61 protein-coding genes and 1 pseudogene are annotated in these 56136 nt (G+C 67.5%); 4 read left to right on the plus strand and 58 right to left on the minus strand.

The genetic code is table 11. The features are described 5' to 3' along the window. The 40 genes and pseudogenes from WEB06_11415 to ffh form a co-directional block, all read right to left on the minus strand. On the minus strand, nucleotides 1-2146 hold a 2146-nt coding region (locus WEB06_11415), incomplete at its 3' end, for a polyribonucleotide nucleotidyltransferase (GenBank protein ID MEX2556229.1). A gap of 225 nt (nucleotides 2147-2371) precedes the next feature. Further along, nucleotides 2372-2641 carry a 30S ribosomal protein S15 gene (gene rpsO / locus WEB06_11420; GenBank protein MEX2556230.1) on the minus strand — a complete coding sequence of 90 codons (270 nt, stop codon included), beginning with the start codon at nucleotides 2639-2641 and terminating at the stop codon, nucleotides 2372-2374. Nucleotides 2642-2701: 60 nt separating this feature from the next. Beyond that, nucleotides 2702-3946 (minus strand): hypothetical protein, encoded by a 1245-nt coding sequence (locus WEB06_11425; protein MEX2556231.1) that lies wholly within the window; start codon nucleotides 3944-3946, stop codon nucleotides 2702-2704. A 53-nt stretch (nucleotides 3947-3999) separates the two neighbouring features. Next, nucleotides 4000-4941, minus strand: coding sequence for a bifunctional riboflavin kinase/FAD synthetase (locus WEB06_11430; GenBank protein ID MEX2556232.1), 942 nt, complete (start codon nucleotides 4939-4941; stop codon nucleotides 4000-4002). Beyond that, complete coding sequence (gene truB, locus WEB06_11435) at nucleotides 4938-5816, minus strand: tRNA pseudouridine(55) synthase TruB (GenBank protein MEX2556233.1); 879 nt, start codon at nucleotides 5814-5816, stop codon at nucleotides 4938-4940. Before truB ends, WEB06_11430 begins: the two co-directional genes overlap by 4 nt. Beyond that, nucleotides 5813-6805, minus strand: coding sequence for a bifunctional oligoribonuclease/PAP phosphatase NrnA (locus WEB06_11440; GenBank protein MEX2556234.1), 993 nt, complete (start codon nucleotides 6803-6805; stop codon nucleotides 5813-5815). The genes truB and WEB06_11440 overlap by 4 nt, the downstream gene beginning before the upstream one ends. After that, a complete protein-coding gene (rbfA, locus tag WEB06_11445; GenBank protein ID MEX2556235.1) occupies nucleotides 6802-7170 on the minus strand; it encodes a 30S ribosome-binding factor RbfA in 369 nt (122 codons plus the stop codon). The genes WEB06_11440 and rbfA overlap by 4 nt, the downstream gene beginning before the upstream one ends. Nucleotides 7171-7211: 41 nt before the next feature. Beyond that, the gene (locus WEB06_11450) at nucleotides 7212-8366 is read right to left on the minus strand and encodes a hypothetical protein (protein MEX2556236.1); all 1155 of its coding nucleotides are present in this window, start codon (nucleotides 8364-8366) and stop codon (nucleotides 7212-7214) included. 1 nt (nucleotide 8367) lies between these two features. After that, nucleotides 8368-8658, minus strand: coding sequence for a DUF503 domain-containing protein (locus WEB06_11455; GenBank protein ID MEX2556237.1), 291 nt, complete (start codon nucleotides 8656-8658; stop codon nucleotides 8368-8370). Between the two features lie 2 nt (nucleotides 8659-8660). Further along, entirely contained in the window at nucleotides 8661-10802 is a 2142-nt protein-coding gene (gene infB, locus WEB06_11460; GenBank protein ID MEX2556238.1) for a translation initiation factor IF-2, read from the minus strand. Beyond that, on the minus strand, nucleotides 10799-11104 hold the full coding sequence (locus tag WEB06_11465; GenBank protein ID MEX2556239.1) for a YlxR family protein: 306 nt from the start codon (nucleotides 11102-11104) through the stop codon (nucleotides 10799-10801). Before WEB06_11465 ends, infB begins: the two co-directional genes overlap by 4 nt. Beyond that, a complete protein-coding gene (nusA, locus tag WEB06_11470) occupies nucleotides 11101-12207 on the minus strand; it encodes a transcription termination factor NusA (GenBank protein ID MEX2556240.1) in 1107 nt (368 codons plus the stop codon). The genes WEB06_11465 and nusA overlap by 4 nt, the downstream gene beginning before the upstream one ends. A gap of 55 nt (nucleotides 12208-12262) precedes the next feature. Then, the gene (rimP, locus tag WEB06_11475; GenBank protein ID MEX2556241.1) at nucleotides 12263-12781 is read right to left on the minus strand and encodes a ribosome maturation factor RimP; all 519 of its coding nucleotides are present in this window, start codon (nucleotides 12779-12781) and stop codon (nucleotides 12263-12265) included. 177 nt (nucleotides 12782-12958) lie between these two features. After that, on the minus strand, nucleotides 12959-14383 hold the full coding sequence (gene proS, locus WEB06_11480; protein ID MEX2556242.1) for a proline--tRNA ligase: 1425 nt from the start codon (nucleotides 14381-14383) through the stop codon (nucleotides 12959-12961). 11 nt (nucleotides 14384-14394) lie between these two features. Next, nucleotides 14395-15543, minus strand: coding sequence for a flavodoxin-dependent (E)-4-hydroxy-3-methylbut-2-enyl-diphosphate synthase (ispG, locus tag WEB06_11485; GenBank protein MEX2556243.1), 1149 nt, complete (start codon nucleotides 15541-15543; stop codon nucleotides 14395-14397). Between the two features lie 10 nt (nucleotides 15544-15553). After that, nucleotides 15554-16681: a site-2 protease family protein gene (locus WEB06_11490; protein MEX2556244.1), complete on the minus strand. Its 1128-nt coding sequence runs from the start codon at nucleotides 16679-16681 to the stop codon at nucleotides 15554-15556. Continuing rightward, nucleotides 16678-17823: a 1-deoxy-D-xylulose-5-phosphate reductoisomerase gene (locus WEB06_11495; GenBank protein ID MEX2556245.1), complete on the minus strand. Its 1146-nt coding sequence runs from the start codon at nucleotides 17821-17823 to the stop codon at nucleotides 16678-16680. The genes WEB06_11490 and WEB06_11495 overlap by 4 nt, the downstream gene beginning before the upstream one ends. Before the next feature lie 33 nt (nucleotides 17824-17856). Beyond that, a complete protein-coding gene (locus WEB06_11500; GenBank protein MEX2556246.1) occupies nucleotides 17857-18708 on the minus strand; it encodes a phosphatidate cytidylyltransferase in 852 nt (283 codons plus the stop codon). A 17-nt stretch (nucleotides 18709-18725) separates the two neighbouring features. Beyond that, nucleotides 18726-19283 (minus strand): ribosome recycling factor, encoded by a 558-nt coding sequence (frr, locus tag WEB06_11505; GenBank protein MEX2556247.1) that lies wholly within the window; start codon nucleotides 19281-19283, stop codon nucleotides 18726-18728. Nucleotides 19284-19296: 13 nt separating this feature from the next. After that, nucleotides 19297-20016, minus strand: a complete 720-nt coding sequence (gene pyrH, locus WEB06_11510) for a UMP kinase (GenBank protein MEX2556248.1) — start codon at nucleotides 20014-20016, stop codon at nucleotides 19297-19299. Then, nucleotides 20017-20580 (minus strand): elongation factor Ts, encoded by a 564-nt coding sequence (gene tsf / locus WEB06_11515; GenBank protein ID MEX2556249.1) that lies wholly within the window; start codon nucleotides 20578-20580, stop codon nucleotides 20017-20019. It lies immediately after the preceding gene. 76 nt (nucleotides 20581-20656) lie between these two features. Beyond that, nucleotides 20657-21499: a 30S ribosomal protein S2 gene (rpsB, locus tag WEB06_11520; protein MEX2556250.1), complete on the minus strand. Its 843-nt coding sequence runs from the start codon at nucleotides 21497-21499 to the stop codon at nucleotides 20657-20659. 152 nt (nucleotides 21500-21651) lie between these two features. After that, on the minus strand, nucleotides 21652-22515 hold the full coding sequence (locus tag WEB06_11525) for a hypothetical protein (GenBank protein ID MEX2556251.1): 864 nt from the start codon (nucleotides 22513-22515) through the stop codon (nucleotides 21652-21654). A 38-nt stretch (nucleotides 22516-22553) separates the two neighbouring features. Further along, nucleotides 22554-23081, minus strand: coding sequence for a M23 family metallopeptidase (locus WEB06_11530; protein MEX2556252.1), 528 nt, complete (start codon nucleotides 23079-23081; stop codon nucleotides 22554-22556). Between the two features lie 58 nt (nucleotides 23082-23139). Beyond that, nucleotides 23140-24003 (minus strand): RNA polymerase sigma factor WhiG, encoded by an 864-nt coding sequence (gene whiG, locus WEB06_11535; protein ID MEX2556253.1) that lies wholly within the window; start codon nucleotides 24001-24003, stop codon nucleotides 23140-23142. Then, nucleotides 23978-24901, minus strand: a complete 924-nt coding sequence (locus tag WEB06_11540; GenBank protein MEX2556254.1) for a tyrosine recombinase — start codon at nucleotides 24899-24901, stop codon at nucleotides 23978-23980. Before WEB06_11540 ends, whiG begins: the two co-directional genes overlap by 26 nt. A gap of 46 nt (nucleotides 24902-24947) precedes the next feature. Continuing rightward, on the minus strand, nucleotides 24948-25859 hold the full coding sequence (gene dprA, locus WEB06_11545; protein MEX2556255.1) for a DNA-processing protein DprA: 912 nt from the start codon (nucleotides 25857-25859) through the stop codon (nucleotides 24948-24950). Continuing rightward, complete coding sequence (locus WEB06_11550) at nucleotides 25856-27385, minus strand: YifB family Mg chelatase-like AAA ATPase (protein MEX2556256.1); 1530 nt, start codon at nucleotides 27383-27385, stop codon at nucleotides 25856-25858. Before WEB06_11550 ends, dprA begins: the two co-directional genes overlap by 4 nt. 4 nt (nucleotides 27386-27389) lie before the next feature. After that, complete coding sequence (locus WEB06_11555; protein ID MEX2556257.1) at nucleotides 27390-27743, minus strand: YraN family protein; 354 nt, start codon at nucleotides 27741-27743, stop codon at nucleotides 27390-27392. Nucleotides 27744-28207: 464 nt separating this feature from the next. Then, a complete protein-coding gene (locus WEB06_11560; GenBank protein ID MEX2556258.1) occupies nucleotides 28208-28534 on the minus strand; it encodes a DUF2469 family protein in 327 nt (108 codons plus the stop codon). Further along, nucleotides 28531-29286 carry a signal peptidase I gene (gene lepB / locus WEB06_11565; protein MEX2556259.1) on the minus strand — a complete coding sequence of 252 codons (756 nt, stop codon included), beginning with the start codon at nucleotides 29284-29286 and terminating at the stop codon, nucleotides 28531-28533. Before lepB (WEB06_11565) ends, WEB06_11560 begins: the two co-directional genes overlap by 4 nt. After that, a complete protein-coding gene (locus WEB06_11570; protein MEX2556260.1) occupies nucleotides 29286-29972 on the minus strand; it encodes a ribonuclease HII in 687 nt (228 codons plus the stop codon). Before WEB06_11570 ends, lepB (WEB06_11565) begins: the two co-directional genes overlap by 1 nt. Nucleotides 29973-30045: 73 nt before the next feature. Continuing rightward, nucleotides 30046-30840: a signal peptidase I gene (lepB, locus tag WEB06_11575; GenBank protein MEX2556261.1), complete on the minus strand. Its 795-nt coding sequence runs from the start codon at nucleotides 30838-30840 to the stop codon at nucleotides 30046-30048. Between the two features lie 162 nt (nucleotides 30841-31002). Beyond that, nucleotides 31003-31341, minus strand: a pseudogene (gene rplS, locus WEB06_11580) (50S ribosomal protein L19). A gap of 90 nt (nucleotides 31342-31431) precedes the next feature. Next, nucleotides 31432-32127 carry a tRNA (guanosine(37)-N1)-methyltransferase TrmD gene (gene trmD, locus WEB06_11585; protein MEX2556262.1) on the minus strand — a complete coding sequence of 232 codons (696 nt, stop codon included), beginning with the start codon at nucleotides 32125-32127 and terminating at the stop codon, nucleotides 31432-31434. Then, nucleotides 32127-32528, minus strand: coding sequence for a PaaI family thioesterase (locus WEB06_11590; protein MEX2556263.1), 402 nt, complete (start codon nucleotides 32526-32528; stop codon nucleotides 32127-32129). The genes trmD and WEB06_11590 overlap by 1 nt, the downstream gene beginning before the upstream one ends. Then, on the minus strand, nucleotides 32525-33043 hold the full coding sequence (gene rimM / locus WEB06_11595) for a ribosome maturation factor RimM (GenBank protein MEX2556264.1): 519 nt from the start codon (nucleotides 33041-33043) through the stop codon (nucleotides 32525-32527). Before rimM ends, WEB06_11590 begins: the two co-directional genes overlap by 4 nt. Before the next feature lie 11 nt (nucleotides 33044-33054). Continuing rightward, nucleotides 33055-33330 (minus strand): KH domain-containing protein, encoded by a 276-nt coding sequence (locus WEB06_11600; protein ID MEX2556265.1) that lies wholly within the window; start codon nucleotides 33328-33330, stop codon nucleotides 33055-33057. Then, nucleotides 33285-33566 carry a 30S ribosomal protein S16 gene (gene rpsP / locus WEB06_11605; GenBank protein MEX2556266.1) on the minus strand — a complete coding sequence of 94 codons (282 nt, stop codon included), beginning with the start codon at nucleotides 33564-33566 and terminating at the stop codon, nucleotides 33285-33287. Before rpsP ends, WEB06_11600 begins: the two co-directional genes overlap by 46 nt. A 57-nt stretch (nucleotides 33567-33623) precedes the next feature. Continuing rightward, entirely contained in the window at nucleotides 33624-35039 is a 1416-nt protein-coding gene (ffh, locus tag WEB06_11610; GenBank protein MEX2556267.1) for a signal recognition particle protein, read from the minus strand. 143 nt (nucleotides 35040-35182) lie between these two features. On the opposite strand from ffh, the gene WEB06_11615 reads away from it, so the two are divergent. Further along, nucleotides 35183-37009: an ATP-binding protein gene (locus WEB06_11615; protein ID MEX2556268.1), complete on the plus strand. Its 1827-nt coding sequence runs from the start codon at nucleotides 35183-35185 to the stop codon at nucleotides 37007-37009. Between the two features lie 6 nt (nucleotides 37010-37015). Here the strand turns inward: WEB06_11615 and WEB06_11620 are convergent, their stop codons facing one another. The 7 genes from WEB06_11620 to WEB06_11650 form a co-directional block, all read right to left on the minus strand. Then, nucleotides 37016-37642, minus strand: coding sequence for an ANTAR domain-containing protein (locus tag WEB06_11620; protein MEX2556269.1), 627 nt, complete (start codon nucleotides 37640-37642; stop codon nucleotides 37016-37018). A 166-nt stretch (nucleotides 37643-37808) separates the two neighbouring features. Beyond that, nucleotides 37809-38954, minus strand: coding sequence for a signal recognition particle-docking protein FtsY (gene ftsY / locus WEB06_11625; protein ID MEX2556270.1), 1146 nt, complete (start codon nucleotides 38952-38954; stop codon nucleotides 37809-37811). Nucleotides 38955-39003: 49 nt separating this feature from the next. Continuing rightward, entirely contained in the window at nucleotides 39004-42429 is a 3426-nt protein-coding gene (gene smc, locus WEB06_11630; GenBank protein MEX2556271.1) for a chromosome segregation protein SMC, read from the minus strand. 110 nt (nucleotides 42430-42539) lie between these two features. Continuing rightward, nucleotides 42540-42719, minus strand: a complete 180-nt coding sequence (locus WEB06_11635; protein MEX2556272.1) for a hypothetical protein — start codon at nucleotides 42717-42719, stop codon at nucleotides 42540-42542. A 263-nt stretch (nucleotides 42720-42982) separates the two neighbouring features. Further along, a complete protein-coding gene (locus WEB06_11640; GenBank protein MEX2556273.1) occupies nucleotides 42983-43249 on the minus strand; it encodes an acylphosphatase in 267 nt (88 codons plus the stop codon). A 20-nt stretch (nucleotides 43250-43269) separates the two neighbouring features. Continuing rightward, the gene (gene moeB / locus WEB06_11645; GenBank protein ID MEX2556274.1) at nucleotides 43270-44439 is read right to left on the minus strand and encodes a molybdopterin-synthase adenylyltransferase MoeB; all 1170 of its coding nucleotides are present in this window, start codon (nucleotides 44437-44439) and stop codon (nucleotides 43270-43272) included. 390 nt (nucleotides 44440-44829) lie between these two features. Then, complete coding sequence (locus WEB06_11650) at nucleotides 44830-45066, minus strand: hypothetical protein (protein ID MEX2556275.1); 237 nt, start codon at nucleotides 45064-45066, stop codon at nucleotides 44830-44832. Between WEB06_11650 and WEB06_11655 the strand changes: the two genes are divergently transcribed. Next, complete coding sequence (locus WEB06_11655) at nucleotides 45044-45862, plus strand: caspase family protein (protein ID MEX2556276.1); 819 nt, start codon at nucleotides 45044-45046, stop codon at nucleotides 45860-45862. The two genes, WEB06_11650 and WEB06_11655, sit on opposite strands and share 23 nt — an antisense overlap. Nucleotides 45863-45884: 22 nt before the next feature. Here WEB06_11655 and mutM read toward each other — a convergent pair whose 3' ends face one another. The 9 genes from mutM to WEB06_11700 form a co-directional block, all read right to left on the minus strand. Continuing rightward, complete coding sequence (gene mutM / locus WEB06_11660) at nucleotides 45885-46718, minus strand: bifunctional DNA-formamidopyrimidine glycosylase/DNA-(apurinic or apyrimidinic site) lyase (GenBank protein ID MEX2556277.1); 834 nt, start codon at nucleotides 46716-46718, stop codon at nucleotides 45885-45887. Between the two features lies 1 nt (nucleotide 46719). Beyond that, the gene (gene rnc / locus WEB06_11665) at nucleotides 46720-47475 is read right to left on the minus strand and encodes a ribonuclease III (GenBank protein ID MEX2556278.1); all 756 of its coding nucleotides are present in this window, start codon (nucleotides 47473-47475) and stop codon (nucleotides 46720-46722) included. A gap of 3 nt (nucleotides 47476-47478) precedes the next feature. Further along, the gene (rpmF, locus tag WEB06_11670; protein ID MEX2556279.1) at nucleotides 47479-47661 is read right to left on the minus strand and encodes a 50S ribosomal protein L32; all 183 of its coding nucleotides are present in this window, start codon (nucleotides 47659-47661) and stop codon (nucleotides 47479-47481) included. 2 nt (nucleotides 47662-47663) lie between these two features. Next, nucleotides 47664-48206, minus strand: coding sequence for a DUF177 domain-containing protein (locus tag WEB06_11675; protein MEX2556280.1), 543 nt, complete (start codon nucleotides 48204-48206; stop codon nucleotides 47664-47666). Nucleotides 48207-48270: 64 nt separating this feature from the next. Continuing rightward, a complete protein-coding gene (locus WEB06_11680) occupies nucleotides 48271-48873 on the minus strand; it encodes a hypothetical protein (protein ID MEX2556281.1) in 603 nt (200 codons plus the stop codon). Beyond that, a complete protein-coding gene (coaD, locus tag WEB06_11685; GenBank protein MEX2556282.1) occupies nucleotides 48860-49345 on the minus strand; it encodes a pantetheine-phosphate adenylyltransferase in 486 nt (161 codons plus the stop codon). The genes WEB06_11680 and coaD overlap by 14 nt, the downstream gene beginning before the upstream one ends. After that, complete coding sequence (rsmD, locus tag WEB06_11690; protein MEX2556283.1) at nucleotides 49338-49889, minus strand: 16S rRNA (guanine(966)-N(2))-methyltransferase RsmD; 552 nt, start codon at nucleotides 49887-49889, stop codon at nucleotides 49338-49340. Before rsmD ends, coaD begins: the two co-directional genes overlap by 8 nt. After that, the gene (gene recG / locus WEB06_11695; GenBank protein ID MEX2556284.1) at nucleotides 49889-52078 is read right to left on the minus strand and encodes an ATP-dependent DNA helicase RecG; all 2190 of its coding nucleotides are present in this window, start codon (nucleotides 52076-52078) and stop codon (nucleotides 49889-49891) included. Before recG ends, rsmD begins: the two co-directional genes overlap by 1 nt. Continuing rightward, nucleotides 52075-53664 (minus strand): DAK2 domain-containing protein, encoded by a 1590-nt coding sequence (locus WEB06_11700; GenBank protein ID MEX2556285.1) that lies wholly within the window; start codon nucleotides 53662-53664, stop codon nucleotides 52075-52077. The genes recG and WEB06_11700 overlap by 4 nt, the downstream gene beginning before the upstream one ends. A gap of 58 nt (nucleotides 53665-53722) precedes the next feature. On the opposite strand from WEB06_11700, the gene rpmB reads away from it, so the two are divergent. Continuing rightward, nucleotides 53723-53914, plus strand: coding sequence for a 50S ribosomal protein L28 (gene rpmB / locus WEB06_11705; protein MEX2556286.1), 192 nt, complete (start codon nucleotides 53723-53725; stop codon nucleotides 53912-53914). On the opposite strand, the gene thiD is transcribed toward rpmB, so the two are convergent. Beyond that, nucleotides 53911-54714, minus strand: a complete 804-nt coding sequence (gene thiD / locus WEB06_11710; GenBank protein MEX2556287.1) for a bifunctional hydroxymethylpyrimidine kinase/phosphomethylpyrimidine kinase — start codon at nucleotides 54712-54714, stop codon at nucleotides 53911-53913. The genes rpmB and thiD overlap by 4 nt on opposite strands. Further along, entirely contained in the window at nucleotides 54711-55721 is a 1011-nt protein-coding gene (gene thiL, locus WEB06_11715; protein ID MEX2556288.1) for a thiamine-phosphate kinase, read from the minus strand. The genes thiD and thiL overlap by 4 nt, the downstream gene beginning before the upstream one ends. A 100-nt stretch (nucleotides 55722-55821) precedes the next feature. Between thiL and WEB06_11720 the strand changes: the two genes are divergently transcribed. Beyond that, nucleotides 55822-56031, plus strand: a complete 210-nt coding sequence (locus WEB06_11720; protein MEX2556289.1) for a dodecin domain-containing protein — start codon at nucleotides 55822-55824, stop codon at nucleotides 56029-56031. Nucleotides 56032-56136: the final 105 nt, after the last annotated feature.

Here is a 56136-nt window from a genome sequence, read left to right on the forward strand (position 1 = left end):
GGTCGATCGGGGCGAGCGAGATCTTCCCCGCGCGCTCGTCGATCCGCATGACCTGAACCTCGATCTCCTGGCCGGGCTCGAGCACCTCGGATGGGTGGCCGATCCGCTTCTTTCCGAACCCGAGCTTGGACACGTGAAGGAGCCCGTCCTTGCCGCCGGGGATCGACACGAACGCGCCGAAGTCCGTGATGCCGGCGACCTTGCCCTTGTAGCGCGTTCCTACCTCGGGCATCACCGGGTTGGCGATCTCGCTGATCCGCTCGCTCGCCCGCTCGGCGCCGTCCCCGCCCCTGGCGGCGATGAAGATCCGGCCGTCGTCCTGGATGTCGATCTCCGCGCCCGTCTCCTCCTGGATCTCCTTGATCTTCTTGCCCTTGGGGCCGATGACCTCGCCGATCTTGTCGACGGGGATCTGGATCGTGATGATGTGCGGCGCCAGTGGCGACAGCTCGGTGCGCGGCGCCGGAAGCGCCGTCTTGATCACGTCGAGCACCTGCATCCGAGCACGCTTCGCCTGCTCGAGCGCCTGCGCAAGAACCTCGGACGGGATGCCGGTGAGCTTCGTGTCGAGCTGCAGAGCCGTCACGAAGTCCTTCGTGCCGGCGACCTTGAAGTCCATGTCGCCGTAGGCGTCCTCGGCTCCGAGGATATCGGTGAGGGTGACGTAGTCACCGCCTTCGTGGATCAGCCCCATCGCGATGCCGGCGACGAGGTCGTAGATCGGCACTCCGGCGTCCATCAGCGACAGCGTCGAGCCACACACGCTCGCCATCGACGTCGATCCGTTCGACGACAGAACCTCCGACACGACGCGGAGCGCGTAGGGAAACTCGTCTTCCGGCGGGATCACCGGGAGGAGCGCCCGCTCGGCGAGCGCACCGTGGCCGATCTCGCGGCGCTTCGGCCCTCGCATGAAGCCGGTCTCCCCCGTCGAGAACGGCGGGAAGTTGTAGTGATGCATGTAGCGCTTGGATTCCTCGGGATCGATCGTGTCGATCATCTGCTCCATGCGCATCATGCCCAGCGTCGCGATCGACAAGACCTGCGTCTCGCCGCGCTGGAACAAGCCGGTGCCGTGCGCGCGAGGCAGCAGCGTGACCTCTGCCGACAACGGCCTGATCTCGTCGGCCTTGCGACCGTCGATGCGGAGCCCCTCGGAGATGATGCGCTGGCGGATCATCCGCTTGGTCAGCGAGCGGATCGCCGGCGAGAACTCCTTGTCGCGGAGCGCGAGCTCCTCGACCTCCGCGAGCGCCGTCTTCACTTCGTCCTTGATCGTGTCGAGCTGGAGTTCCCGCGCCGCCTTGTCCGCAACCTGCAGGGCTTCCGCCATCTGGGATTTGGCGAGCTCTTCGACGCGGCTCATCACGTCGTCCCCGTACTCCGGGAACGTCGGGAACTCGCGGACCGCCTTGGCGGCCAGCTTCGCGAACTCCTGCTGCATCTCGCAGAACTCACGGATCGGGCCCTTCGCGAACTCGAGCCCGTCGGCCACGACGTCCTCGGTCGGCGCCGGATGTCCGGCCTTGATCAGGTTCCACGATCCGGGGGTCGCTTCGGCCTCGACCATGATGATGTCGACATCGCCGGAGTCGTTCACGCCTCCGGCAACCACCATGTCGAACGTGCACTCATCGACCTCTTGGAACGTGGGGTTCGTGATCCACGAGCCGCCCTTGTAGCCGATGCGGACGCCGGCGAGCGGCCCCTCGAACGGCATCCCGCCGAGGATGACCGCCATCGACGCGCCGGTGATCGAGAGCACGTCGGGCTGGTCGATCTGATCGGCCGACAGGATCGTCGCGACGATGTGGATCTCGTTCCGGAAGCCCTTCGGGAACGACGGGCGCAGCGGCCGGTCGATCAAGCGGGCGGTGAGGATAGCGGTCTCGGACGGACGGCCTTCGCGACGGAAGAACGAGCCGGGGATCTTCCCGACCGCGTACATGCGCTCTTCGACGTCGACGGTCAGCGGGAAGAAGTCGAGATTCTCTTTCGGCTTCGACGACGCGACGGCCGTGACGAGGATCTGGGTGTCGTCGACACCGATAACGACCGCTCCGTCGGCGAGCTTCGCGAGCTTCCCCGCCTCGAGCGTGTAGGTCTTCCCCTCGATCTCTCTCTCGAGCTTGAAGGGTGCGGACATATGACAAACCTCCTAGGGCGCTTCGGCCCTCGTGACGGTCTGCCGGGGGCGGGTCCGCTTCGTGGTGCGGGGTCAGTTCTCAGTGGTGGACCGCCAGGTGGCGAGATGGCAGGTGTTGGACTGGCGGTTCGCGACCGAGGACTGATCCCGAAGCGACATAGCCTCCGGCTCTTCGGTTACTCCCTTACCTTTCCTCCCAGGAAGAAGGGGCGCAGCGCGCCCCCCTTACCGTCTGAGACCGAGCCGCTCGATGAGCTCTCGGTACTTGGCTACGTCTTGACGCTTGATGTACTCGAGCAGCCGGCGACGCTTGCCCACCATCATGAGCAAGCCGCGGCGCGAGTGGTGATCCTTCTTGAAGGACTTCAGGTGCTCGGTGAGGTCGTTGATGCGCCGGGTGAGCAACGCAACCTGAACCTCGGCGGAGCCCGTGTCCTTGTCGTGGATCCGGTACTCGGAGATGAGAGGTTGTTTCTGTTCCGTGGTGAGTCCCATGTGATCGCGGCGAATCGTACCAGAGGCCGAGGGGCGGGGCGAGGCAGACGATAAGCCTGGTCAGGGCGCTGCGTAGCCGCCGATCCGGGTCCGGAGCTGGAGCAGGAATCTCGGGGTCAGCCCGACGCCGCTGATCTCCTCGAGGCTCGGCAGCGGCGGGTCTTGGAGCATCGCGATGAGCTCGGTGAGGTCTCGGACGGGGTCCGGCGGCAGCTGGGCGCGGACGCCGTCCTTGTACTTGGTCTCCGTCCAGAGCAGCCGCTCCCCCGCCGGGTCCCAGACGAACTCGGGGATGATCCAGCCGTCGTCGCCGTCGTAGGTCAGGCGCCGGACCGCACCCGATGCGAGGTCGAGCTCGTAGAGATCGTTCGAGGCTTCCGCGATCGGCTGCAGGAAACCCAGCTCGAACAGCGGAAGGATCAAGAGGTAATCGAGGTCCGCCGGGGTACCCGCCGTCCAGAACGCGCTCGACCAGGTGTTCCAGGCGCTCGGGTGGTCGCGCGTCGACATGAAGATCACCTTCTTCATGTCGGGCGTGAAGATCGCCTGTTCGTCCCACGCGGGATGATCGGTGAGCCTGCGCAGGCGTGCCGGATCTCCTTCCGGCTTGCAGAGGTCGAGGTAGAACAGCTCTAAGTTCACCGTGGTGCCGATGCTTTCGGTGAACAGGAAGCCGCACCCGTCCGGCGACCAGTGCTGGGTTTCGAAGTAGTGGCCGGGCCCTTCGTGCACGACGGTGATGTTCTCGAGGTGCGGCGCAGGATCGGTGACGTAGTCGGCCACGCGGATGTCCCAGTAGCCGCGGCCGGTGTCGGTGACGAAGTTCCAATTGAGCCGGGTCCACACGATCCGGTTCCCGTCGGGCGAGAAGTACGCGTGGTAGTTGTCGTACCCGTCGTGGTCGCTCGTGAGCGCGATCGCGTCGCCGCCCGCGACCGGAACGACGTACAGATCCGAGCCGAGACCTCCGAAGCCAGGCGCGCCGAGCGTGATGTTGGTCCCCCGCCAGGAGTGGAACAGGATCACGTCGCCCTGCGGCCGCGAGTCGGGGACCATGTTCGGCCCCTCCTGTCCACAGGTGAGGCATCGCTCCTCCGCCCCGTCGAGCTCGGCGATGTAGATCTGGTTGGTGCCTGCTTCGTCGAACGCGTGATGGACCACGTGCTCGCCGTCGGGCATCCAGTCCGGCGCCTGGCCGAACTGGTAGGAGTTCGTGGTCACGACGAAGGCCGGGGCGTCGGCCCGGGCGCCGAACGGAACGGCAGCCCCTACGAGCGCAAGGGCGATCGCCAGCATTCGAGGCATGGGACAGTCTTAGTCGCGCGTGGATCGTTTTCCTGCTTGCCTCGCTGGAAGGTTCAGCTTCGCAAGCCGAGCAGCTCGCGGGCCTTGGCGATGTCGACGCGGATCTCTTTCATCATCGATCCCGCATCGGGGAACCTCAGCTCGTCTCGGAGCCGATGCGTGAACTCGACGCCGATGACCTTTCCGTACAGATCGCCGTCGAAGTCGAGCACGTGGACCTCGACGATCGGAGTCGATCGGTCCTCGAACGTGGGGTTGTAGCCGACGTTGATCACCGCGGGAAATCGCCTGCCTTCCTGATCCATCCAGCCGGCGTAGACGCCGACTTTCGGCAGGATCATCTTCGGCGGCAGTTCGAGGTTCGCGGTCGGGATGCCGAGTGCCCGGCCACGGCCCGCGCCCTTCACCACGTGCCCTTCGAGCCGGAACGGCCGGCCGAGCTCCTCGGCGACGCGCTCGACCTGGCCGTCGGCGATCTGCTGACGGATCAGCGACGAGGAGACGGCGTCGTCTCCCACCGAACCCTCGAGCAGCGTGAATACGTCGACGTCGAAGCCGTTCTCGGCGCCGAGCTGTGAGAGCATCTCTACCGTGCCGCTCCCGCCGTGACCGAAACGGAAGTTCGCGCCGACAACGAGGTGGACCGCTCCGAGGGCGGCCACGAGCACGCGGTGGATGAAATCCTCCGCCGGGAACTGCCGGAAGTTCTCGTCGAAGCGGAGCACGAGGAGCACGTCGATCCCGAGCTCTGAGAACACGGCCGCGCGCTGCCGGAGCGTCGTGATGAGCTGCGGAGCGATCTTCGGATTGAGGAGCTCGAGCGGATGCCGGTCGAACGTGACCACGACGGCTTTCGCACCGCGAGCCCGCGCTATCTCCACGACCCGGCGCAACAGCATCTGGTGGCCGACGTGGACGCCGTCGAACACGCCGACCGTGGCCACCGACGGCTTCACGTCGGCCGGCAGGCCGCTCAACCCTTGGGCGATGATCACGGGTCCGCCACCACGACGAGGGGGCGGGATACGTCGCCGCGGTCCTCGGCCATCGCTACCAGACCGGCGGGCCCGACCACCGTGTACTCCCCCTCCACGCCGAATGCGGGTAGTGATTTCCCTTGGGCGAGCGAGCGCGCCTGCTCCGCATCGACATCACACCTGGGATGGGCGGCGACCGCGTCGAGCATGGGCCGCACGGCGCCCGCCTCCACGGCGTCGAGCGCGATCGCATCGTCGACGGCGAACGTGCCGACCCGCGTCCTGCGCAACACCGAAACGTGTGCACCTACACCGAGCGATCGACCGAGGTCATGCGCCAAGGTCCGCACGTACGTCCCCGGCGAACAGCGAACGCGGAAACGAACCGTCGGACGCGGGCCGGGCTCGAAGCGCTCGATGCTCATCTCGTGAACCGTGACGCGCCGTGGCGGCCGGTCGACCTCCTCGCCCCGCCGTGCTTTCCGATACAGCCGCTCGCCCCCGACCTTCACCGCGCTCACCATCGGTGGGATCTGGTCGATCGCGCCGGTGAGCGCCGCGGCCGCGCGCTCGACGTCATCGCTCGACACGGCAGAAGCGTCGGACTCAGACAGGACGTCGCCGGATGCGTCCTGGCTGGACGTCTCCACGCCGAGTACCACGTCGGCTTCGTACTCCTTCTCCCCGCTCTCGATGAATCGCAGTAGTCGGGTCGCCCGGCCGACGCCGAGCACCAGCACGCCGGTGGCATCGGGATCGAGTGTGCCCGCGTGCCCGACGCGCTTCAGGCCGAGGCTGCGCCGCACGATAGCGACGACGTCGTGAGAGGTCATCCCTGCAGGCTTGTCGACGACGAGGATCCCGTCCACACCCGGCGCGTCCCCGCGGCTCAAGCCGTGCCCGCGGCCTCGAGCCGCTCGGCGATCGTCTGAGCGATGACGCGCGGATCCTTGCCCTCGGCGGTGAAACCGGCAGCGAGCGCGTGCCCTCCCCCGCCGAACGACTCGCACAAGGCGCCGACGTTGGCGGTCCCCTTCGCGCGCATCGAAACCTTGTAGTTGCCGTCGGGGAGCTCCTTGAGCACGCAGGCGACCTCGGCGACGTCCGCCGTGCGAACGACGTCGATGATCCCATCCGTGTCCTCGGGATCGATCCCGCTGTCCTCGAGATCGCGTCGCGTGACCCAGGTCCAGATCATGCTCGCGGCCGGGATGATCTCCGCCCGCTCCAGCGAAACCGCGAGGACCTTCAGGAACCCGACCGGATGCGTGTCGTAGACGATCCGCGCGATCTCGTCGTGTGCGATGCCGTAGGAGAGCAGGTCACCGGCGATCGCGTGGATCTCCGGGGTTGTGTTCCGGTACTTGAAGCAGCCGGTGTCGGTGAGGATCCCGGTGTACAGGCACGTGGCGATGTCGTGATCGAGCGGGATCGCGAGCTCGCGGATCAGGTAATAGGTCAGCGCCGCGCTCGCCGCGATGTGCGGGTCGATCAGGTTGATGGTGCCGAAGCTTTCATTGGAAACGTGATGGTCGACGCAGATGAGCTGCTTCGCCGCCTTCGCGTTCGGCTCCAACGTGCCCAGCCGCTCGACCGAACCGCAGTCGAACGTCACCATCAGCTCCGGATCGGACGGAACGTCCTCGGGCGGCGACAGTCCGTCCAGCCCGGGCAGGAACGTGTAGTGCTTCGGCACGACGAACGGGTCGCTCCCCCACGACGCGATCGCCTTGACGCCGCGCTCGCGCAACGCGAGCTGGAGCGCGAGCATCGAGCCGAGGGCGTCGCCGTCGGGCCCCTGATGACAGGCAAGCACGATCTCGCGGGCCCCCTCGATCGCCGTGCGCGCTGCGCGCCAATCGTCCTTGGTGATGCTGCTCATGCCTGCTCCTGCTCTTCGTCCTGATGGAGACCCGAGATGATGCTGTCGATGCGCTGGGTGCGCACGGGGACCGGATCCTCGACGAATTCTAGCGTCGGGGTGAACCGGAGACGGATCTGGCTCGCCACCCGGGCGCGGAGATGCTTCGTCGCCCGGCGCAGCCCGTCACGGGTAGCGGCGCGTTCCAGATCGCTGCCGTAGACGGTGTAGAAAGCCTTCGCGTTGCGGAGATCCCGGGAGATCGTGACTTCGGTGATCGTAACGAAGCCGACCCCGGGGTCCTTGAGACGCTCGACCTCGAAGGCAAGGACCTCCTTGATCGCTTCTCGGACGCGCTCCGCCCGGGGATAGCTCGCGTTCGCCATAGGTGCAGTCTAGCGGTGCCCTCGTGACACCCGGACCCCGTCTAGCGCAACCAGCCGAGGAAAACGGGCCCTTGTCCGGGCTCCGTGACCACGGTTACCCGGCCGTCGACGACGAGCTGAAGCGAACGGTCGTCGGTAGGGACGGTCGGGCCGGTCAGGATGACCAGGATCCGTCCGGGCATTAACGCGAGCGGGATCGCGTCGGCGGGGACGCCTCTGAGCGCGCGGGTCGGGTCCCCCGACTCGGGCTCGGCGAGCTCGTAGGACACTTCACGAGTCGACGGATCGGATCCCACGAGCATGAGCGCTCGCCCGTCGGAGGCCCAGACGACCCATGGGATCCGCTCGTCGTCGTCTCGCCGCAGTATCGTCGCGGACTGGCGTCCGGCCGCGAGCCGGCGCAGCGTATACGGCCGGTCCTCTATGTCGCTCCAGACCAGCTCCTGGCCGTCCGGGGAGATCGCGAACCGATCGAAGAAGTCCGACCCCGACGTCGCAGATAGCAGCGACGACCGCTGGGCTTCGAGGTCGTAGAGGTAGAGGCCGGGACTTCCGTCATCGCAATCGCAGACGGGCATCTGGTAGATCAGCGAACCTCCCAGGCTCCACCCAACCGGTACCAACGGTTCGTCGGGGTAGCGATTCCCGGAGCCGGACTCGCGTGGCTGCACGGAGCTTCGGCCGTTGCCGAGGTTGACCACGTAGAGCTCCGGATCGGTCCCGGTCCAGGCAACCGCGAACCGCCTGCCGTCGCGCGAGACCGTGCCGCCTTCGAGCTGCTGCCCGCTCGTCACCGGAAGGATCGCGACCCGCTGCAATCCCTCGCGATCGACCCGCCACACGGTGCCGGCATCGGTGGCGAACGCCACGATGTCTCCCGATCCCGGCTGGCGGAGATGCTGCGGGACCGGCGCGTCGTCGATCCGGCCCATGGTGATCCAATCCTTCGCACCGATGTCGTAGGCGAACACCTCGCCGGACTCGACCGCGTAAACGAGATAGGGCCCGGTGCCGGCGAGCGAGCCGGGGCCCGTCGGTGACGCCGTGGGACTCGGCGACGGCGACGACGTCGGAGCGCCTTCCGCTTGCGGGCGGTCGGATCGGGAAACGGCGACCACGGCGACCACGGCAGCCAGCCCCAGGGTCGCGATAAGCGCGACCACGTGCCAGATCGACTTCGGACGCTCGCCGTTCATGTCACTCCGGAGAGTAGAGGTCGATGCCGACGTCGATCGTATCGACGCGGGGGTACGTCTCCACGTGACGCTCCACTTCGTGCAAAACGCGCTGCACGTGGAACTTGGTGTCGGCGATCACCGACACACCGATTGTCGCGCGCTGATGCTGATCTTGATGATCGACCTCGGCCACGGCCGCGTTGAACCTCTGCTTGATGAGTCCGGTCAGGCCGCGCAACGCGGATCGCTTCTCCTTGAGGGACGTGCACCCCGGGAGCCGCAGCTCGAACCGGGCTACGCCGACGAACATGGTCAGGCCCGGGGGATCTCCCGGATCTCGTACGCTTCCATGACATCGCCGTCCTTGATGTCTTGGAAGTTGTCGATCCCGATACCGCACTCGAAGCCCTGCTGCACCTCGCGCGCGTCGTCCTTGAAGCGCTTGAGCGAGGAGATCACGGAATCGGCCAGCACCACGCCCTCACGCAGCAGCCGGACCTTCACGCCGCGCGTGATCGTGCCGTCCTCGACGTACGAGCCGGCGATCAAACCGATCTTGGGAACCTTGAACGTCTGCCGCACGACCGCGCGACCGAGCACACGCTCTTCGTATTCGGGCTTGAGCATGCCCTTGAGCGCCGCCTCTACGTCCTCCACAAGCTTGTAGATGATCTGGTAGGTGCGGATGTCGACGCTTTCCTTCTCGGCGAGTTCTCGTGCGGCAGGTGAAGGACGGACGTTGAAACCGATCACGACGGCCCCCGACGCCTGCGCCAGCGTGATGTCGTTCTCGGTGATCTGCCCCGCAGCCTTGTGCAGGATCCGAACGTGCACATCCCCCACCTTGATCTTGTTCAGGGCGTCCTCGATGGCCTCGAGGGAGCCCTGAACGTCCGCCTTGAGGATCACGTTCAGCTCGGAGATCTCACCTTCGCCGATCTGCGCGAAGAGCTCGTCGAGCGTGACTCGCTTCTGCGAGACCATCTCGGCCGCGCGCTGCTTGGCGAGCCGCTCTTGCGCGATGTGACGCGCGGCGCGCTCGTCGGCGACCGCGAGGAACGTGTCGCCGGCCTGGGGCACGGTCGAGAAGCCCAATACCTGAACCGGCTGGCCGGGACCGGCCTCCTTCTCCGGCTGTCCGTTCTCGTCGAGCATCGCGCGGACGCGTGCCCAGGCGCCGCCGCACACGATCGAGTCGCCGACCCTGAGGGTTCCGCGCTGCACCAGGACCGTCGCCACCGGGCCGCGCCCCTTGTCGAGGTGCGCCTCGATCGCGACGCCGCGTGCCGGTGCCTTGGCGTTCGCTTTGAGCTCTTGGACGTCGGCCACGAGAAGAAGCATGTCGAGGAGCTGATCGACGTTCGTCCCCGCCTTGGCGGATACGTCGACGAAGATGGTGTCGCCCCCCCACTCCTCGGGGTTGAGACCCTGCTCGGCGACTTGCTGGCGCACCTTCATCGGGTCGGCTTCTGGCTTATCGACCTTGTTCACCGCGACAACGATCGGAACGCCGGCCGCCTTGGCGTGACTGATCGCCTCGATCGTCTGCGGTTTGACCCCGTCGTCGGCGGCCACGACGAGCACCGCGATGTCGGTGACCTTCGCTCCACGGGCACGCATCTGGGTGAACGCCTCGTGGCCGGGCGTATCGATGAAGGTGATCTCGCGGCCGTTCTTGTGCGATTGGTAGGCGCCGATGTGCTGGGTGATGCCGCCGAACTCGCCGGCAACCACGTCGGCCGAACGGATGTAGTCCAGCAACTTCGTCTTGCCGTGGTCGACGTGGCCCATGATCGTGATGACCGGTGGTCGCGCAGTGAGGTCGGCGGGGTCGTCGTCGTCGACGGGAACCTCTTCGGCTTCGTCGTCGGGAGACACGATCTGCATCTGAACGCCGTAGTCCGAACCGACGAGCTCGACGGCCTCGTCGGAAAGCGACTGGGTTACCGTCGCCATCTCTCCGAGCAGGAAGAGTTTCTTGACGATCTCCGCGGCCGGCACGCCGAGCTTGGCGGCGAGCTCCTGCACGGTGATCCCTCGGTGAACCGAGACGGTCTTGGTCGGCGGCGCCTCGCTCGGCGCCGGCGCATCGGGCGTGGCCGCCGGCGCAACGACCGAAGCCGGTTGCGGAGCAGGCTTCTGAGCCGGAGCCGGGGCCGGCGCACGCTGGACGGGACGCTCCGCGGACGGCGGCGGAGCCTGCCGTTCGGCAGAGGGTCGCTTGGCGGGCGCGGCGGCCGAACGCGTCGGCCGCTTCGGCCGGGCGGGCCGCGCCGCGGTCTGCGCCTCCTTGACCGTTCCCCGCTCGACCGCTTCCTTCAGCTTCTGGGCGACCACGTCGTCGACCGTCGACGAGTGGCTCTTGGCCACGACGCCCATCGCACCGAGGAACTCGCGCACGAGCTTGCTCGACAGGCCGAGCTCTTTCGCGAGCTCGTAGACGCGTACGCTCACGCGTCCACCGCCTCGAGGTCGCGGACGATGGAGTTCCCGTCGACGCCGTCGGCTCGCAGCGCTCCCGCGAGACGCCGGTGAACGACCCTCACGCAGGCGGGGTCGGGGCATACGTAGGCGCCGCGCCCGGGCATGATGGCTGCGCGATCCACTTCGGCCGTCCCACCAGAGTTGCGAACGATCCTGATCATCTCGGCCTTCGGCCGGGCGCGACGGCACGAGACACACCGGCGCGCATGCGTGCGACGCCTCCGGGAACGTTCCTCCCGGGGCACGGCACGACGCGAGCGCCGTCCGCTCATCCCTGAGCGCCTCCCGCTTCGGCGGCCTGAGGTCCCGGCGCGGGCGCCGCCGGCGGGGATGCGGCCGCAGGCTCTGCGGTTGCCGCTGCCGGTTTCGGCTTGGCGTCCTCCGCGACCTGCGTCTCGCTCTTGATGTCGATCCGCCAGCCGGTCAGCCGCGCGGCGAGCCGCGCGTTCTGGCCCTCTTTCCCGATAGCGAGCGAGAGCTGGTAGTCGGGGACGATCACGAGCGCCGTCTTCTCGGCTTCGTTGATACGCACCTCTTTCACCTTGGCCGGCGAGAGCGCGTTGGCCACGAACGCGCCCGTGTCGTCCGACCAGGGGACGATGTCGATCTTCTCGCCGCGGAGTTCGTTCACGACCATCCGAACCCGCGAGCCCTTCGCGCCGACACACGCGCCGACGGGATCGACCCCCGGCTCGTTGGAAGAGACCGCGAGCTTCGTGCGGTGTCCGGCCTCGCGCGCGATGGCCTTGATCTCAACGATCCCCTCGGCGATCTCGGGGACCTCGAGCGCGAAGAGCGCCTTCACCAATCCGGGGTGTGAGCGCGACACGACGATCGACGGCCCCTTCGCCGTCTTGCGAACGTCCACGATGTACGCCTTCAGTCGGGCGCCGTGCTCGTAGCGCTCGGACGGGACCTGCTCGGCCGGCGGCAGCAACGCCTCGACCTTGCCGAGGTCGAGCAACGTGTAACGCGAGTCGGACTGCTGCACGATCCCGGTGACGATGTCGCCGGTGCGCCCCGCGTACTCACCGAACGTCATCTCCCGTTCGGCCTCGCGGATCTTCTGGAGGATCACTTGCTTCGCCGTTTGCGCGCCGATGCGTCCGAACTCCTTGAGATCGAGCGCCTCGCGCTCACCGACGAAGTTCTCGTCGGCATCGCGGACGGGCTGGCCTTCCTCGTCGAGGTCGTACTCGAAGATCCGATAGACGCCGGTCTCGGGGTCGACCATCGCTCGGGCGCCGCGCTCCTCCGGAAGCGTCTTGCGGTATGCAGCGGCCAGGGCTTCTTCGAGCCCGGCCATCAACGACTCGATCGGGATGCCTTTCTCCCGCTCGATCAGCTTCAGCATCTCGATGTCTACAGGATTCATGAGTTCACCATTCCGGTCGGGGGCTACCGCTTCGCTCCTTAAGCCCCCCGAGCCCCTACCACGGGAGCACGACCTTCGCGTTCGTCATCTCCGCGAGCGCGACCTCTACGGGTCCGCTCTGCGTCACGAGTCGAACGCGATCCTCTCCCACCTCCTCCAATGTTCCCTCGTGCTGACCAAGGGCCAGCACGACTCGCACCTTCCGGCCGAGGACGCGTCGGAAGTCCCTCGGCGTCCGCAACGGCCGGTCCAGCCCCGGCGACGTCACCTCGAGCGTGTACCGCCCGACGATCGGATCGTCGGCGTCGAGCATCCGAGACAGCTCCTTGCTGACCACAGCGCACGTCTCGAGGTCGATCCCCTCGTCACGATCGGCCACGACTCGCACCAGTTGGGTGCGTCCGCGGCGGACGGAGAGCTCGACCAGCTCGGCGTCGTGTCGCGCGAGGACGGGCTCGACGAGCGAGCGGACCCGCTCCTCGAGGACCGTCTGGTTGCCCCGTCCTCCCGCATGGCCGGCCTGACCTTTTGGGGCGCCCCGTTGGCCGCGGGGGCGAGCGTCCCTGTCCCGCAACGCCCGCCTCCTCGTTTCCCGGGGCCGAAACGGCCACCCTTACTCAAACAAAAAGCCGGCGGTCGCCGACTTCGCATGGCCCTGCCGTTTTCCGAGGCTGATTATAGCACCGGGGGGTGTTTTTCGCGGGGCTAAGCCCGGTGTGCGCGGGCTCCGAACGCCGGTTCGGCAGGTCGTTCAGTAGGCGATGGCCCAGGTCGCACGCTCGGTGGCCGGAGCGCCGCACACGAGGCACGTGCCCTGCGCCGGCTCCGGATCGAGCGGCAGATAGCGGATCGTAGCCTTGGTATCGGCTTTGACGCGGTCCTCGCATCCTCGCCGGCCGCACCAGCCGGCGGTGAGGAACCCGCCCGGGTCGTCGACCAGGCGCTTGAACTCATCGTAGTCGCCCGGCGAGAAGGTATGAGCTTCGCGGAACGCGGTCGCTTCGGAGAGCAGGACCGCCTGGATCTCGTCGAGGATCTCGGTCACCCGCGTGGCGATCCCGGGCTCGGGGACTTGCTCCTTGGTGCCGGTGTCCCTGCGCGCGAAGGTGGCGTGCCCGGCGGCGATGTCCTTTGGGCCGATCTCGATCCGGATGGGGACACCCTTCAGCTCCCATTCGTTGTACTTGTAGCCGGGGCGGAACCCCTCGCGGTCATCGACCTTGACCCGGCGGCCGGCCAGCGCACCGACGATCACTTTCACCGCGTCGCTCACCAGGGCGCGTTCGTCATCGGACTTGTAGATCGGGACGATGACGACCTCGATCGGCGCGAGCGACGGGGGGAGCCGGAGACCGCGGTCGTCGCCGTGGGTCATGATCACGCCGCCGACGAGCCGCGTGCTCACGCCCCACGAGGTGGCTTCGGCGAAGTGCTCCTGGCCGTCGCGGCCGAGAAACTTCACGCCGTACGCCTTGGAGAAGTTCTCACCGAGGTAGTGCGACGTGCCGGCCTGCAGCGCCTTCCGGTCGCGCATCAGCCCCTCGATCGTGAACGTCTCGACGGCGCCGGCGAAGCGCTCGGACTCGCTCTTGCGCCCCACCTGCATGGGGAGGCCGAGCACGTTCTCCGCCGCGTCCCGGTACACATCGAGCAGGATCATGCGTGCCTCGGCGATGGCTTCCTCGGCGGTCTCGTGCGCCGTGTGGCCCTCTTGCCAGAGGAACTCGGTCGTCCGAAGGAAGAGCCGCGGGCGCAGCTCCCAGCGCACGACGTTGCACCACTGGTTGTAGAGGAACGGCAGATCCCGGTAGGACTGCAGCCACTTCGCGTAGGTGGCCCAGAAGATCGTCTCCGACGTCGGGCGGATGATGAGCGGCTCCTCGAGGTCCTCGCCGCCGGCGTGGGTGACCACCGCGACTTCCGGCGCGAACCCCTCGATGTGATCGGCCTCGCGTTCGAGGAGCTTGTAGGGGATCAGGAGCGGGAAGTAGAGGTTCTCGTGGCCGGTGGCCTTGATCCGGTCGTCGAATGCCCGCTGGATCCGCTCCCAGATCGCGAAGCCGTAAGGCTTGATGACCATCGTTCCGCGCGCGAGCGAGGGCTCGGCGAGGCCGGCCTGCTTGACGACCTCCTGGTACCAGCCGGGGAAGTCCTCCGATTGCTTCGGGAGCGCCATCGGGCCGGAGTCTAACGTTTCCGACCGATCTGCATCACCGATTGCGGCTGCGGGGCGACCCGCGCCACGGTTGCTGCCCCGTGCGCGCCCTCCGCGCGGAGCACCTCGGCGAGCTTCTCAACCTCTTTCGCGATCTCTTCGACGATCGCATCCTCGGGGACGGTGCGCACGATCTCGCCGCGGACGAAGATCTGGCCCTTCTCCTTACCGGCGGCGACGCCGACGTCGGCCTCGCGCGCCTCACCCGGACCGTTCACGATGCACCCCATCACGGCGACGCGCATCGGCACGTCGATGTGGGCGAGGCGTTGCTCGACCGCGGTCGCGAGCGCGAACACGTCCACCTCGGCGCGGCCGCACGACGGGCAGGCGACGAGGTCGAAGCCTTGCTCGCGGAGGTTCAGCGACTCGAGGATCGCGATGCCGGCTTTGACCTCCTCGACGGGATCGGCGGTGAGGGAGACGCGGATCGTGTCGCCGATCCCCTCCGCCAGGAGCGAGCCGATCCCGACCGACGACTTGATGATGCCCTTCGCAGGCGTGCCGGCCTCGGTGACGCCGAGATGGAGCGGGTAGTCGCACCGGGTCGCGATCGCGCGGTACGCCTCGATCATCGTCCCCGGGTTGTTGTGCTTCACCGAGATCTTGATGTCTCCGAAGTCGGCGTCCTCGAGCAGCTTGACCTCGAGCATGGCCTGCTCGACGAGCGCCTCGACGGTCGGTCCGCCGAATCGCTCCATCACGTCTTTCTCGAGCGAGCCGGCGTTCGCCCCGACGCGGATCGGCACCCCGCGCGCGGCGGCTTCGCGCGCGATAAGCGCGACCTTGTCGTGCTTGCGGATGTTCCCGGGGTTGATGCGGATGCCGTGGCATCCTGCCTCGAGCGCCGCGATCGCGTACTTCCACTGGAAATGGATGTCCGCGATGATCGGGATCGTCGAGTGCGAGGCGATCGCGCCGAGCGCCTCGACGTCGTCGGTGTCGGGAACGGCGACCCGGACGATGTCGCACCCCGAGGCGGCCAGCGCGGCGATCTGCTGTAGCGTCGCATTGACGTCGGCCGTCTTGGTGATGCACATCGACTGCACGCTGACCGGCGCGTCGCCCCCGATCGCGACGCTGCCGACGCGGATCTGACGGGACTTCCTGCGCTCGGACATCTCCCCGAGTCTAGCCGGGGAGACGAATCGGATTCACGATATCCGTGTAAAGAAGCAAGAGGAAGAGCATGCCGAGCGCCGAAAGCACCATCGCGGTGATCGGCAGTAGCCGGCGCACGTCGACTTCTCGCCGAGTCAGCTTCTCGAATCCAAGTACGGCGAGGTGACCACCGTCGAGCGGCGGCAAGGGCACAAGATTTACGACACCGACGAAGATATTGAAACTAACGATTATCAAGAACAAGGAAGCGAAGTCTCCCTCGCTAGCCGCGTCGCCGGACAATCTGCCCACGCCAACGAGCGACGACGGATCGGTCTCGCTTCGTTCCTGCCGGCCGATCGCGACCTGGAACAGGCGGTTGAGATTGGACGGGGCGAAGACGTTCTTGAACGCGACAAGGCTTTGCCACATCCCGATGCCCACTTGTCTTCCGGACTCGATGATCGCTCCGCCCGCCGAGTGATCGATCACTGCGAATTCCGGAGAGACTCCGAGGAATGCGATCTTCTGACCGTCTCGCTCGCGTTCCCCGAGCGTCGCCGAGAGGGCTAGCTCCCGGCCGTCTCGCTCGACCACGATGTCGAGCCGCTGCCCTGGCGCCCGAGCGAGGATCGCTTCCTGCACTTGACTCCACTGCGTCACCGGCCGGCCGGCGACGGACACGATCCGGTCCCCAGCCTTCATACCGGCTCGTTGGGACGACGTTATCTCGCCGGGGGTCTCCGATCCGATCTTTCTGATCTCCAACGTCGCAGTCCCGTAATCCTTTTGTCCGGCGATAGCGAGAATCGCTGCCAGGATGACTAATGCAACGATGAAATGCGTCACCGAGCCGGCGACGAGCACGATCGCACGCTGCCAGGCAGGCTTTGCCTTGAACGTGCGCGGTAGGTCCTCCGGAGGGATCTCCTCCAGCGGATTCATGCCGGCGATCTTCACGTACCCCCCGAGGGGGAACGCGGCGATCCCGTACTCGGTTTCGCCTCGCTTCACGGACCAAAGCTTGGGTCCGAATCCAATGAAGAACTTATCCACCTTGATCTTGAACCACTTCGCGGTCGCGAAATGACCGAGCTCGTGGATGGCAATCGCCAGGAGGACGAAGAAGATGAAGAGCAAGATGCCGAATCCCCTCATCGGATGGCCTCGATCTCCGTTCGGGCTTGCCGGCGAGCCCACTCCTCGGCGTCGAGCACGCCGTCGAGCTCGGGATCGGCGACGGGGTCGTGCCGCTCGAGGACGCGTTCGATAACGGGGGCGATGTCGCCGAACCGCAAACGCTCCGTGAGGAACGCCTCGACGGCCTCTTCATTCGCGGCGTTCAGCACGCACGGGTAGGTTCCGCCGCTGCGAGCCGCAGATATCGCGAGGCCGGGGCACGGGAACGTCCACCCGTCGAGCGGCTCGAACTCGAGCGCGCCGAGTGTCTGCCAATCGAGCGGCTCGGCGCCGTCGGGCAGACGCTCCGGCCACGCGAGCGCGATCTGCAGTGGAAGGCGCATGTCCGGGCTCGAGATCTGGGCGATGCACGATCCGTCGACGAACTCCACGATGCCGTGCACCAGCGATCGCGGGTGGACGACGAGCTCGACACGGTCTATGGGCAGGCGGAACAGATGATGCGCCTCGATCGCCTCGAGGCCCTTGTTCATCAGGGTCGCCGAGTCGACCGTGATCTTGGGTCCCATCCGCCAGGTCGGGTGCGCGAGCGCTTGCTCGACGGTCACGTCTTCCAGCTCGGCGCTCGTCCGCCCGCGGAACGGGCCGCCGGAGGCCGTGAGGATGACGCGGCGCACGTCGTCCATCCGGTTCCCGGCCAGGCACTGGAACACCGCGGAATGCTCGCTGTCGACCGGGAGCAGCCGTTCCGGCCGGTCGACGATCCGCCGCGTGACCAGCGAGCCGCCGGCGATGAGCGACTCCTTGTTCGCGAGCGCGACCGTCTTGCCGGCGTCCAGCGCGGTCAGCGTCGGGAGCAGTCCGGCGCTCCCGACGAGCGCGTTGACGACGACGTCGGCGTCGGGATGCCCGGCCGCCTCGAGCAGGGCGTCCCGCCCGACGCCGAAACGTGTGCCCGACGGGACCTCGATGTCGCCCCGGTCCAGCACGGCGAGCGCAGGCCGGAACTCGTCTACCTGCGCGGCCAGGAGCTCGGCGTTCGAGCCGGCGGCGAGCGCGACCACGCGGAACCGGTCGGGATGCTTGCGCACCACGTCGAGCGTTTGGGTCCCGATCGACCCGGTCGAGCCGAGGAGCGCGATCCGTTTCACATCATCCATCCTGCCAGGGGACCTGAGGCTACGCTGAGAAGGTCACAGGACCACGACTCTGAAGATCCAGTACGCGGCCGGCGCGGTGAAGAGCAGCGCGTCGAGGCGGTCGAGCGCGCCGCCGTGCCCGGGCAGGATCGTACCCATGTCTTTCCTGTCCAAGTCGCGCTTGAGCATCGACTCGGTCAGGTCCCCGATCGGCGCCAGGACCGAAGCTGCCAGCGCGAGGAGGGCCGAGGAACCGAGGTCCAGCAGCCCGAGATGCGGACCGATCAGAAGTGCCATCCCGAACACGAAGATCGTGGCGCCGGCGGCGCCTTCCCACGTTTTCGATGGGCTTACGGCCGGCGCGATCTTGTGCTTGCCGAAGAACGAGCCGGATGCGTAGGCGCCGATGTCGTAGAAGGCGACGGCTCCGATGAACGCGATCACGTGCGCGATCCCGTTCTGCAGGTCGCGGATCAGGATCGCGTGCGCGCCGAGCACCGGGATGTAGGCGACGCCGAGCACCGTCACGGCGATGTTGGTCGCGACGCGATCCCGCTCCGGGTCGACCAGGTACCAGAGGAACGCACCGACGAGCGTCAGCACCATCCCGAACGACAACGCCTGCGGACCCTTCCAGTAGGCACCGGAGAGAACGAGCGCGCCGCCGGCGAGCCCGAGCGCCGTCGCCGGACGGTAGCCGCGCGACGAAAGCGCCGAGTAGAACTCCTGGAGGGCGAGGAGGATGGCCGCTCCGGCGAGCACAGGAAAAGCGACCGGCGTCCAGTAGAGCGTTCCGAATATCAAACCGGCCAGGGTCAGGCCGGTGATGATCGCGACGGGAAGATTACGTCCCGAGCGCGGCGCTGCCGGTTCGGGCGGTGATCCCTCCGTCGGCGCCGGCTCCATGACGCTCGCCCGGCGGGCTAGACCTCGGAGAGCTCGCGCTCTTTGCGCTCGAGCATCTGATCGATCTCGGTCACGAAGCGGTCGGTGAGCTTCTGGAGCTCCTTCTCCGCGCGGTGCCCGTCGTCCTCGGACACCTTGCCGTCCTTCATGTCCCCGTCGATCTCTTCCTTGGCGTGACGACGCACGTTCCGGATCGCGACCCGGCCGTGCTCCGCGCGATCCTTCACGAGCTTGATGAGATCCTTGCGGCGTTCCTCCGTGAGCTGCGGGAAGCTCAAGCGGATCACCGCGCCGTCGTTCGACGGGTTGAGGCCGAGGTCCGAGGTCAGGATGGCCTTCTCGATGGACGAGATCGCGTTCCGGTCGTACGGATGGATCACCAGCATCCGCGGCTCCGGGACCGAGAACGACGCCAGTTGCTGCATCGGCGTCGGCGCGCCGTAGTACTCGACGGTGATCTTCTGGAGGAGTTGGGGTGACGCGCGCCCGGTTCGGAACCCGGCGAACTCCTCGCGGGTAACCTCGATCGCCTTGGCCATCTTCTCTTCAGCCTGCTTGAGCGCGTGATCGATCATCTGGCTCCTCCGGCTACCCGCGGACGACGGTCCCGATCGGCTCCCCTTCGAGTGCGCGGCGGATGTTTCCCTGCACCTGCAGGTTGAACACGATGATGGGAAGCTTGTTGTCCATGCAAAGCGAGATCGCGGTGTTGTCCATGACGCCGAGCCCACGCTGGAGGACCTCGAGGTACGTGAGCTCGTCGAAGCGGACCGCATTCGGGTTCTTGACCGGATCGTCGTCGTAGACGCCGTCGACCTTCGTCGCCTTGAGGATCGCGTCTGCGCCGATCTCGAGCGCTCGCTGTGCGGCGGTTGTGTCGGTCGAGAAGTACGGCGTCCCCATGCCGGCCGCGAAGATGACGATCCGGCCCTTCTCGAGGTGGCGGACGGCGCGGCGCGGGATGTACGGCTCGGCGACCTGCGTCATCTGGATCGCGCTCTGCACGCGCGTCTGAACGTCGTTCTTCTCGAGGGCATCCTGCAGCGCGAGCGAGTTGATGATGGTGGCCAGCATGCCCATGTAGTCCGCGCGGGCGCGGTCCATCCCCTGGGCCTGCGGGGAGTTCCCCCGGAAGATGTTGCCGCCGCCGACCACGACCGCGACCTGCATCGAGAGCTCACGGACGACCTCACCGAGCTGATCGGCGAGCGAGTTCACGATACGCGGGTCGATGCCGAAACCGAGCTCGGGGTCGGCGAACGCCTCGCCCGAGAGCTTCAGCAGGACCCGCTCGTACGCTCCGGCCATCTAGTCAACCCCGACGCGGAAGTATGCGAACCGGCGCACCCGCACCGGCTCCTTGAGCTCGGACGATGCCTCGGCCAGCATCTCACCGATCGTCTTCTTTCCCTTCTCGTCCCGGATCCAGGCTTGGTCGACGAGGCAGACCTGCTCATAGAACTTCTTCAACCTGCCCTCGAGGATCATCTCCATCTTGTCGGCGGGCTTCCCCTCCGACTCCGCCTGCTTCCGATAGATCTCCTTCTCCCGCTCGAGGACGTCGCCGGGCACCTCTTCGCGGCTCACGTAGTCCGGTCGTGTCGCCGAGATCTGGAGCGCGACCTCGCGCGCAAGGCTGCGGAAGCGATCGGTCTTGGCGACGAAGTCCGTCGCACAGTTGAGCTCGACGAGCACGCCGACCTTCGCGGGAAGTTGCGGATCGGGCGCGTGGAGATACGCCTCCACGAGCCCCTCATCCGCGCCGCGCAACCCCAACTTCTTCGCGCCGGCCAGCCCACGTTCCCTGAGGAGGTCCTTCGCCTTTTCCATGTCGCCGCCGGCGTCTTGCAACGCCTTCTTCGCGTCCATCATCCCGGCGCCGGTCGCGTCCCTAAGCGCCTTTACGTCTGCTGCCTTGATCTCCACCACGTCTCCTGTCGTTCTTGGTCTAGCGCATCATGCCGCGCTTGCGTTCCTCTTCTTCGATCTCCTTGCGGCGCTTCTCTTCTTCCTCTTCGGCCAAGAGCTGCAGCTCCCACTCGGCCAGCGGCTCCTCGGGCATCAGCTCCGGCTCGGGCGGCTGCTCCTGCCCGCCGACGTCGGGCGCGCGCGATCCGAGACCGTCGATCACGGCGTCGGAGATGATCCGCGTCAGCAGCGCGATCGCGCGGATCGCGTCGTCGTTGCCGGGCAACGGATAGTCGACCTCATCGGGATCGCAGTTGGTGTCGAGCGGCGCGACCACCGGGATGTTGAGCTTGCGCGCTTCCTGGACGGCGATGTGCTCCTTGCGCGTGTCGACGACCCACAGGGCCGACGGGAGCTTGGTCATCTCGCGGATGCCGGAGAGGTTCTTCTCGAGTCGCTCCCGTTCCGCGCGGAGCTTGAGGACTTCCTTCTTCGGCAGGACGTCGAACGCGCCGGTGGCCTCCATCGCCTCGAGCTCGCGCAGACGCGACAACCGCTTCGACATCGTCTGGAAGTTGGTCAGCATCCCGCCGAGCCAGCGCTGATTGACGTACGGCATACCGCAGCGGCGAGCCTCGTCCTCGACGATCTGCTGCGCCTGCTTCTTCGTCCCGACGAAAAGGATGGTGCCTCCGCGGGCGATGGTGTCCCGGACGAACCGGTACCCGCGCTCGATCCCGTCGACGGTCTTCTGGAGATCGATGATATAGATCCCGTTGCGCTCGCCGAAGATGAAGCGGCGCATCTTGGGGTTCCATCGGCGGGTCTGGTGTCCGAAGTGGACACCCGCCTCGAGCAGTTGCTTCATGGTTGTTACGGCCATACATGGACCTCCGGTTGTCCCTCCGCTCACCGTGGCCTGGGCTTTCGCTCAGCGCCCTGCTCGGCAGAACCCCGGACGCGCCGGGGACCGGTTGCCGATCGGCGAGCGTGCGAATTTGCTCCCTCCTGGGAGCCCACGGATGGTAGCAGAGCCTACGAGGAGCTCGTCGGGGCCTCTTCGGTGCCGTAGAGCAGCACGGACCGTCGCGCGAACGCGAGCAGCAGCCACATCGTCACCAGAGCCGCGACGAACGCGTACAGCGTCAGCGGGAAGGCCCTCGGGACCGCCTCTCCCGCTGCCGCGAGGCGATACAACCCGTTGGTAACGAACCCGTAGATCAGCACCAGCACGATCTGACCCAGCGGGCGGCGGCGGAGCCACCGGTTGCCGCGCCGGAACGCCGCACCCGCAGGCAGGCCGTCGGCGGCCGCCACGAAGGTCCCCACGAGGATCAGAACGCCGAAGAGCAACGCCGTTCCGATGGCGCCGTCGTCTCGAACGGACGCCAGGTCGGCTCCGATGGTGAGCGATACCCCGAACAACGCGAACGAGACGAGCTCGAGGAAGGCGAACGTCCGGAAGCGAGCCCGCAAGGTTCGCGAACCGTTGCCGAGCGACGGCAGTTCGCCGCGGGCTCGCTGGGTTGCGAGGACGACCAGGACGCCGAACACTAGGGTGCGGAGCACCAGGGCGACGGTGCGAAGCACCCAGATCTCTGCGGCGGCGCGGTCGGTGATCTCGATGACGCCCACGTCGAGGAACGCGTCGACCGGCGGAAGAGATACCAGCGGCATCATCACGTCCGCGCGCCCGGGCGCACCCAGCGCGAACACCCAGAGCAACAAGACGACGACACCGAAGAGCGGCGCGAGGATCAGGAGTGGGTCGCCGACCAGGGACGAGGCCGACCAAGAAAGGACCCGCCCGAGGCGCCACTCCTCCGCCGGCCGGCGCCGGCGTATGCGGATGACGACGTCACGGCCCGCGCGTTCGACCGAAGCTGATTCACGGCTCACGTCCGAGGATGCTAGCGCGCGTGCGTTCGCGCAGCGCCCTACGGCTCCTCGGGGATCGGAGCGAGGCGGATCGCTTGGGAGAGGTCGCGGCGCAGCCCGTCGAGCAGGAGCGGCTCCGGATCGATGTATGTTTCACCGATCCGAGCGCCGAAGTGCAGGTGCGGCTGCGCCGAGCCGGCGTGTCCTGGACCGCTCGATGCGATCGGCTGCCCCCGCGTGACGACGTCGCCTTTCTTGACCGAGACCGAGGTCAGGAACGAATACGTGGTTCGGATCCCATCGGGGTGATCGATCGAGACGAACAGCTCCGTCGCCACGAGCCCGGCGAACGCCACGACCCCGGCATCCGAAGCGACCACCTTCGTTCCGATCGGGACGGCCATGTCGATGCCGCGGTGGCCGGCCGCGAACGGGGTCGGCGGGGACTCGAAGTGTCGGATGATCGGCCCTTTGACCGGCCGCAGGTACCCCGGCGTCGGAGACTGGACGGCTGCGGCGCCGTTCGGCCCGCCGAGCGCGAGGGCTGCGGCGAGCGCCGACACGGCAACTTTCGATGCGAAGATCACGCCGTGACGTTACGAGGTCATGCGTGGGGTTGGAAGTTCCTCGATCCGGACGAGCGAGTCAGTCGTTCGTGGCTTCCGCCATCCTGTTGCGGAGCTGAAGGACGGCCTTGGTGTGCATCTGGCACACGCGTGACTCCGTGACGCCGAGCACCCCGCCGATCTGCGCGAGGGTGAGGCCCTCGTAGTAGTACAGCGTGATCACCAGCCGCTCGCGCTCCGGGAGCACGTTGATCGCAGACGCGAGGATGTGGCGGGTCTCCTCGGACTCGAAGGACATCTCGGGGTCGGCGGCTCTCGCGTCGGCCAGCGTGTCGACGAGCGACACCGACTCGCCCTTCTCGCCGCCGACCGAGAGCAACTCGTCGAGCGCAACGACGGAGACAAGGTTGATCTGGTTGAGCATCTCCTGCAGATCGTCGAGCGACACCCCGAGCTCCTCCGCAAGCTCTGCGTCGGAGGGCGGGCGTTGCAGGCGGCTGCCGAGTTCGCTCAACGCGCGTTCCACCTCACGGGCTTTGAACCGCACCGAACGCGGGATCCAGTCGATCGCACGCAGCTCGTCGATGATCGCGCCGCGGATGCGGTTGATCGCGTAGGTCTCGAACTTGATGCCGCGTTCGATGTCGAACTTCTCGATCGCGTCGATGAGCCCGAAGATCCCGTAGGACACGAGGTCGGCTTGCTCGATGGTGGCCGGTAATCCCACCGATACGCGCCCCGCGACGTACTTCACGAGCGGCGAGTAGTGGAGGATCAGACGCTCTCGAGCACCTTCGTCGTGCGTCCCTTTGAACTCTCGCCAAAGGGCGTTGAGCATCGAGCCTTCCTCTTGGTCGACGGTCCCGGCTCCGTCTGCGGAGGCGGCGCCATCGGCCCGGCGGGAGGCGCGTGTCTTGCTAGGCCCTTGGATGCGTGAGCTCATAGACCTGCCGGAGTCTTTCCCTCGAAACCCGAGTGTAGATTTGCGTGGTCCTCAAATCAACGTGTCCCAAGAGCTCCTGGACGGTTCTCAGGTCGGCTCCACCCTCAAGGAGATGTGTAGCGTACGTGTGCCGGAAGGTGTGCGGGGAAGTCTTTCCGCCCGGTACGACCTCTCGCGCGTATTTCGTCACCAATGCGCGCACGTCTCGCTGGCCGATCCTTCGTCCGCGTCTGTTGTAGAACAGCGCGGCCGGGGGTGAGGTCTCGCGTATGAAGGAGCTGCGGGCCTTCGCCAGGTAGGTCCGGAGCGCGTCCGCGGCCGGCTCCCCCATCGGCACGATCCGCTCCTTGCGACCCTTCCCCAGGACGCGGACCTGTGCCCGGGCGAAGTCGACCTCGTCGATGTCGAGCGCCGTCAGCTCTCCGACCCGGATCCCGCATCCGTAGAGCAGCTCGAGCATCGCCCGGTCGCGCAAGCCTGCGGGCTCGTCGCCGGGAGGCAACTCGACGAGGATCTCGACCTGACCCTTCTTCAGCACCGCAGGGAGGAGACTCGCGCGCTTCGGCGTCGCGACCAACGTCGCCGGATTGTCGCCGCGCACGCCTCGGCGCACGCAGAACCGATAGAACGCGCGCAACGTGGCGGCCTTGCGGTGAACGCTCGCGCGAGCCATGCCGCGCGTCGTCAGCCACGCGAGGAAACGGCGGACGGTCTGATGCGATGCCGTGACGGGGTCGCTGCGCGCGCGTCGGCAGAATTCGAAATACTGCTCGAGGTCACGTCGATAGGCGGAGACAGTATGCGGCGACAGATCACGCTCGGATTCGAGGTGGCGCAGGAAGGCTGCGGCCAGCTCGGCGGCGAGGGCAGGCGCTTCGGCAGCGGCTTGGGGGGTCACGAAGCCAACTATCGGCGGGGGCGACACCAGCGTCAAGGAACACGGTTCATCGGAGCCTGCGGACGCTCCCTCCGCCGCCGCGAGCGATCCAGCCGCCGAGCTCGAGCCGCATGAGCGTCTTGGCGAGCGTTCCTCCATCGAATCCGGCGAGCGCTCCAACGGTTTCGGCCGACATGGTCTGCTTCCCGATCAGCGCGAGCACGGCCGCTTGCTCGTGCGGCATGTCCTCGGGGACGTCGTGGAGATCGCGCATCGCCGATTCCCGCGCGATCTCGACGCCGATCCGCTCGAGCACATCTCCGGCACAGGTGCACGGCGCCGCCCCGTCGCGCAGAAGCTCGTGCGGACCGATGGACACGTCGATCCGAACGTCGCCGGGCACCGCGAAGACGTCGCGACCGATACCGAGCGCGTGCCGCGCCGTGCTCAAAGCCCCGCTACGCTCACCCGCTTGTACGACGACGGTCGCGAGCGCCAGCGCGGCGATGATCCGGTTCCGGTGGGTGAAGCGATGCTTGCGGGTCGGCGTGCCCGGCGGATGCTCGGCCACGAGCGCGCCGCGCTCGGCGATCCGCGCGTAGAGGTCGCGGTGGCTCGATGGGTAGCAGACGTCGATCCCTCCGGGGAGCACTGCCACCGTCGTGCCACGATCGAGCGCGCCGATGTGGGCGGCCGCGTCGATCCCGCGAGCGAGGCCGCTGACGACGCAGATACCTCCCATGGCGAAGTCGGTCGCCAGCGCTTCGGTGATATCCGTCCCGTAGGGAGTCGGCGTTCGCGTACCGACGATGGCCACGCACGGAGGAAGCCGGTCGAGCCGCCGGCCCAGCACCCAGATCCGGTCCGGCGGGTCGGGCAGATGTTCGAGCTTCGTCGGGTACTCCGCCGCTCCCCGATCGATCACACGCCAGTCGATCCCCTCGGCGAGGACCCGTCCGCTGTCGGTTCGGAACCTCACTTCTTCGGATCGAACCGGAACGAGAGCGCGCTCTCGACGTGATCGTACGTAACGATGTCGTCGCCGCGGAGATCGGCCACCGTGCGGGCGACGCGCATCACCCGATGGACGCCTCGTGCCGACAGACCCAATTGATCGACCGACCGTTCCAACGCCCTTTTGGCGGAGGCGTCGGCCGCGACGGCCCCTTCCAGGGATGCGGTCGGGATGTCGGCGTTGGTCTGGATCCCGAAGCTCGCGAGACGATCCGCCTGACGCTGCCGCGCGGCGATCACCCGCTCGCGCACGACGGCCGATGAGGCGCCCTGGGAGTGAAGGAAGAGCTCCTTCTTCTTGAGCCGCTCGACCTCAACCTGAAGATCGATGCGGTCCATGACCGGACCAGAGAGCCGCTCCTCATAGGTCGCGAGCCGGCCGGGCACGCACTTGCACGAACGGAGGGCGTCACCGAGATACCCGCACGGGCACGGGTTGGTCGCCGCGACGAGCTGGAAGCGCGCCGGATAGGTGACCGCCCAGCGCCCCCGGACGATCGTCACAGTCCCCTCCTCGAGCGGGCCGCGCAAGGCTTGCAGGGCGTCTCGCTTGAACTCGGCGGCCTCGTCCAGGAAGAGGACGCCTCGATGGGCGAGCGACACCTCTCCCGGTTGCGGCACCAGGCTTCCTCCGCCGATCAGTCCCACGGTTGACACGGATAGATGCGGCGCCCGGATCGGCCGTTGGGTGATGAGGCCGGCGTCCTCGGGTAACAGCCCGGCAACGGAATAGATCCGGGTCACTTCGAGAGCCTCCCCGTGCGTCAGCGGCGGCAAGATGCCCCGCAGACGCCGTGCGAGCATGGTTTTGCCGCCGCCGGGACTTCCCCTCAACAGAAGGTTGTGGCCGCCGGCGGCGGCGAGCTCGAGCGCCTGCTTCGGCAAGGTCTGACCGCGCACATCGGTGAGGTCGGCGTCGTCGGCCTCCACGGGAGCCGGCGGTTCGGCCGCACCCTCGGTAACCCCGTCGAGCGTGCATTCGCCCCGAAGGAAGTGCACCGCCTGCGCGAGGTGGTCGACCGGAAGCACTTCGATGCCGCCGACGAGCCCCGCCTCGGTCGCGTTCGCCCGCGGCAGCAGGATCGCGCGCTTCCCTGCCTGCGACGCCGCCATCGCACTCGCGAGCGCGCCGCGTACCCGCCGGATCGTCCCGTCGAGCGACAATTCGCCGAGCAGACACATCTCGCGGAGGCGATCCTGCGCGATCCGGCCGTCGGCGGCGAGCACGCCGAGCGCGATCGCCAGATCGAAACCGGGACCGGCCTTGCGCAGATGGGCCGGCGACAGGTTGACCGTGATCCGCTGCATCGGCCACTTCTCGTTGCTCGACAGAACGGCGGCGCGAACACGCTCGCGCGCCTCTTGGATCGACGCGTCCGGCAGACCTACGAGCGTGAACTGTGGAAGGCCCGAGGCGAGCGCGACCTCCACCTCGACGGGGTAGCCGTCGAGCCCGACGATCGCGACCGTTTCGGCCTTGGCGACGCTCATCGGCTCAGAACGCTCCCTCGAGGTGCGTGACCAGCGGGCCGGTCCCGCCGGTGCGCACTTCGACGACGTCGAAGCGGATCGCGGCCGCGGTCGGCCGCTCGTGCATCAAGAAATGGCGTGCGAGCCCGCGGATGCGATTCTGCTTGCGCCACGTGACGGCCTCACCGGGCGTGCCGAACCGGTCGGACCTTCGGGTCTTCACCTCGACGAATGCCAACACCCCGGCGCGCTCGGCGACGATGTCGATCTCACCGGCGCGGCCGCATCGAACGTTGCGGCCGACGATCCGCCACCCCTGTTCGGCGAGGAACCGCGCGGCGATCTCCTCGCCGGCCCGTCCGAGTTCGCCGCGTCCCACCGCGCGACGATAACGGGATGGAGACGAAGGATCGGGCTTTCAGGACCGTCTTGCGCGAAGAAGGAAGAGTTTCACGATCCATCTGTACGAGAACAGAGCCTCGTCAAGAACGTCATCAGGGCTGGGCGTCGATCCGAGGACACCGTGCTGTGATCGGGCGACCATCGCGATCTTTCGCCCCGGCCGATTCTCGTATCGATCGAGCGTCACATGTGGCGGCGGTCATTCCATACGAGTTCTCGATACTGCTCCTGACTCGGGGCGATGATCACCAAACCCGCCAAAGCACGCGGGAGAAACAGGAGCCGATCGGGAATCGCCGAGCCGCAGGCTCCTTCTGAGGTCAACGCGTGGCCCAGATGACGAGCAGCGCGACGACGATCATCGTGATCGCGAAGATCGTGATGTCGGCGGTCTTGCCGCCGCGGTACTTCCGGAGCGGGTTGTAGCCCATCGCGCTCAGCCTAGCTCAAGGCCGCGGGCCCGGCCGCCGCTTCCGGGCCGTCCTCCTTGCGGAGCTCTTCGATGTTGACGTCCTCGAACGTGATCACGCGAACCTGTGGCACGAACCGGCTCTGCCGGTACATGTCCCAGACCCACGCGTCGGACAATGTGACCTCGAACCAGATCTCATCGCCCCGACGTTTCTCCGCGACGTCGACCTTGTTCGCGAGGTAGAACCGGCGCTCGGTCTCGACCAGGTAACGGAACATCTGGAAGACGTCGCGGTACTCTCGATAGAGCGCGAGCTCCATCTCGGCCTCGTACTTCTCGAGATCGTCGATGCTCACGCCGCCCGCCTCCTCAGTCGTACGGCACCGATAACAAGAAGCATCGCCGAAGCCGCCTCCGGACCGCCGCCGTAGGCCGGCACGTCGAACAGATCCCATCGCTTCGGCGGCCACACCTTCACGAACGCTTTCCCGATCATCTGCGTGCGCTTCACCGGCCCGAGCGAGAAGCGGCTGTCTTCCGAGTGCGGCCGGTTGTCCCCCATCATGAAGTACGAGCCCTTCGGCACGACGAACGGCGCGAACGGACGCAGGTCGCGCTCCTCGGCGATGTAGGGCTCGTCGAGGGTCAGCTTCGAGCCGTCGACTCGGGTGACCGTCACGATCCCGTCGGTCATCTCCACCGTCTCGCCGGGCAGGCCGACGATCCTCTTGATCAGATCCTCCTCGCCCGGTGACGCCGCGCCGATGCCTTCGGTGAGGAAATCGATCGCCCGTCGCACGATCCCGCGCGGGGGCTGGACGGTCTCGCGAGCGAAGACGACCACCTCACCGCGGCGCGGCTCGCGGAACCGGAACGCGAGCTTGTTGACGAGCACGCGATCTCCCTTGATGAGCACCGGCTCCATCGACTCCGACGGGATCCAGAACGCCTGGAGCAAGAAGGTCTTCATCAGGAGCGCGAGCCCGAAGGCGATGAGTACGAGGACGGGAAGCTCCTTGAAGAATCGGAGCCGTTCGCGCTTGGGCGGAACGCCCGCGGGCTTGTCCGGCCACTCCGCTTGCAGCGGGGAGCCCTCGAGCGGCCGCATCACGGCGAACCCGACGGAACCAGCTCCTGGCCCAGCGCGGTCAGCTCGTCGAGCTCCGCCTCCAGCAGCTCGGCTTCGATCGTTCCCCCCGCGCCGACGCCCTTGAACGACATCCGGTGGACGGGCGTCGGGCCGTGCGCCCGCAGCGCGGTCCAATGCTCGCGCGTGCCGTACCCCTTGTTCGACGCGAACCCGAATTCCGGGAAACGGCGATGCAGCCGGCGCATCGTGCGATCACGCACGACCTTCGCGACGATCGAGGCCGCCGCGACCGACGCCGCGACACGGTCGCCCTTCCGGATCGAAAGCGTCGGCACCGGCATCCTCGGCACCGAGAAGCCGTCCGAGAGCGCGTAGTTCGGCCTCGGCTCCAAACGAGCGATCGCGGCGCGCAGTGCGCGGATGTTCGACTTGTGCAGCCCGCGACGGTCGATGATCGCCGGCGTCACGCGCACAAGCGTAAGCGCGACGGCCTGCGCCCGGATCTTCACGGCCAGGACGTCCCGCTGCTTGGGGGTTAGGAGCTTCGAGTCATTGAGGCCGGGGAGGTCGAAATCGTCGGGCAGGATCACGGCTCCGGCGACCAGCGGCCCGGCGAGGGCGCCGCGGCCGACCTCGTCGACCCCGGCGACCAGCGCGAACCCCTGATCGTGGAGCTCACGTTCGATGGCACCGTCCGGCCGCATCGAGCTGAGGATAACGCGGCCGGACGACGCCGGCGGGTCCCGCCGTCCGGTTCGGGTGCCCGGTCTGCTCCGCTCATGCAGCTCTGTCGTGGCGTTGCCGCCGTTTCCTGACGCGAGCGGCGCCGAGGAAGACCACCGGGACGACAACCGCGACCGAACCCAACGCAGCCGCCTCGTACTTCGGGGTTCCGAGGATGCCGATGCGGCTCAACGGCCATACCTTGACGAAGGCTTTACCGACGATGTCGGAGCGCTTGATCGGCCCGAGCCTGGTGCGGCTGTCTGCGGAGTTCGGCCGGTTGTCCCCCATGACGAAATACGACCCCGCGGGAACCTTCGAAAGACCGAACGGCGACGTGTCCTTGTCCTCCGCCAGGTACGGCTCCTTCAAGGCGATCTTCGTACCGTCGGTCTTGGTGATCGTGACGACGCCGTCTTTCATCTCCACCGTCTCACCGGGCAGGCCGATGATGCGCTTGATGAAGTCGCGGTCCGACGGAGCCGACACGCCGAGCCCCTCGGTGAGCGTGTCGACGATCTTGCGCAACAAACCCCGATCGTCGGCCGTGGGGTCGCGTTCCGCCACGAAGACGATGACCTCACCCCGGCGTGGTTCGCGGAATCGATACACGAGCTTGTTGACGAGGACCCGGTCGCCGATCTCCAGCGTCGGCACCATCGATTCGGAGGGGATGAAGAAGGCCTGGATCAAGAAGGTCTTTATGAGCAGGGCCAAGCCGAACGCGATCAGGATGAGGACCGGGAGCTCCTTGAAGAACGACAGCGCGCTTCGCTTCTTCGGGGGCGGCCCGGCGGGTTTGTCCGGCCAGTCCGACTGAAGGGGGGAATCCTCGAGGGGCGGACGCACGGGCGCGTCCTAGGCCTGCGCCGGAGTCTCGGTCTCGTCGGGTGCAGTCGCCTCGGTCGTTTCCTCGGCGGCCGCCTCCGGCTCTTCCGGCACCTCGGGCGCGGCAACTTCGACGGTCTCGGCCGTCACAACGGCCGCGATGCCCTCTTCGGGAACCGCAACACGCCGCTCCTTGATCTTGGCCTTTCGGCCGGTGAGCTCGCGCAGGTAGTAGAGCTTCGCGCGGCGCACCTTGCCGTGCTGGACGATCTCGAGCTTGGAGACCGTAGGCGCGTGGATGGGGAACGTCCGCTCGACGCCGACCCCGAAAGACATCTTTCGAACCGTGAACGACTCCCGGAGCCCACCGCCGCGCCGCGAGATCACGACACCCTGGAAGACCTGGATGCGTTCGCGACCGCCCTCGGAGACCTTGACGTGCACCTTGACGGTGTCGCCCGGCCGGAAGGCCGGGACGTCGGTACGCAGCCGCGACCGCTCGACGAGGTCGACCTTGTTCACGGCGCGCTCTCCTCCTGAGGTGGCCTGCTCGGCCGGATCGGCGAAAGGCCCATGGTACGGGCGGAGCACTTCCCCTGCAACGACGCCCAGCTAGGGCGCGATGTCGAGGTCCGGCCCGAGCAGATCCGGCCGCCGCCGTTTGGTCCGCTCGAGCGCTTCCCGCCTCCGCCAGGCCGCGATCTCGGCGTGGTCGCCCGACAGCAGCACGTCCGGCACGGCCATGCCGCGGAAGTCCGCCGGCCGCGTGTACTGGGGAAAGTCGAGGAGGCCGTCGGGGCCGAACGACTCCTGTTCGACCGAGGCCGCCTCCTTCACCACACCGGGCACCAGCCGCGTGACTGCCTCGACGACGAGCAGCGCCGCCGACTCGCCACCCGCCAGGACGTAGTCGCCGACGGACAGCTCATCGGTCGCGAGCCCTTCGGCGACCCGTTCGTCGATCCCTTCGTACCGGCCGCACATCAAGATCAGATGCGGCGCAAGCGCGAGGTCACGCACAAGATCTTGGTCCAGCCGACGTCCGGCCGGCGTCAGCAAGACACGGCGGGCCGTCTCCCATCCCTCGATCGCCTCGACCGCGGCGAACCACGGATCCGGCTTCATCACCATCCCCACCCCGCCGCCGTACGGCTCGTCGTCGACGGTGCGATGCGGATCGGTCGTGTGCTCGCGGAGGTCGTGCAGGCGAACGTCGACCACACCGCGCTTCCTGGCTTTGCCGAGCAATGAGGCGTTCATGGGCCCGGTGAAGAACTCCGGGAAGATCGTCACCACGTCGATCCTCATCAGGCGTCCATGATGAGCTGCGTGCAGGTGAAGATCGCGATCAGGCGCCCATCCTCTCGCGTCACCCGCGCCTCCCAGACGTGCGTCCGCTTCCCCTGATGTATCGGGAGGGCTTCCGCGATGATCCGCCCTTCCGACGCCGACGCGATGAGATTCGCTTTCAGCTCGACGGTTATGAAGGTCTTCCCCGGCTCGAGCGACGCCGAGCAGCCCTGGCCGCACGCGGTGTCGGCGAGCGACACGACGGCGCCCGCGTGCACGCCGTCGATGTGCGGACGCAGATGCTTCTCCTGGACCTCCATCTCGGCCCGGCAGTAGCCCGGCCGCCGCTCGACGATCTCCAGGCCGAGCAGGCCGGGGAATCGCCGCGCCCGCCGGGCGGCGAGCTCGTCGGAGCTCATTCGAAAAGTCCCGGAATCACGTGGATCACGATCCTCCCCGACCCGAGGTCGACCGACCGGATGAACTCCTCCACCGCCGGGACCATGGCTTCACCATCTCCGGTGTCTATCACCCAGACGTCGTTCCCCGCTCGCTCGATCACCCGGTCCAACGTGCCGAGAACTTCTCCCTCCTCGTCGACCACCTCGAGCCCCCGGATCTGCCATTCGTAGTAGGTGCCTTCCGCGGGGGCGGCGACCTCGTCGGCCGGGATCGACAGGAGCGCGCCGCGCATGCGCTCTGCCGCTCCGCGGTGGGGAACCTGTTTGAACGTCACGAGCAGCAGGCCGCGATCCCTGCGTGCCTTCCGCACCGTGAGCGGAGAGCGCTCCCCTTCGGGGTCACCGGCCTCGAGACTTGCTCCGGCGGCGAACCGGTCGGGGGCGTCGCTCAACACCTCGACGACGACTTCGCCGGTGGTCCCGTGGGGTTTGACGATCCTGCCGACCACGATCCGCTCGGGAGCGGAGCCCACTGGGGACCTCGCTACTCGACGATCTCGATGAGCACGTGGACGCCGGCTTTCGCCGCTGCGGCCCGAGTCACCTGACGGATCGCGCGCGCCGTGCGCCCGCTGCGGCCGATCACGCGGCCCATGTCCTCGGGATTGACGCGCAGGCGGTAGACGGTCAGGTCGCCCTCGCCGGAGGAAGACGAAACCTCGACGTCGTCGGGATGCTCGACGATTGATTTGGCGAGATAGGTGAGCGTGGCCTCTACGAGGCCTTCGTCGCCTTCGTCGCCTCGAGGTGTTTCTTCCATGTGCCCGTTGCCCGCAGCAAGGCGACGACGCTCGCGGACGGCTGGGCCCCTTTGGCCAGCCAGGCGAGCGCCTTCTCCTCGTCGATGCGGATCTCAGAGGGATCGGTGAGGGGGTTGTAGGTGCCGAGTTGCTGGACGGGGCGCCCGTCGCGGGGAGCGCGCTGATCTGCGACGACGACGCGATAGAAGGGCTGCTTGCGCTTGCCCGTCCGCATGAGTCTGATCCGCACCGACATGTGGAGGCACAGGCTACCAGGCTGACCGATGCTCGTCGCACCGGGCCGGGGCGCCGCTCAGCGCCGCTTCTTCTTCTTGCGCTTGGCGTGCTGCTTGGGGCGGTGGGGGCGTTGCTTCGGTTTGGGACGTCCCCCGGCGCCCGGCACGCGCGGCATCGTCATCCCCGCCGGCATCCCCGGCATGCCGCCGCCGCCGGCCATCGCTTTCATCATCTTCTTGGCCTGCTCGAACTGACGCAGCAAACCGTTCACGTCGCCGGTCGTCATCCCGCAGCCGCGCGCGATCCGCGAGCGCCGCGAGCCGCCGATGATCGAGGGGTCACGCCGTTCCCCCGGCGTCATGGAGCAGATGATGGCCTCGGTCCGCGCCATGTCCTTCTCGTCGAGCTCCATCCCCTTGAGCTGCGAGCCGAGTCCCGGGATCATCCCGAGGATGTTCGTGAGCGGCCCCATCTTCTTCAGCTGGCGCATCTGGTCTAGGAAGTCCTCGAGGGTGAAGGTCGCCTCGAGCATCTTCTTTTCCATCTCGCGCGCTTGATCTTCCTCGTAGACCTCCTCGGCCTTCTCGATCAGCGTGAGCACGTCGCCCATGCCGAGGATCCGCGACGCGATCCGGTCGGGATGGAACGGCTCGAACGCATCGAGCTTCTCGCCGGTGGAAGCGAACTTCACCGGCCGGCCCGACACGTGCGCGATCGACAACGCGGCGCCGCCGCGCGCGTCGCCGTCGAGCTTCGACAGGACGATCCCCGTGAAGTCGACGTGCTCGAGGAACGAGGTCGCCACGTTCACCGCGTCCTGCCCGGTCATCGCGTCGACGACGAGCAGGGTCTCCGTCGGCTTCACGCGATCGCGGATCGCGGCGGCCTCGGCCATCATCTCCTCGTCGACGTGGAGCCGGCCGGCGGTGTCGACGATCACGACATCGCGCCCGAGCCGCTCCGCCTCTTTGACGCCCTCCGCCGCGACCTCGATCGGCGTCATACCCTCACGCGCGACCACCGGGACTCCCGCCTGCTCCCCGAGCAGGACGAGCTGCTGCACGGCGGCCGGGCGGCGAAGGTCGCACGCGACGAGCAGCGGCTGTTTCCCTTTGGCTTTCAGCCACGTCGCGAGCTTCCCCGCGGCCGTCGTCTTCCCCGAGCCTTGCAGGCCGGCGAGCATGATCACCGTCGGGGGCTTTGGGGCGAAACGCAGCGGCTTCGAGGAGCCGCCGAGGATCCCCACGAGCTCCTCGTTCACGATCTTGATGACCTGTTGCGCCGGGGTGAGCGCCTTGAGCACTTCCTCGCCGACGGCACGCTCTCGGACGCGCGTGACGAATGCCCGCGCGACCTCCAGATGGACGTCCGCCTCCAAGAGGGCCATGCGGACCTCACGCAGGGCCTCGTCGACCTGCTCTTCAGAGAGCCGGCCACGCGAGCGCAGCCGCTTGAAAACGGCCTCGAGGCGATCGGACAGGGTGTCGAACATCCGGCGCATGGTATCGCGGCACGTGAGAGCCGGCCGGGCCGGGGAAACTGGGCGGAACCTCCCGAAACAGCGAGCCGAACGCGGCGGAAAATGGTCGGAACAGGCTACCGACCGGCCGTTTCGGCGCCGATACATTGGGCGAGATGCCTGGGGACATCGCCGGCCGGGAGATCGCGCGCCTTCGCGGGATCGAGCGCAAGCTCGTCTGGATCCGCTGGTTCGGGGTCGTCTTCGGCGTGTTCCAGGTCTGGCAGCTCGCCGGGCCGCAGACGCCCGATTACGTCGTCCCGATCTCGTATCAGACCATCGTCGTGCTCGGGATCGGGAACCTGATCATCGGCGCACTCTCCGGACGCGCGAACACCGTCCGGGCCCTCAAGCGGATCGGGTACGCGGCCTTCGCGCTCGACATCGCGCTCGTGTTCGCGAACATCTGGCTCGGTTCCTACGATCGCAATTCAACCTCTTGGACGCTGGCATACGTCCTCCCGCTCGAAGGCGCGATCCGGTACCAGATGCGAGGTGCGGCCTTCAGCATCGCCGCGTTCTCGATCTCCGAGCTCGCGCGTGAGATCTACCGGCTCGGATTGTTCGACGACCTGCACTTCGAGATCTCTTCCGTCACCTACCGGGTGGGACTCTTCTCGATGATCGCCCTCATCGCCGGGATCATGGCCCGCAACCTCGAGCACGAGCGTAACGCAGCGGAATCACGCGCCGACGAGCTCGAGCAGATGGCCCGGCGCGAAGCAGCTTCCCGCGGCGAGATCCAAGCGTTCCACGACGTCGTTCTCGCCGGGATCGGCTCGGGCACGCTCGAGCAGACCCTCTCCGACGTCGCCGCCGCGATGGGTCGGGCGTTCGATTGGGAAGCGTTCGCGATCGGCTTGATCAACGAGGAGAACGACGACGTGCGGCTGCTGGGCTCCTACGGCTTTCCGGAGAAGGTGATCGACCAGGTCATGCCCGCCGGGCAAGGCGTCGTGGGCCGCTGCATCGCGACGGGTGAACCGCAGCTCGTTCCGGACACCGGCACCGATCCCGACTACGTGCCGTGGAACCCGCTCGTCCGCTCGGAGATGACCGCCCCGATCCGTTACGAGGGCAAGATCATCGGCGTCGTCGACGTCGAGGCTCGCGAACCGGGGCGGTTCACACCCGCGGACGTCGAAGGCCTCGACCGGCTCGCCACGCAGATCGGCCTCGTCGTCTCCAACGCGCGATCGCTCGCGTCACAGCGGGCTATGGTCGAGCGTCTCCAGGAACTCGACACGATGAAGAGCGACTTCGTCGCGGTCACCTCGCACGAGCTCCGCACCCCGTTGACGGCGGTCCAAGGATTCATCCGCACGCTCCGCCGCCCGGACGTGCGCCTTTCCCAGGGTGAGATGGAGGAGTTCCTCGCGATCGTGGACCGGCAGGTCGAACGCCTTTCCCGGCTCGTCGAGGAGCTCCTGTTGACCGCCCGCATAGACGCCGGAGCGATCGACCTGCTCATGGACTCGGTCGACGTCGCCGAGGTGCTGGAGGAAACGCTCGTCGAGCTGGGCGACGGGCGCGCTCGCGTGCAACTCGCGATCGATCCGTCGCTGCCGCGGATCGCGACCGACGCACAACGACTCGGGCAGATCGCGCGGAACCTGATCGAGAACGCACTGAAGTTCTCCGGCGACGACGAACCCGTGCGGGTTACGGTCGTGCGCGACGGCTCCGTCCTGCTCCTCGAGGTAGCCGATCGGGGCCCGGGTATCCCCGAAGATCAGCTTCCCCAGATCTTCGAGCGCTTCCATCAGCTTGGGGGATCCCTTCGACGACGCGGTCAGGGCCTGGGGCTCGGCCTCTACATCGTGCGCAACCTCGTCGACGCGCTCAACGGCACGGTGCGCGTGCGATCGACGGTGGGCGAGGGAACGACCTTCTCGGTAGGGATCCCGCTCGTGCCGGCGGCGGTTCGCTCCTCGAGCGCGTAACTTGATTCAGCTCGCCGAGCGCGTCCTGCGCGGCGGCGCGGCGTGAACCTGTTCGACCTCAGGCTTGTCGGCGAACATCCTCTCGGCGCGGATCACCGAGTCCGCGATTTCGCGCATCTTTCGGTTCTCGTCCTGGCTCGCCTTCTGGAGCTTGCGGAACGCGTCGGGCTCGGACAGCCCGAGCCGGTCCATCAGGATGCCCTTGGCACGTTCGACGAGCTTCCGCGTCTCGAGCTGATCTCGAAGGTCGTTCGCCTCGCCCCGTGCTTTCGCGAGATCGGCCGCGCGTGCGACCGCGGCGCGCACCTGGGCGTGGAACAGCGTCCCGTCGACGGGGAACGGCACGAACGAAGACGCGCCGTGCTCGACGGATGGACCGATCGCGACATCGGAAAGCCGATCGGTGACGACGACGACGGGGCGATCGCCCGAGCAGATGTCATACAGGAGCTTCGGATCCTCGCCGGCGACCACCACGAAACCGTCCACCGAGCGGGCGTTCGCCTGGTCGGCGAGCGTCGCCCAGTCCGAGCCTTCCGCGACCACGTCGACATCGAGTGATTCGAGGACGCGTCGCAACGAACCGTGTGAGAACGTGCCGTCCTCTACCAGAACGACGCGGAGACGAGCCATGTCTCCCTCCCGCAGCAACGGCACCCAACTCCGAGCGCCTCTTCTTCCGGCCTTCTGTGACCGTTTCGTCGGCCACCGAAAGGAGCATCGGCATTCGTCGCGAACCGCTTAATCGGCTCGGATAAGGACGCCCGATTCGTTGCTGTTCGTCCAGGCGAAACGGCTGCTATCCGACGAGCGCGTCGACGAAAGCAGCGGGGTCGAAGGGCTCCAGATCCTCGGGTCCCTCCCCCACCCCGACCAGCTTGACGGGGATCCCGAGCTCCTGCTGGACGGCGATCACGATGCCGCCCTTGGCGGTGCCGTCCAGCTTCGTCAGCACGATGCCGGTCACCTCGGCGGCCTCGGCAAAGGCGCGAGCCTGAGCGATCCCGTTCTGACCCGTCGTCGCGTCGAGCACGAGCAGCACCTCGGTCGGCGGGCCGGCTTCGCGCTCTATCACGCGGCGGATCTTGGAGAGCTCCTCCATCAGGTTCCGTTTGGTGTGCAGACGTCCGGCGGTGTCGATGATCAACAGATCCGCTCCCCGCGCCTTCGCGGCTTTGACGCCGTCGAACGCGACGGCCGCCGGGTCGGCGCCGGGCACCTGCTTTATGACCTCGGCGCCCGCGCGCTCAGCCCATCGCTCGAGCTGCGTGTCGGCCGCGGCGCGGAAGGTATCGGCCGCGGCAAGGATCACCCGACTCCCCTTGAGGCGTTCACGAAGCGCGAGCTTTCCGATCGTCGTCGTCTTTCCCGTGCCGTTGACGCCGGTGACCAGCCAGATCGTGACCCCGTCCGCCGTCCGAAGCGACCGGTCGGTATCGCCGATTATCTGCAGGAGCTCTTGGCGCAAGACGCCGAGGAGCTGCTCGGGCGCGACGTCGCGAGATCTCGCGCGCAGATCGTCGACGATCCGCGCCGTCGCCGCGACGCCGACGTCGGCCTGAAGCAGCAGCGCTTCGACCTCCTCCCAGTCCGCGTCGTTCAGGGTCTCGCGCTTGAAGACGCGCACCAGCGCCTGGCCGAAGGACGACCGTGCCCGACCCAGACGCTCGCGGAGCGGGCGGGGAGGGGCAAGGTCTTCGGGCTCGGGTGCCGGCGCTTCGGGGGGCGCAGCGACCGGAGGAGCCTCGACGGCGGGAGCCGGTGGTGCGTCGACGACGGGTGACGCTGCCTCGCCTATCTGCGCACCTTCCGGCGGACGTTCCGGCGCTTCGACCCCGCCGCGACCGGATCGACGGCGCGACACGACCACGCTTCCGGCGATCGCACCGAGGAGTACCAGGACGATCAGGACGTAGAGCAGGACGAATCCGGGACCCTCCGACATCGAGCCGCGAGACTACCGCACGGATCGCACGGGGCGCACCGAGGCAGGGTTAGGCGCCGACCGGCTCGTTCTCCTCGAGCCGTTCGCTGAGGACCCGAGTCACCCCGTCGCCGCCCATGGAGATGCCGTAAAGGGCGTCGGCGATCTCCATCGTGCGCTTCTGGTGCGTGACGATCAGGATCTGTGAAGCGTTCTTGAACTCCTTGGCGAGCTCGAGGAAGCGGTGCAGGTTAACGTCGTCGAGCGCGGCCTCTACCTCGTCCAAGAGATAGAAGGGAGACGGGCGGGCACGGAAGATGGACGAAAGCAGCGCGATCGCAGTCAGCGCGCGCTCCCCACCGGATAGGAGAGAGATCCGCTTCACGCGCTTTCCGCCGGGCCGCGCTTCGATCTCGACCCCGCTCTCGAGCAAGTCGTCGGGCTGGGTCAGCGTCAAGCGCCCCTCCCCACCGGGGAACAGACGGAGGAAGACCTCCTCGAACTGCCGGGAGACATCCGAGAACGCCCCGCCGAAGATCTCCACGATCTTGCGATCGACTTCGCCCACGACCGAAACCAGGTCGCGCCGGCTCTTGCGCAGGTCCTCGACCTGCTCGCTGAGGAAGGCGTGACGATCGACCATCCCTTGGTACTGCTCCATCGCGATGGGGTTGACCCGCCCGAGTAGTCCCAGCTTGCGGTCCAGGGTGGCTGCGCGGCGGCGGAGCTCCTCGAGCGCCTCGCCGGTTGGGGGTTCGCCCACGCGTTGCATCGCTTCGTCGGGCGCCAGATCCTGATCGGCGCGAAGGCGCTCGACGAGCGACGAGATGCGATGCGATCGCTCGGCGCGCGCGAGATCGCTGCGATGGGCGGTCTCGCGGAGCTCCTCAAGGCGCGACTCCGCTTGGCGGCGATAGCGGCGGACGCTTCCGAGCTCCTCTTCGAGGCCGGCGCGTTCGGACTCGCGACGCTGTCGCTCAGCACGCGCCTCGGAGAGCCAGCCGTCCATCCGCGACTCGACGGTAGCCGCTGCGCGCGCGATCTCTTGCGAGCGCAGCGCGGCGCTCGCGCGCTCCGCACGGCTCGCTTCCCACGTCTCCATCGCGACGCGGACGCGTGCCGCCCTCGCCTCGAGCTCCTCGAGGGCGCTCCGCGCTGCGCGCTCACGTTCTCGCATTCCACCGAGACGCAGCGCGTTCTCAGCGGCACGGCGCTCCATCGTGGCGAGGGCGGCCGCGTCGAAGGTGTGATCGACGCCCATCGCTCTTCCGAGCTGCGCCTCGACGGCGCCAAGCTTCTCGGAGTCCACCGCCAAGCGCTCTTCGACCTCGACCGAACGTCCGGCGAGCACCGCCTGCTCGCGATCGGCCGCGTGCTCCTCGCGCTCGAGATGCGCCAGCCGCTCGACGGCGCCGGTGATGAGCGCGTCGAGCTCGTTCATCTGGCCGGTGAGTGCGTTGACCTCACCGATGCTGGCCTCCGCCAGCGCTCTGGCGCTCCACGCTTCCTTCGTAGCGCCCTCGAGGTCGGACGAAACAACCTGCAACCGCTCGTCGATCGATGCGACGTCGACGGCGAGATCACCGCGCGGTTCGGCTTCGGCCCCGCCGGCCACGAGGTCGCTCGCGACCCGATCGCCTTCGCGCGTCACGATCACGAGGTCCCGGTGTGCGCGGGCGAGCGCGAGCGCGTCGTCCAGGGTGTCGACGAGACCCACCGAGGACAGGATCGCAACCAGCGCCGGCGGGATGTCGCGACCGGCTGTCGGCTTGGCCGCCTCGATCGCGCTGCGAACGCCCGGCGGCAGCGCTCTCGCGATCTGACGTCCGGTCACGATGAATGCAGCCCTGCTCCCCATAGCCTTGAGCCGGCCGATCGCCGCGGCCGCGTCGTCGAGGGATCGGGCGAGCAGCGCCCCCGTGTACGGCTCGAGCGCCGCAGCAAGCGCGCGTTCGAACCCGGGCGCCGGCCGGACCAGCTCGGCGATCCGGCCGAGCAGTCCGGGGAACCGCTCGCGGTCGATGAGGTCGGCGGCGCCTGCAGTTCCCGCCCGCTCCAGCTCCGAACGCAAGATCGCGCGCCGCGTCTCGAGCTTCTCGACATCGCGCTCGAGTTCGCGAACGCGATCGTCTGCCGTGGCGGCCGAGACCTCACGCTCCCGCGCCGATATCTCGAGCTCCTCGAGGCTTCGGCCGAGACTCGTCTCGCGCGTGTCGAGCACCTCGATCTCTTCCTTGACCGCCGAGATCTCGGTCGCCCGCCGGCGGGACGCTTCGGTGAGCGCCGCCTGTTGGTCGGCGATGTGACGGCGTTCGTCCTCCGCGGCTTCGACGGCGGCGCGGAGCGCCGCCCGCTCGCCGTGGAGGTGCACGACGGCCTCGCGCGCCCGTGCGGCTTCTTCGCGCGCACCCGCCGCGCGAGCCCACTCCTCCTCGGCGGTGCGCGCATCGCGTTCGATCGATGCGCGCTCGGAGGCCGCTTCCTCGAGCGCGCGACGAGCGGCGGCGATCATCTCCTCGCCCGGCGCTTCTCCTTCCGGGGCGCGGTCGGCGAGGTCGGAGAGGTGCCGCCCTCGCTCTTCTGCCAGCCTGGCGAGCCCGACGAACCGCTCTCGCAGCGAGGCGAGGCGATACTCGGCGCCGAGGGCCTCTTGCGCGTCCCGGCTCGCGCGAGCGCTGCCGTCCTCGATCTCCTCACCGCGGACCTCGAGCGCGCTCACCTGCGCGGACAGCGCGTCGAGCTCCTCGGAGAGCCGGCGTTCGGCGTCGACGTCGGCCTCACTGACGACGGCGGAGTAGTCGGCCGCCCAGACGGCGAGGCGTACCTCCTTCAGCTCGCCTTCGATCTCCGATGCGCGCTTCGCGACCTCGGCCTGCCGCTCGAGGGGCCGGATCTGACGGCGAAGTTCCGAGATGAGATCACCGATGCGCTCGATGTCGGCGTCCACGCGCTCGAGCTTGCGTATCGCACGCTCCTTGCGACGTCGATGCTTGAGGATGCCGGCAGCCTCTTCGATGTACGCGCGGCGGTCCTCGGGCCGTGCGTTCAGGATCTCGTCGAGCTGGCCCTGCCCCACGATGGTGTGCAGCTCGCGGCCGACACCCGTGTCGGAGAGCAGCTCTTGGACGTCGAGGAGACGGCAGGTGACGTCGTTGATCGCGTATTCGCTGTCGCCGTTGCGGAAAAGCGTCCGCCGTATCGTCACCTCGGTGAACTCGATCGGGAGGATCCCCGACGAGTTGTCGATCGTCAGAGCGACTTCCGCACGCCCCGCGCCCGGTTTTTTCGGCGTGCCGGCGAAGATGACGTCTTCCATCTTGCCGCCGCGCAACGTCTTCGGGCCTTGTTCACCGAGAACCCACGCGATGGCGTCTACGAGGTTGGATTTTCCGGACCCGTTCGGTCCGACGATGACGCTGACGCCGGGAGCGAACTCCAGCACGGTCCGCTCGGCGAACGACTTGAAACCCCGGATCTCAAGGGATTTGAGAAACACGCGGAACCCTAGCAGAGCGTTTCACGCGCCCCGCGTAGCAACGAAGCCCGCCATGAAAGAAAGAAACGACCACCCCCGCGGGGTGGCCGTTGGAGTCGAAGCGCTTCGCGCTACGCCAGCGCCTTGACCTCTTCGCGGGTCTCCGCGATGGCGCGGAGAGCGATGATCTCTGCCTCGGACGACTCAAGTGCCTTCTCGAGCTCTGCGACTCGAGCCTTCAGATCGGCGATCTGCTTCAGCAATACATAGGCGCGTGGTTCCCCCAGATATCCGAACAGCGCTTTCGACATACCCGTGCCCCCTTCGTCAACAGGGGGGCGGATCCCGCCTGCTGGGCCGCCCAACTCCTCGACGCGTTGCCGCCGAGGCCGTTCTTCTCTTGCCTCTTCCCTGGTCGTGGCTGGATCTTGATCCGACAAGGCTTGGGACAAGGCTCGGGAGGGACCTTGGTCCCTCTTCACGAGAGCACTTTAACGTAGCGTTCGGCTCCTGAAAAGGGGTTGAAGGCGATCCGCTCAGAAAATGTCTGGAAACTCTTAGGAAACTGCGGGCGCTAAATCGTTGAAAATACGGAAAACTCACGAGTCGCAGGCTCCCACGAGACCTCTACGTGCTCGACGGTCGCGTGCGGTGGACCCGACCTGCACCAGTCGACGACCGCCCCGACGTCGGATTCCTCGCCCTCCACAACGGCCTCGACGCGGCCGTCGTCGAGGTTGCGCACCCATCCGCTCACGCCCAGGTCTCGAGCCCGCTTGGCCATCGAGTGCCGGAAGAAGACCCCCTGGACGTAGCCGGTGACGTAGACGTGCGCCCTCATGACCGCCACGGCGGCCGGCCTCAGTAACGCGGGATGGTCGGATCGATCTGCGCTGCGTAGGACTCGATCCCGCCGGCGAGATGCTTCGTGTTCGTCAGGCCGACCTGGTGCAGGAACTTGAGCACTTCCGCCGACCGTGCACCTACCTTGCAGTAGACGAGGACGTTCCCGGATTGGGGGATCTCACTGATGCGTGCCGGCACGTCGTTCATCGGGATGAGCTGTGCTCCGGGGATCCGCGCGATCTCCCACTCGTGGGGCTCTCGGACGTCGATGAGCACGATCTCGTCTCCCCGGTCGCGCATCTGCGCGAGTTCGCGCGGGGTGACCGACAGCTGCGAAGCGAACTGGGCGATCTCGTCGGTGACGCCGCAGAACGCCTCGTAGTCGATGAGCTCCTTGACCGTCGGGTTCTTCCCACACACCGGGCACTCGGGATCCTTGCGAACGCGAAGCTCCTTGAACTTGAGTTCGAGGGCGTCGTAGATGAGCATCCGGCCGATCATCGGGTCGCCGATCCCGGTGATCAGCTTCACGGCCTCGGTTGTCTGCAGCGATCCGATCGTGCCGCAGAGCATCCCGAGGACGCCGCCCTCCGCGCACGACGGAACCATCCCAGGCGGCGGGGGCTCGGGGAACAAGCACCGGTAGCAGGGCCCGTGCTCCGCCCAGAAAACGGAGAGCTGGCCGTCGAAGCGGAAGATCGAGCCCCATACGTACGGCTTGCCGAGCAGGACGCACGCGTCGTTCACGAGGTAGCGCGTCGGGAAGTTGTCGGATCCGTCGACGATGAGGTCGTACGGTGCGAACAGCTCCATCGCGTTCTCACTCGAGACCATCGTCTCGTGCTTCACCACGTTCACGAAGGGGTTGATCTCGCCGATCCGGTCGGCGGCCGAATCGAGTTTCGGCCGGCCAACGTCGCTCGTCCCGTGGATGACCTGACGCTGGAGGTTGGTGTCGTCGACGACGTCGAAGTCCACGATCCCGAGCGTGCCCACGCCCGCCGCCGCCAGGTACATGGCGACCGGGGAGCCGAGCCCGCCGGCGCCGATGCAGAGGACCTTGGCGTTCTTCAGCCGCTTCTGCCCGGCCATCGCGACGTCGGGGATGATGAGATGCCGCGAATAACGTCGGATCTCCTGGAACGAGAGCTCATCGGCGGGCTCGACCAAGGGTGGAGGCCGCAGTATCTCGCCGTCCCGCGTCATAAATCTGCTTCCTTCGCTCGCGCCGATCGAGTGATACGCCCCTCTGAACGCTCCGGATGAGCCCGACATTCCTGGTCAGCGGGTCGCCGGAGCGACTCGGGAGCGTCCGCGCTGGATACTAGCGCGCGCCAACCGACAGAAGCACCGGCGCGGAACCGTGGCGCAACTGGGGCGAAAACGACCCGATGCTTGCCGGGGAAGGAGCGGGTATGAATGGGGTCGAACGGAATTGATGATGATGTTAGGGACTTCCAGGTTGACGAAGGCACATGCGGCACTCATAGCGATCTTGTTGGCCGCGGCGACCGCGGCTCTCGTCGTCGTCGGCCCCGGATCCACGCCGGCGAGCTCGAGACCGCAAACAGCAAGTCAACCTCCGGCGCGCTCGCCGGTCGTCCCGGACGCCCCGGCGGTGGTTCCGCCGGCACCCGCCAAGGCTCCGGGGAAGGCGAGCGGCGCCGGCTCGGCGCGCCTCGTGGCCACCGACGAGAGCAGTGTGGCGGCCGCGTCGACGACGACTTCGTCGTCCTCGTCGGGTAGTTCCTCCTTCGCCCAGAAGTACCCGGCCCAGGCGAACGCGTCGGTGGATCCCTCGGTCCCGGCCACCAACTATTGGGCGCTTCTCATCGGGATCAACGACTACGCGGGCTCGACGCGAGACAACGTCGGGTCGTATCAGGATGCTCGGGATCTGAGGATGCATCTGTTGTCGCTCGGGTGGCACTCCGACCACATCGTGCTCATCGGGAACCGTGACGCGACCGCTTCGCGCATCCTCCAGGGGATCCGATGGCTGGCCTCGAAGACGAACTCGTCTTCCGTCGTGGTGTTCCACTATTCGGGGCACGAGAAGCCGCTCAAGACCTCTGCCGATGGCGACAACGAGAGCCGGGATGTCGCGCTGTGGGTCGCGGACAACAAGCTGATCGTCGATGGGGTGCTCGGGCGCGAGATGGGCAAGGTCGCCGCCGCGAAGATGTGGATCGATCTCGCCGTATGCCGTGCCGGAGGGTTCAGCGACGTCGGGATGGTAAAGGCGGGGCGGGTTCTCACCTTCTCCTCGCCAGAGAGCGAGCTGTCATACGAGGATCCGGGCCTCCATCACTCAGTCTTCGGCTGGTACGTGATCATGGAAGGGATGCGCCAGCACCTCGGCGATTTGAACGGCGACGGCGTCGTCACGGTCGAGGAGGCGTTCGTTTACGGCAGACCGCTTGTCACCGATCGCACGGGTGGTCGGCAGCACCCGAAGATCTCCGACAAGCTCAGCGGGGAGCTGAACCTGACCCCGCCGGAGCCGGCGCCCCCACCCGAACAGCCTTCGCCGGACGACGGCTCCGGTGGCGGATGCGGGATCGTCATCTTCTGCACCGAGGGCTACCGCTCGGAGTACTGGGCCTGAGCCGCTCCTCCCCGGATCGGCGTCACACCTGGCATTGCGGGCAGTAATACGTGCTTCGGTTCGACCAGCGCGCTCGTTCGATCGGGGTGCGACAGCGCCTGCAGGGTTGGCCTTCGCGGCCGTAGACCTTCAGGTGGTCCTGCATCTCTCCCGTCTTACCGTAGAGATCCTTGTAGGTCTCGTCCTCGAGCGTGACGCCGCGGAACCGCACGCCCTCCTGCAGCACCTCTTGCATCGCGCGATACAGCCGCCGCACCTCTTGCGCGCTGAGCGAATCGGAGGGCCGGTCGTGTCGCAACCCCGCGGCCCAAAGGATCTCGTCCGAGTAGATGTTGCCGAGGCCCGAGATGAACTTCTGGTCCATGAGGAGCGCCTTGAGCTTCGTTCTGCGGCTGTTGAGCGACTCCGAGAAGTGCTGCCACGTGAACGAGTCCTCGAGCGGGTCGATCGCGATGTGCTGCAACTCCTTGACGCCCGAGATCTGATCGCCGGTCGTGACGAAGAGCTCGCCGAACTGTCGCATGTCGATGAACCGCAACTCGCCGCCGACCTGGAACCTGATAACGGCGTGGGTGTGCTTCTCCAGCGCCTTTCGGCCGGTCGACCGCTCGACGCGACCGCTCATCCCAAGATGCATCACGAGGACGTCGCCAGAATCGAGCGACAGCAAGACGTACTTCCCACGGCGGTCGACCTTGGTGATCTTGCGACCCACCAGGGGTGCGGTGAACTCCTTCTTCGTCTTATGACGACGGATGATCCGCGGAAGACGGACGTCGACGTCTTTGATCTTCTTGCCGACGACATCGCGTTCCAGATCCTTGCGAACGACCTCGACCTCGGGCAGCTCCGGCACGCTATCGCCCGGCCCTGGGTCGGGAACCGGACCGCAAGCTGGGACCCGGCGACGCGCGAAGGCGAGCGATCGCCTCGCTGGCCGCCGCTTGCTCGGCTTCCTTCTTCGAACGTCCCTCGCCTGATCCGTGATCCTCTCCGGCGAGGAAGACCGAGGCCTGGAATCGCTTGGCGTGATCGGGCCCGCTCTCCGTGATCCGGTACTCGGGCAGCGTCCCGAGGCGTGCGGCCGCCAGCTCTTGGAGCGAGGTCTTGTAGTCCTGCACGGTGCCGCCCTCGACCTGCCCGCGGATGCGCGGCAGGAACAAGCCGAGGATCACACGCCCGGCCCCGCCGATCCCGCGGTCGAGGTATATCGCTCCGAAGACGGCTTCGAGCGTGTCGGCGAGGATCGACGGCTTGGTGCGTCCGCCGGTCATCGCTTCGCCGCGGCCCAGCAAGACCGCATCGCCGAGCCCGACCTCGCGCGCGACGTCCGCGAGGATCGTCATGTTGACCAGCGCGGCGCGCATCTTCGCGAGATCCCCCTCGGGCAGCGTCGGATACTCCTTGTAGAGGGCGTCGGTGACGACGATGCCGAGCACCGCGTCGCCCAAGAACTCCAGGCGCTCGTTCGTCTCGAGCTTGCCCTTCTCGTACGCGAACGAGCGATGGGTAAGGGCCATCTCGAGGAGACGGCGGTCACGGATCCGTACGCCCAGACGGCGCTCGAGCGGCGTCGCCCGGCCCACACGGCTCCGGACGCGGCCCAGAAGCATGGTCTAGGAGACCGGAAGTACCTGACGACCGTCGTAGGTCCCGCAGTTGGCGCAGGCGTGGTGCGGCAGCACCGGCTTGTGACACTGCGGACACGAGGCGTACGGCGGCGACTTCGCGGTCGCTTTCCACTGCGCCTTGCGCGAACGGGTTCGCGACCGCGGCTTCTTCCTCTTGGGTACGGGCATCTCTATTCCCCCATCCGTTCTTTCAGCTTCTCGAGTGGCGCCCAGCGAAGGTCTACGCGCTCCGAGCCGTGCCCGCAATCGACCACGTTCCGGTCGGCGCCGCACACCGGACACAGCCCCTTGCAGTCCGGTCCGTGCAGCGGGTTGCCGGGCATGGCCAGCAGGACCGCGTCCCGGATCACCGGTTCGAGGTGGGCATGGTCGCCGTCGATCTCGTAGCCCTCTTCGGCTCCGGGCTGCCCCGGGTAGGCCAGGATCTCGTTCAGCTCGAGGGCGAAGGGCAGCTCGAACTCCTCCAGGCAGCGGATGCACTCGAGCAGGTACGAGCCTCGGACCGTTCCACCGACTAGGACCCCTTCGACCAGGCTCTCGAGCAGCAGATCGAAGCTGAGCGCCGGGTCGACCCGCCCGATATCCAGCGCGAGACCGGCGACCTCTTCGGTGAACTCGAGACGCTTGGAGGTTCCTGGATCGCGGAGAAGCTCCGAGACTTCTACGGAGAGTTTGCTTACTTCACGCAGCGCGTTCAACCCCTTGGAAGTCATTCGCGCGAACAATAGCACAGCGACATTTAGGGGGTCTGACCTGGGGAAACAGAGCGTTGAAGGGTTAGTTTCCCGCCTTGTCGCCCTCGGATTCGTCGGTGGACAACTCGTCGGCCTCGAGCCGACCGGCGAGCCGCCGACGACCTCGCTCCACCGCCTGCAGGGTCTTCTGGAGGACGACCTCGAAGTTGGCCAGCTTCGACTCGACGTATACCTCCGCCTCGGCTCGGATCCTCTTGGAAGTGGACTCGGCCTCGGCGACCAGCCGGTCGGCTTCACGAGCGGCGGCCTGGACGATCTCCGTCTTGGAAAGCAGGCGCTCGCGCTCCTGGCGCGCCCGTTCCAGGACCCGCTGGGCCTCGTGGCCGGCACGTTCGAGCACCTCCTCGCCGTCCTGGAGGATGGAGCGGGCCCGGGTGATCTCCGATGGCAGCGACCTGCGAAGGAGCTCGATCAGGTCGAGTACCTCCTGGCGGTTGACCAATGCCGAAGAGGACAAAGGCATCGAGCGGGCGTCGGCCACGATCTCCGCGAGCTTCTCGATCAAGCTCTCGGGTCCTCCCGCCGGAGGCGGGACGGCCGGCTCGGCGTCCGGCGGCGCGAGCTGCTCCCCGGACCGGATCACGACCGGCCCGGAGGACGCGGGAGCCTCGTCAGCCTTGGCCACCGATACGCTCCTTCAGCCGGCGCGCGACCTCGGAGGGCACCAGTCCTTCGACCGATCCCCCGAAACGCGCGACTTCTTTCACGATGCTGGAAGACAGGAAGCTGAATGCCGGGTTCGCGACCATGAACAGCGTCTCCACACCTGCCAGCCGATGGTTCATCTGCGCCATCTGCATCTCGTACTCGAAGTCGCTGACGGCTCGCAGCCCCTTGACGATGAGCCGGGCGCCCCGACCGAGCGCGTAATCCACAAGCAGCCCCTCGAACGAGTCCACCTCGACGCCGTCGACGTCGTTGAGAACCTCCTTCACCGTCGCGATCCGCTCATCGAGCGTGAACATCGGCTGCTTGCCGGGGTTCTGGGATACCGCCACGACGAGGGTCGACACGTGCAGCCGGGCCCGCTCGATGATGTCGAGGTGGCCATGGGTGATCGGGTCGAAAGTGCCGGGGTAGACCGCGATGTCAGGCATCGTCCCGCACCGCGATGCTCAGCTGGGTCCGTCCGAAGCGCCGGGTCCGCGTTTCGCGGAACCCCGGTGGCCATTCCACCGACCCTGAGGCAGCTTCCACGACGACCGTTCCCCCCGTCCGGATCCACGCTCCGGACCCCAGTTTCCCCAGGATACGAGCCACGAATCGTAGTCCGCGTGCGTAAGGAGGGTCAAGGAAAGCCAGGTCGAACGGCTCGGTGGCCGGGCGCGAGAGGAACTTCTCGGCGTCGCGCCTCCGGACGACCCCTTTCGCTCGCAATGCAGTGGTGCCGAGATTCGCAAGGATCACGCCGCACGCCTCTCGGGACGACTCGACGAACACCGCTTCCGCGGCCCCCCGGGACAGCGCCTCGATGCCGAGCGCCCCGCTCCCCGCGAACAGGTCCAGCACCCGAGCCCCGTGAACGCCGGGACCCAAGATGTCGAAGATCGCCTTCCGGGCCATGTCGGTGGTCGGGCGGGTCTCCGGACCCGGAAGTGTGCGGAGCCGGGCTCCTTTCGCCTCGCCGGCAGTGACACGCATCAGCCGGCGAACAGCCAATCGAGCCGCTCGCCGAATCGGCGCCTGACCTCCTCGCGAAGCAGCCCGTGTGCCGGATCGGTGAGGCGGGGGTCGTCCTCGACGAGCGCGAAGGCTTCCCGGCGGGCGGCGGCGAGCAACTCGACGTTACGCACGAGCGGGCTCGCGAACCGAAGATCGCTCTGCCCGGCCTGAGCCGGGGCGCCGGTCCCGTCCTCGGCGGTGACCGCTCCTCGCCCGAACAGCTGCCCCTCTCCGCGGATCTCCAGATCCTTCTCCGCGAGCACGAACCCGTCGGTCGTCGCTGCCATCGCCGCGAGGCGCTCTCGCGCGGCTCGGCGCTGCTCCGTGTCCGCCTGGTCGAGCGACGTCAGCAGGAAGCAGGTCGACGGGTGCTCGCCTCGGCCGATCCGACCTCGGAGCTGGTGCAGCTGCGATAGTCCGAAACGGTCCGCATCCTCGACGACCATGATCGAGGCGTTCGGGATGTCGACCCCGACTTCGATCACCGTCGTCGCCACGAGGACGTCGATCTCGCCGTCCCGCAACGCCTGCATCACGCGTTCCTTCTGAGCCGATCTGAGGCGACCGTGGATCAGCCCGACGCGCAGGTCGGGGAAGACGTCCTTCGCGATCCGCTCGTACTCGGTCGTCGCGGCCTTCGCCTCCAGCGTTTCCGAGTCGGATACGAGCGGACAGACGATGAACGCCTGTCTCCCGGCCACGGCCTCTTCCCGGATCCGCTCGTACGCCTGGTCGCGCTCCGCCGGGCCGAGCACGTGCGTGCGAACCTTGATGCGCCCAGAGGGCATCTCGTCGAGCACGCCGACGTCCAGGTCGCCGTACAAGGTCATGGCGAGCGTCCGTGGGATCGGCGTCGCCGTCATGATCAGCAGATCGGGTTCCGCGTCGTCCGAGCCCTTGGCTCTCAGCGCGATCCGTTGATGCACGCCGAAGCGATGTTGTTCGTCCACGACGGCGAGCCCGAGTCGCTTGAACTCGACGCCTTCCTGGATCAGCGCGTGGGTGCCGATGAGCATTGTCGCCCGTCCGCCGGCGGCTTCCTCTAAGGTGCGCTGACGGGCCTTGCCTGTTACCGCCGACGTGAGCAGCTCGACGCCGAAGCCCTCACCGAACAGCCGGCCGTCTTCTGCGGGCGCAGCGCCGGCCAGCGGCTCGAGCAGGCGGCGCACGGTGAGGAAGTGCTGCTCCGCCAGAACCTCGGTGGGAGCCATGAACGCGGTTTGTGATCCAGACCCCGCCGCGACCAGGGCGGCGGCCACCGCGACGACCGTCTTGCCGCTCCCTACCTCACCCTGGAGAAGACGGTGCATCGGCCGCGGCTCGGCCATGTCGGAAGCGATCTCTTCGATCGCCCGTCGCTGTGCGGCCGTCGGACGGAACGGCAGCGATCGCAAGAATCGCTCGACCAGGTCGGCGCCACCCGGGTGCGACAGACCACGGACCTCACGCTCGAACCGGTGCTTGCGGACGGCGAGACCCGCCTCGAGCACGAACAACTCCTCGAACGCGAGCCGTCGTTTCGCGCGGCTCGAGGAATCCGACGCCGTCGGGAAGTGCATCTCTGCGATCGCATCGGACCGCGGCATGAGTTTGAGCCGCTTGACCAAGGCCGGAGGAAGGGGTTCTTCGATCAGGCGGCCGTACTTGCCCAATGCCGAGTGCACGTAGCGACGGATCATCATCGTCGTCACGCCCTCGGTCGCGGGATGGATCGGTATCCTGCGGCCCGTGTGAACCCCTTCATCATCGCCGCGGATCGCCTCGATGAACGGATTGCCCGAGACCTGAAATCTCCCGGCTCGCCGCTCGAAGCGGCCGGCGACGGCGACTTCCATCCCGGTTGCGTAGTTCTTGGCCCGGAACGGCTGATTCCAGAAGACGACCTCGATGTAGCCGGTTCCGTCCCCGATCTTCACGCTCAGCATGTGCTTGCGGCCGCGCAGGTAGCGGCCGTCGACCTTGTGGATCTTGCCGAGCACGGTCGCCTGTTCGCCGATCTTCAGATCGACGATCCTCTTCGTCTTCGAGAGATCGATGTAGTCGCGCGGGACGTACTCGAGCAGGTCCCGAACCGTGTGTACGCCCTTCTTGGCGAGCTTCGATGCGACCGCCGCCTGGAGCCCGGCGATGCCGGCCTTTGAGAGTGGAAGGTCGAGGGGCGAGCTCACTCCAGCGCGAACAGGTATCGATGGACCGGCTGCCCGCCCTCACGGATCTCGATCGCGACGCCGGGAAGTCGTTCCGCGAGCGCGCGTTCCAAGGCTTCCACTTCGGTGGGAGGAGCGTCGGCTCCCACGAGCACGGTGAGGGCCTCACCCTGACCCAAGGCCTCGGCCACCGCGAGCGCGACTGCCAGTGGGTTCTGGTCGGTCGCGACCACGTCTCCTCCGGCGAAGCCGATCGCGTTCCCGGCTTGGACGGGTCCGGCCGGCGTGACGCCGTCGCGCATCACGAGCGTGACCGTCCCGGTGCGCGTGCCGGCCAGCGCGGCGCGGATGTCCGCCAGGTTGTCGTCCATCCCTCGGCCGTCGGAGAAGGCGACTGTGGCCGCGAACCCCTGCGCGAGATCCCCGGCGTCGATCAGCTCGACACGCTTGTCCCCGACCTGCTCGATCGCCGCACGGGCGGCCGTCATCGCATCCTCGTTGTTCACGAGAAGGATGACGTCGCGTGCAGGAGCTCGCTCGATCGCTGCGATGAGCTCCCCCACCGACGGGTTCATCGTCCGCCCTCCGTCGATCAGCACACCGGCGCCGAGCTCCGCGAACACATCCCGGATCCCATCGCCCGAAACCACTGCTACCAGGGTGACGGCGGCTTCCGGCAACGCAACCGGGATGGAGCGCGCCCCGGCGACCCCGGCGATCTGGTCGGCGAACGCCACGACCGAGATGTCGTGCGGCCGCCCGGCCGCCATGCCCATCTCGATCGCTCGACCGACCTCGTTCGTGTGGACGTGCACGTTCCACAAGCCGGCGCCTCCGATCACCGCCACCGAGTCGCCGATGCTACCCAGACGCTGCCGCAGCGCGAGCGCCTGCTCGTCGTCCGCTTCCTCGAGGAGGTATTGGACCTCGTATGCGAAGGCGCTCGACCCGGCCTCGCGGCGACGGACGACCGGCCGAAGCGTCCGCGGGGCCACCGGAAGCGGACGGCCCGCGACCGATGCCGCGAACGCGTCGAGCACGACGCATAGCCCCATGCCGCCGGCGTCGACCACGCCGGACTGCCTGAGCACCGGCAAAAGCTCGGGAGTCCGCTCGAGCGCTTCGTGCGCCGCCCGCCCGGCTGCGTCGAGGATCACCGAGCAGTCGTCGTCGGAGAGGTCCGCGACCGCGTCGGCTGCCTCGCGCGCGACGGTGAGCATCGTCCCCTCGACGGGTGTGAGCATCGCTTCGTACGCGAGCTCCGCGCCGCGCGCCAGCCCCTTCGCGAGCGATCGGGCGTCGAGCCCCGCTTCGTCGACCGCATCGCAGAGCCCTCTCAGCACCTGGGCCAGGATGACGCCGGAGTTTCCTCGCGCACCCATCAAGGAGCCTCGCGCGATCGCGTCGGCCAGCGCGCGGGGCTCATCGGGGACGCCTGGGAGCGCCCCGGCGACGGCGGTCATGGTCAAGACGAGGTTGGTGCCGGTGTCCCCGTCCGGAACGGGATAGACGTTGGCGGCGTCGATCTCGTCTTGGCGGGCTCGGAGCGCCTCGAGAGCTGCGAGACAGGCACGCCGCAGCTCGGACGCGCCGAGGACCGTTATCACCAGATCATCCTAGCAACGCGTTGCTCCCCGTTCGGGCGGCCGGTACCATGTCCCGGCCATGGCAGCCGTCTGTGAGATCTGTGGGCGCAAGCCCGGCTTCGGCATGCAGGTTTCCCACTCTCACCGCCGCTCTCCCCGCCGCTGGGACCCCAACATCCAGCGGGTACGGGCGGTCGTCAACGGCTCGCCGAAGCGGCTGAACGTCTGCACCCGCTGCATCAAGGCGGGCAAGGTCCAGCGCGCCGGCTAGCCGCTCCCGGTAGCCAGCCGCCAGGACGGATTCACCGGGCCGATCCCTTTGCCGATCGCGAGCGAGTGCTCGATCGCGCCGGTGACGAACTCCTTCGCATCTCCCACGGCGACCTCAAGTGCCAGCCCCTTCGCGAGCCCGGCGGCGATCGCAGCCGACAGCATGCAACCGGTCCCGTGCGTGTTGGGCGTGTCGAGGCGACGCCCGGCGAACTCGCGGATCCCCTCCGAAGTCACGAGCACGTCCACCGCGTCGGCTCCTTCGACGTGGCCGCCTTTCACGAGAACCGCGCGGGCGCCGAGCGCCAGGATCGCTTGCCCGGCCGAGACCTGATCGGCGTGCGTCTTGACCACCGGCATCCCGGCCAGCCCGGCCGCCTCGTGGGCGTTGGGCGTCACGACGAGCGCCAGCGGCACGATCCACCGGCGAAGCGCGTCCACCGCGTTCTCGTTCAGCAACGGGTCGCCGTGCTTCGAGACGAAGACCGGATCGACGACGAGCCGATCGATCTCGACCTCGCGGATCGCGCGCGCGACCGCATCGATTATCGGCTCGCCCGCGAGCATGCCGGTCTTGGCCGCATCAACGCCGATGTCGGACGCCACGGCGGTGATCTGCTCGGCAACGGTCTCGGGCGGCAACTCGACGAAGCCGCTCACGCCGACGGTGTTCTGCACCGTGACGGCGGTGATGGCCGTCATCCCCCACACACCCAACGCTTGGAAGGTCTTGAGGTCCTGCTGGATCCCCGCACCGCCGCCCGAGTCGGAACCGGCGATCGTGAGCACCCGATAGATCACGCGTCCTCCCCGAAATGATCCCAGCCGAGCCCGGCGAGCGGTGATCGCGCCCCGTCCGGTTCGATCAAGACCCGATCGTCCCCCACCAACTCGCCGATCGGGGTCACGGGTGTTGGAGCAAGGGCCTCGGCGAGCGCACGCACCTGAGCCGCCGGGATGGCGATCGCGAGCTCGTAGTCGTCCCCGCCCCCAAGGACGAGCCGGTTCCGGTCGGCGCCGGCCCAGGCCGCTACATCGGTGACCCCCTCCGCCATCGGGACGGACGCCGCGCGCATCTCGACTCCGATTCCGGACGCATCGCACAGGTGACCGACGTCTGCCGCCAGCCCGTCCGAAACGTCGATCATCGCGGTGGCCCCCACGGCCGCCGCCGCGAGGCCTTCCGGAACGCGCGGCTTCGGGCGGCGATGCGCGGCGACCAGTGCCGGGAACCGTTCGAGGAGCGCAACCGCTCGTTCGTCCTCGTGCGCTGCGCGGAGGAGCCACAGTCCGGCCGCAGCCCCGCCGACCGATCCGGTGACGCAAACGACGTCTCCCGTCCGCGCGCCTCCACGGCGCACGACACCCGACGGCCCGGCGTCGCCGAGCACCGCAACGGAAACGATCAGACGGTCCGAACCCACCGTGTCGCCGCCGACCACCGAAACGCCGAACGTACGCGCGCACTCCCCGAGCCCGTCGTACAACGCCTCGAGCGTGGCGACCGGCGTCGACGCCGGCGCTCCGAGCGACACCAGCGCGTAGCGGGGCACGCCACCCATGGCCGCGATATCGGAGAGGTTCACCGCCAGCGCCTTCCAACCGATGTCGCCTGGCGAGGAGAACGCGAAGTCGAAATGAACCCCCTCGAGCAGCAGGTCCGCCGTCGCCAGCGCCGTACCCCCGAACCTCAGCGCCGCCGCATCGTCCCCAGGCCCGAGGACGACGTTCTCGCCCGGGGGTCCGAGGCGGGATACGAGCCGCGCGATGAGACCGAATTCGCCGAGGTCACGCGCGTCCTCACCCACGCTCGCCAGCATAGCCCCGGTCGTCGGGGGCTTCGCCGGGCTTGCCCCCGGTCGCCGCGTCGGGAGAGAATCCGTCGCAAGACGAGTCGGGAGGCAGGGAATGGGCGTCATCAACACCATCGAGCTCGAAGGCGTTTCCAACGAATCCTGGGGCGCCGCCGCCCGCGAGGCCCTGCGCGAGGCCGCCAAGACGATCCGCCACATCCAGAAGATGGACGTTCTCTCGACCGCCTGCTCGGTCAAAGAGAACAAGCTGACCGAATATCGCACCCAGGTTCGGCTCTATTTCGAGGTCGAGCCGAGCCGATAGCAACCGGCCCACGAAACACTTCCGAAACTTCCGATTCTTGTTTTGTCTGCTCAGCGGCCCGGCCGGTATCATTTGTGAACGCTTTCACAACGGGGTGGGCGCGCG

Source organism: Actinomycetota bacterium (assembly GCA_040905475.1).
GTDB lineage: Bacteria > Actinomycetota > AC-67 > AC-67 > AC-67 > DATFGK01.

What these genes read in the sequence shown, in the direction of transcription:
- WEB06_11490 (MEX2556244.1), bottom strand. Translation starts at nt 16,681, where the DNA reads ATGAGGGGATTCGGCATCTTGCTCTTCATCTTCTTCGTCCTCCTGGCG.
- frr (MEX2556247.1), bottom strand. Translation starts at nt 19,283, where the DNA reads ATGATCGATCACGCGCTCAAGCAGGCTGAAGAGAAGATGGCCAAGGCG.
- WEB06_11620 (MEX2556269.1), bottom strand. Translation starts at nt 37,642, where the DNA reads ATGGCTCGTCTCCGCGTCGTTCTGGTAGAGGACGGCACGTTCTCACAC.
- lepB (MEX2556259.1), bottom strand. Translation starts at nt 29,286, where the DNA reads ATGCGGCCGCTCGAGGGCTCCCCGCTGCAAGCGGAGTGGCCGGACAAG.
- trmD (MEX2556262.1), bottom strand. Translation starts at nt 32,127, where the DNA reads ATGAGGATCGACGTGGTGACGATCTTCCCGGAGTTCTTCACCGGGCCC.
- WEB06_11590 (MEX2556263.1), bottom strand. Translation starts at nt 32,528, where the DNA reads ATGAGCTCCGACGAGCTCGCCGCCCGGCGGGCGCGGCGATTCCCCGGC.
- WEB06_11440 (MEX2556234.1), bottom strand. Translation starts at nt 6,805, where the DNA reads ATGAGCAGCATCACCAAGGACGATTGGCGCGCAGCGCGCACGGCGATC.
- rsmD (MEX2556283.1), bottom strand. Translation starts at nt 49,889, where the DNA reads ATGCGTGTCACTGCCGGCGAGGCGAAAGGAGCCCGGCTCCGCACACTT.
- ispG (MEX2556243.1), bottom strand. Translation starts at nt 15,543, where the DNA reads ATGTCCGAGCGCAGGAAGTCCCGTCAGATCCGCGTCGGCAGCGTCGCG.
- rpsO (MEX2556230.1), bottom strand. Translation starts at nt 2,641, where the DNA reads ATGGGACTCACCACGGAACAGAAACAACCTCTCATCTCCGAGTACCGG.
- WEB06_11455 (MEX2556237.1), bottom strand. Translation starts at nt 8,658, where the DNA reads ATGTTCGTCGGCGTAGCCCGGTTCGAGCTGCGGCTCCCGGGGTGCACG.
- rpmF (MEX2556279.1), bottom strand. Translation starts at nt 47,661, where the DNA reads ATGCCCGTACCCAAGAGGAAGAAGCCGCGGTCGCGAACCCGTTCGCGC.
- rnc (MEX2556278.1), bottom strand. Translation starts at nt 47,475, where the DNA reads ATGCTTCTGGGCCGCGTCCGGAGCCGTGTGGGCCGGGCGACGCCGCTC.
- rpsB (MEX2556250.1), bottom strand. Translation starts at nt 21,499, where the DNA reads ATGGCCGTAACAACCATGAAGCAACTGCTCGAGGCGGGTGTCCACTTC.
- WEB06_11720 (MEX2556289.1), top strand. Translation starts at nt 55,822, where the DNA reads ATGGGCGTCATCAACACCATCGAGCTCGAAGGCGTTTCCAACGAATCC.
- WEB06_11450 (MEX2556236.1), bottom strand. Translation starts at nt 8,366, where the DNA reads ATGAACGGCGAGCGTCCGAAGTCGATCTGGCACGTGGTCGCGCTTATC.
- WEB06_11635 (MEX2556272.1), bottom strand. Translation starts at nt 42,719, where the DNA reads ATGTCGAAAGCGCTGTTCGGATATCTGGGGGAACCACGCGCCTATGTA.
- tsf (MEX2556249.1), bottom strand. Translation starts at nt 20,580, where the DNA reads ATGATGGACGCGAAGAAGGCGTTGCAAGACGCCGGCGGCGACATGGAA.
- rbfA (MEX2556235.1), bottom strand. Translation starts at nt 7,170, where the DNA reads ATGGCGAACGCGAGCTATCCCCGGGCGGAGCGCGTCCGAGAAGCGATC.
- pyrH (MEX2556248.1), bottom strand. Translation starts at nt 20,016, where the DNA reads ATGGCCGGAGCGTACGAGCGGGTCCTGCTGAAGCTCTCGGGCGAGGCG.
- WEB06_11425 (MEX2556231.1), bottom strand. Translation starts at nt 3,946, where the DNA reads ATGCCTCGAATGCTGGCGATCGCCCTTGCGCTCGTAGGGGCTGCCGTT.
- rpsP (MEX2556266.1), bottom strand. Translation starts at nt 33,566, where the DNA reads ATGTCGGTGCGGATCAGACTCATGCGGACGGGCAAGCGCAAGCAGCCC.
- WEB06_11465 (MEX2556239.1), bottom strand. Translation starts at nt 11,104, where the DNA reads ATGAGCGGACGGCGCTCGCGTCGTGCCGTGCCCCGGGAGGAACGTTCC.
- WEB06_11675 (MEX2556280.1), bottom strand. Translation starts at nt 48,206, where the DNA reads ATGACTTCCAAGGGGTTGAACGCGCTGCGTGAAGTAAGCAAACTCTCC.
- ftsY (MEX2556270.1), bottom strand. Translation starts at nt 38,954, where the DNA reads ATGTCGGAGGGTCCCGGATTCGTCCTGCTCTACGTCCTGATCGTCCTG.
- proS (MEX2556242.1), bottom strand. Translation starts at nt 14,383, where the DNA reads ATGGCGCTCCCGAAGCAATCGGAGGACTTCCCCGGCTGGTACCAGGAG.
- coaD (MEX2556282.1), bottom strand. Translation starts at nt 49,345, where the DNA reads ATGCCTGACATCGCGGTCTACCCCGGCACTTTCGACCCGATCACCCAT.
- whiG (MEX2556253.1), bottom strand. Translation starts at nt 24,003, where the DNA reads ATGAGCTCACGCATCCAAGGGCCTAGCAAGACACGCGCCTCCCGCCGG.
- nusA (MEX2556240.1), bottom strand. Translation starts at nt 12,207, where the DNA reads ATGAATCCTGTAGACATCGAGATGCTGAAGCTGATCGAGCGGGAGAAA.
- ffh (MEX2556267.1), bottom strand. Translation starts at nt 35,039, where the DNA reads ATGTTCGACACCCTGTCCGATCGCCTCGAGGCCGTTTTCAAGCGGCTG.
- WEB06_11615 (MEX2556268.1), top strand. Translation starts at nt 35,183, where the DNA reads ATGCCTGGGGACATCGCCGGCCGGGAGATCGCGCGCCTTCGCGGGATC.
- WEB06_11500 (MEX2556246.1), bottom strand. Translation starts at nt 18,708, where the DNA reads ATGGAGCCGGCGCCGACGGAGGGATCACCGCCCGAACCGGCAGCGCCG.
- WEB06_11640 (MEX2556273.1), bottom strand. Translation starts at nt 43,249, where the DNA reads ATGAGGGCGCACGTCTACGTCACCGGCTACGTCCAGGGGGTCTTCTTC.
- WEB06_11600 (MEX2556265.1), bottom strand. Translation starts at nt 33,330, where the DNA reads ATGGAAGAAACACCTCGAGGCGACGAAGGCGACGAAGGCCTCGTAGAG.
- WEB06_11550 (MEX2556256.1), bottom strand. Translation starts at nt 27,385, where the DNA reads ATGAGCGTCGCCAAGGCCGAAACGGTCGCGATCGTCGGGCTCGACGGC.
- WEB06_11570 (MEX2556260.1), bottom strand. Translation starts at nt 29,972, where the DNA reads ATGCGGCCGGACGGTGCCATCGAACGTGAGCTCCACGATCAGGGGTTC.
- WEB06_11495 (MEX2556245.1), bottom strand. Translation starts at nt 17,823, where the DNA reads ATGGATGATGTGAAACGGATCGCGCTCCTCGGCTCGACCGGGTCGATC.
- rpmB (MEX2556286.1), top strand. Translation starts at nt 53,723, where the DNA reads ATGGCAGCCGTCTGTGAGATCTGTGGGCGCAAGCCCGGCTTCGGCATG.